The 57,671-nt window shown below is 41.4% G+C and carries 57 protein-coding genes and 4 tRNA genes (1 of these 61 running past the window's edge); 41 read left to right on the top strand and 20 right to left on the bottom strand.

The window, feature by feature from the left end; all coding sequences use genetic code 11:
* Positions 1-95, top strand: partial view of a siderophore ABC transporter substrate-binding protein gene (locus AABS66_RS10150; protein ID WP_206084727.1) — the 3' portion only. Its footprint begins 856 nt before the window's first position; 95 of the gene's 951 nt are visible here — the last part of the coding sequence; its start codon lies beyond the left edge, outside the window; its stop codon occupies positions 93-95.
* A gap of 141 nt (positions 96-236) precedes the next feature.
* Here AABS66_RS10150 and hemW read toward each other — a convergent pair whose 3' ends face one another.
* The 9 genes from hemW to rsmE form a co-directional block, all read right to left on the bottom strand.
* The gene (hemW, locus tag AABS66_RS10145) at positions 237-1,376 is read right to left on the bottom strand and encodes a radical SAM family heme chaperone HemW (RefSeq protein ID WP_430224888.1); all 1,140 of its coding nucleotides are present in this window, start codon (positions 1,374-1,376) and stop codon (positions 237-239) included.
* On the bottom strand, positions 1,369-1,962 hold the full coding sequence (locus AABS66_RS10140) for an XTP/dITP diphosphatase (protein WP_430224887.1): 594 nt from the start codon (positions 1,960-1,962) through the stop codon (positions 1,369-1,371). The genes hemW and AABS66_RS10140 overlap by 8 nt, the downstream gene beginning before the upstream one ends.
* Before the next feature lie 16 nt (positions 1,963-1,978).
* Positions 1,979-2,563, bottom strand: a complete 585-nt coding sequence (locus AABS66_RS10135; RefSeq protein ID WP_206084730.1) for a YggT family protein — start codon at positions 2,561-2,563, stop codon at positions 1,979-1,981.
* Positions 2,564-2,581: 18 nt separating this feature from the next.
* Complete coding sequence (gene proC / locus AABS66_RS10130) at positions 2,582-3,403, bottom strand: pyrroline-5-carboxylate reductase (RefSeq protein WP_206084731.1); 822 nt, start codon at positions 3,401-3,403, stop codon at positions 2,582-2,584.
* Positions 3,404-3,416: 13 nt separating this feature from the next.
* Positions 3,417-4,109: a YggS family pyridoxal phosphate-dependent enzyme gene (locus AABS66_RS10125; protein ID WP_272516354.1), complete on the bottom strand. Its 693-nt coding sequence runs from the start codon at positions 4,107-4,109 to the stop codon at positions 3,417-3,419.
* 147 nt (positions 4,110-4,256) lie between these two features.
* Positions 4,257-4,676, bottom strand: coding sequence for a Holliday junction resolvase RuvX (gene ruvX, locus AABS66_RS10120; protein WP_206084733.1), 420 nt, complete (start codon positions 4,674-4,676; stop codon positions 4,257-4,259).
* Complete coding sequence (locus AABS66_RS10115; RefSeq protein ID WP_206084734.1) at positions 4,676-5,239, bottom strand: YqgE/AlgH family protein; 564 nt, start codon at positions 5,237-5,239, stop codon at positions 4,676-4,678. Before AABS66_RS10115 ends, ruvX begins: the two co-directional genes overlap by 1 nt.
* A 75-nt stretch (positions 5,240-5,314) precedes the next feature.
* Entirely contained in the window at positions 5,315-6,262 is a 948-nt protein-coding gene (gene gshB, locus AABS66_RS10110) for a glutathione synthase (protein WP_206084735.1), read from the bottom strand.
* 9 nt (positions 6,263-6,271) lie between these two features.
* Positions 6,272-7,003 (bottom strand): 16S rRNA (uracil(1498)-N(3))-methyltransferase, encoded by a 732-nt coding sequence (gene rsmE / locus AABS66_RS10105; protein WP_206084736.1) that lies wholly within the window; start codon positions 7,001-7,003, stop codon positions 6,272-6,274.
* A gap of 428 nt (positions 7,004-7,431) precedes the next feature.
* Here rsmE and AABS66_RS10100 point away from each other — a divergent pair, with 428 nt between their 5' ends.
* Positions 7,432-8,091 carry a prepilin peptidase gene (locus AABS66_RS10100; RefSeq protein WP_430224938.1) on the top strand — a complete coding sequence of 220 codons (660 nt, stop codon included), beginning with the start codon at positions 7,432-7,434 and terminating at the stop codon, positions 8,089-8,091.
* A gap of 40 nt (positions 8,092-8,131) precedes the next feature.
* Here the strand turns inward: AABS66_RS10100 and AABS66_RS10095 are convergent, their stop codons facing one another.
* Positions 8,132-8,776, bottom strand: a complete 645-nt coding sequence (locus AABS66_RS10095) for a DsbA family protein (RefSeq protein ID WP_206084737.1) — start codon at positions 8,774-8,776, stop codon at positions 8,132-8,134.
* 138 nt (positions 8,777-8,914) lie between these two features.
* Positions 8,915-9,787: an MBL fold metallo-hydrolase gene (locus AABS66_RS10090; RefSeq protein ID WP_272539823.1), complete on the bottom strand. Its 873-nt coding sequence runs from the start codon at positions 9,785-9,787 to the stop codon at positions 8,915-8,917.
* 132 nt (positions 9,788-9,919) lie between these two features.
* Here AABS66_RS10090 and AABS66_RS10085 point away from each other — a divergent pair, with 132 nt between their 5' ends.
* A complete protein-coding gene (locus AABS66_RS10085; protein ID WP_206084739.1) occupies positions 9,920-10,840 on the top strand; it encodes a LysR family transcriptional regulator in 921 nt (306 codons plus the stop codon).
* Here AABS66_RS10085 and AABS66_RS10080 read toward each other — a convergent pair.
* Positions 10,814-11,749 carry a LysR family transcriptional regulator gene (locus AABS66_RS10080; RefSeq protein ID WP_206084740.1) on the bottom strand — a complete coding sequence of 312 codons (936 nt, stop codon included), beginning with the start codon at positions 11,747-11,749 and terminating at the stop codon, positions 10,814-10,816. The two genes, AABS66_RS10085 and AABS66_RS10080, sit on opposite strands and share 27 nt — an antisense overlap.
* A 125-nt stretch (positions 11,750-11,874) precedes the next feature.
* On the opposite strand from AABS66_RS10080, the gene lysA reads away from it, so the two are divergent.
* The 4 genes from lysA (at position 11,875) to AABS66_RS10060 (ending at position 15,885) form a co-directional block, all read left to right on the top strand.
* Positions 11,875-13,134, top strand: coding sequence for a diaminopimelate decarboxylase (gene lysA, locus AABS66_RS10075; protein ID WP_272539824.1), 1,260 nt, complete (start codon positions 11,875-11,877; stop codon positions 13,132-13,134).
* A 245-nt stretch (positions 13,135-13,379) separates the two neighbouring features.
* Positions 13,380-13,943 (top strand): sel1 repeat family protein, encoded by a 564-nt coding sequence (locus tag AABS66_RS10070; RefSeq protein ID WP_272539825.1) that lies wholly within the window; start codon positions 13,380-13,382, stop codon positions 13,941-13,943.
* Positions 13,944-13,960: 17 nt separating this feature from the next.
* Positions 13,961-15,196 (top strand): hypothetical protein, encoded by a 1,236-nt coding sequence (locus AABS66_RS10065; protein WP_430224886.1) that lies wholly within the window; start codon positions 13,961-13,963, stop codon positions 15,194-15,196.
* Positions 15,193-15,885: a hypothetical protein gene (locus AABS66_RS10060; protein ID WP_349415767.1), complete on the top strand. Its 693-nt coding sequence runs from the start codon at positions 15,193-15,195 to the stop codon at positions 15,883-15,885. The genes AABS66_RS10065 and AABS66_RS10060 overlap by 4 nt, the downstream gene beginning before the upstream one ends.
* 77 nt (positions 15,886-15,962) lie before the next feature.
* On the opposite strand, the gene fadE is transcribed toward AABS66_RS10060, so the two are convergent.
* Complete coding sequence (gene fadE / locus AABS66_RS10055; RefSeq protein ID WP_206084746.1) at positions 15,963-18,428, bottom strand: acyl-CoA dehydrogenase FadE; 2,466 nt, start codon at positions 18,426-18,428, stop codon at positions 15,963-15,965.
* A gap of 391 nt (positions 18,429-18,819) precedes the next feature.
* On the opposite strand from fadE, the gene lpcA reads away from it, so the two are divergent.
* Together lpcA and AABS66_RS10045 are read left to right on the top strand one after the other, a co-directional pair.
* On the top strand, positions 18,820-19,398 hold the full coding sequence (lpcA, locus tag AABS66_RS10050; RefSeq protein ID WP_206084747.1) for a D-sedoheptulose 7-phosphate isomerase: 579 nt from the start codon (positions 18,820-18,822) through the stop codon (positions 19,396-19,398).
* A 27-nt stretch (positions 19,399-19,425) separates the two neighbouring features.
* Entirely contained in the window at positions 19,426-20,193 is a 768-nt protein-coding gene (locus tag AABS66_RS10045) for a class II glutamine amidotransferase (RefSeq protein WP_206084748.1), read from the top strand.
* Here AABS66_RS10045 and AABS66_RS10040 read toward each other — a convergent pair.
* The gene (locus AABS66_RS10040; RefSeq protein WP_206084749.1) at positions 20,164-20,901 is read right to left on the bottom strand and encodes a L,D-transpeptidase family protein; all 738 of its coding nucleotides are present in this window, start codon (positions 20,899-20,901) and stop codon (positions 20,164-20,166) included. The genes AABS66_RS10045 and AABS66_RS10040 overlap by 30 nt on opposite strands.
* Before the next feature lie 415 nt (positions 20,902-21,316).
* Here AABS66_RS10040 and AABS66_RS10035 point away from each other — a divergent pair, with 415 nt between their 5' ends.
* The 8 genes from AABS66_RS10035 (at position 21,317) to nqrM (ending at position 28,675) form a co-directional block, all read left to right on the top strand.
* Positions 21,317-22,660, top strand: coding sequence for a Na(+)-translocating NADH-quinone reductase subunit A (locus AABS66_RS10035; protein ID WP_206084750.1), 1,344 nt, complete (start codon positions 21,317-21,319; stop codon positions 22,658-22,660).
* A 4-nt stretch (positions 22,661-22,664) separates the two neighbouring features.
* Positions 22,665-23,903, top strand: coding sequence for an NADH:ubiquinone reductase (Na(+)-transporting) subunit B (locus AABS66_RS10030; RefSeq protein WP_430224885.1), 1,239 nt, complete (start codon positions 22,665-22,667; stop codon positions 23,901-23,903).
* A complete protein-coding gene (locus AABS66_RS10025; protein ID WP_206084752.1) occupies positions 23,896-24,690 on the top strand; it encodes a Na(+)-translocating NADH-quinone reductase subunit C in 795 nt (264 codons plus the stop codon). The genes AABS66_RS10030 and AABS66_RS10025 overlap by 8 nt, the downstream gene beginning before the upstream one ends.
* Positions 24,683-25,312 carry an NADH:ubiquinone reductase (Na(+)-transporting) subunit D gene (locus AABS66_RS10020; protein ID WP_047756757.1) on the top strand — a complete coding sequence of 210 codons (630 nt, stop codon included), beginning with the start codon at positions 24,683-24,685 and terminating at the stop codon, positions 25,310-25,312. The genes AABS66_RS10025 and AABS66_RS10020 overlap by 8 nt, the downstream gene beginning before the upstream one ends.
* A gap of 4 nt (positions 25,313-25,316) precedes the next feature.
* Positions 25,317-25,913: an NADH:ubiquinone reductase (Na(+)-transporting) subunit E gene (gene nqrE, locus AABS66_RS10015; RefSeq protein ID WP_206084753.1), complete on the top strand. Its 597-nt coding sequence runs from the start codon at positions 25,317-25,319 to the stop codon at positions 25,911-25,913.
* A 15-nt stretch (positions 25,914-25,928) separates the two neighbouring features.
* Positions 25,929-27,155 carry an NADH:ubiquinone reductase (Na(+)-transporting) subunit F gene (nqrF, locus tag AABS66_RS10010; RefSeq protein WP_206084754.1) on the top strand — a complete coding sequence of 409 codons (1,227 nt, stop codon included), beginning with the start codon at positions 25,929-25,931 and terminating at the stop codon, positions 27,153-27,155.
* 242 nt (positions 27,156-27,397) lie between these two features.
* Positions 27,398-28,429 (top strand): FAD:protein FMN transferase, encoded by a 1,032-nt coding sequence (locus tag AABS66_RS10005; RefSeq protein WP_272539827.1) that lies wholly within the window; start codon positions 27,398-27,400, stop codon positions 28,427-28,429.
* Positions 28,430-28,447: 18 nt separating this feature from the next.
* Positions 28,448-28,675, top strand: a complete 228-nt coding sequence (gene nqrM, locus AABS66_RS10000) for a (Na+)-NQR maturation NqrM (RefSeq protein WP_206084756.1) — start codon at positions 28,448-28,450, stop codon at positions 28,673-28,675.
* A gap of 139 nt (positions 28,676-28,814) precedes the next feature.
* Here nqrM and AABS66_RS09995 read toward each other — a convergent pair whose 3' ends face one another.
* The 3 genes from AABS66_RS09995 to AABS66_RS09985 all read right to left on the bottom strand — a co-directional run bounded on the left by AABS66_RS09995 (position 28,815) and on the right by AABS66_RS09985 (position 30,787).
* The gene (locus tag AABS66_RS09995) at positions 28,815-29,180 is read right to left on the bottom strand and encodes a hypothetical protein (RefSeq protein WP_272539828.1); all 366 of its coding nucleotides are present in this window, start codon (positions 29,178-29,180) and stop codon (positions 28,815-28,817) included.
* A gap of 170 nt (positions 29,181-29,350) precedes the next feature.
* Positions 29,351-29,707, bottom strand: coding sequence for a hypothetical protein (locus AABS66_RS09990; RefSeq protein ID WP_206084758.1), 357 nt, complete (start codon positions 29,705-29,707; stop codon positions 29,351-29,353).
* Positions 29,708-29,890: 183 nt separating this feature from the next.
* A complete protein-coding gene (locus AABS66_RS09985; protein WP_430224884.1) occupies positions 29,891-30,787 on the bottom strand; it encodes a glycerophosphodiester phosphodiesterase family protein in 897 nt (298 codons plus the stop codon).
* Between the two features lie 287 nt (positions 30,788-31,074).
* Between AABS66_RS09985 and dinB the strand changes: the two genes are divergently transcribed.
* On the top strand, positions 31,075-32,130 hold the full coding sequence (gene dinB / locus AABS66_RS09980; RefSeq protein WP_430224883.1) for a DNA polymerase IV: 1,056 nt from the start codon (positions 31,075-31,077) through the stop codon (positions 32,128-32,130).
* A gap of 46 nt (positions 32,131-32,176) precedes the next feature.
* On the opposite strand, the gene pepD is transcribed toward dinB, so the two are convergent.
* A complete protein-coding gene (pepD, locus tag AABS66_RS09975) occupies positions 32,177-33,637 on the bottom strand; it encodes a beta-Ala-His dipeptidase (protein WP_206084761.1) in 1,461 nt (486 codons plus the stop codon).
* Positions 33,638-34,076: 439 nt separating this feature from the next.
* Here pepD and gpt point away from each other — a divergent pair, with 439 nt between their 5' ends.
* The 18 genes from gpt to luxS all read left to right on the top strand — a co-directional run bounded on the left by gpt (position 34,077) and on the right by luxS (position 51,524).
* Complete coding sequence (gene gpt, locus AABS66_RS09970) at positions 34,077-34,541, top strand: xanthine phosphoribosyltransferase (protein WP_206084762.1); 465 nt, start codon at positions 34,077-34,079, stop codon at positions 34,539-34,541.
* Between the two features lie 184 nt (positions 34,542-34,725).
* Positions 34,726-35,976, top strand: a complete 1,251-nt coding sequence (gene frsA / locus AABS66_RS09965; protein WP_206084763.1) for an esterase FrsA — start codon at positions 34,726-34,728, stop codon at positions 35,974-35,976.
* Between the two features lie 71 nt (positions 35,977-36,047).
* Positions 36,048-36,449 carry a sigma factor-binding protein Crl gene (gene crl / locus AABS66_RS09960; protein WP_206084764.1) on the top strand — a complete coding sequence of 134 codons (402 nt, stop codon included), beginning with the start codon at positions 36,048-36,050 and terminating at the stop codon, positions 36,447-36,449.
* 116 nt (positions 36,450-36,565) lie between these two features.
* Entirely contained in the window at positions 36,566-37,669 is a 1,104-nt protein-coding gene (gene proB / locus AABS66_RS09955) for a glutamate 5-kinase (protein ID WP_206084765.1), read from the top strand.
* A 2-nt stretch (positions 37,670-37,671) separates the two neighbouring features.
* A complete protein-coding gene (gene proA / locus AABS66_RS09950) occupies positions 37,672-38,925 on the top strand; it encodes a glutamate-5-semialdehyde dehydrogenase (protein WP_430224882.1) in 1,254 nt (417 codons plus the stop codon).
* A 112-nt stretch (positions 38,926-39,037) separates the two neighbouring features.
* Positions 39,038-39,535, top strand: a complete 498-nt coding sequence (gene aroL / locus AABS66_RS09945) for a shikimate kinase AroL (RefSeq protein WP_206084795.1) — start codon at positions 39,038-39,040, stop codon at positions 39,533-39,535.
* A gap of 148 nt (positions 39,536-39,683) precedes the next feature.
* Complete coding sequence (aas, locus tag AABS66_RS09940) at positions 39,684-41,831, top strand: bifunctional acyl-ACP--phospholipid O-acyltransferase/long-chain-fatty-acid--ACP ligase (protein ID WP_206084767.1); 2,148 nt, start codon at positions 39,684-39,686, stop codon at positions 41,829-41,831.
* A 1-nt stretch (position 41,832) separates the two neighbouring features.
* Positions 41,833-43,035: a lysophospholipid transporter LplT gene (lplT, locus tag AABS66_RS09935; protein WP_430224881.1), complete on the top strand. Its 1,203-nt coding sequence runs from the start codon at positions 41,833-41,835 to the stop codon at positions 43,033-43,035.
* A gap of 15 nt (positions 43,036-43,050) precedes the next feature.
* A complete protein-coding gene (pncC, locus tag AABS66_RS09930; protein WP_206084769.1) occupies positions 43,051-43,554 on the top strand; it encodes a nicotinamide-nucleotide amidase in 504 nt (167 codons plus the stop codon).
* Positions 43,555-43,658: 104 nt separating this feature from the next.
* The gene (recA, locus tag AABS66_RS09925; protein ID WP_206084770.1) at positions 43,659-44,726 is read left to right on the top strand and encodes a recombinase RecA; all 1,068 of its coding nucleotides are present in this window, start codon (positions 43,659-43,661) and stop codon (positions 44,724-44,726) included.
* 326 nt (positions 44,727-45,052) lie between these two features.
* Positions 45,053-47,680 (top strand): alanine--tRNA ligase, encoded by a 2,628-nt coding sequence (gene alaS / locus AABS66_RS09920; protein ID WP_430224880.1) that lies wholly within the window; start codon positions 45,053-45,055, stop codon positions 47,678-47,680.
* Between the two features lie 231 nt (positions 47,681-47,911).
* Positions 47,912-48,097, top strand: a complete 186-nt coding sequence (gene csrA, locus AABS66_RS09915; RefSeq protein WP_004264815.1) for a carbon storage regulator CsrA — start codon at positions 47,912-47,914, stop codon at positions 48,095-48,097.
* A gap of 435 nt (positions 48,098-48,532) precedes the next feature.
* A tRNA-Ser gene (locus tag AABS66_RS09910) sits at positions 48,533-48,625 on the top strand.
* A gap of 11 nt (positions 48,626-48,636) precedes the next feature.
* Positions 48,637-48,713, top strand: a tRNA-Arg gene (locus AABS66_RS09905).
* 145 nt (positions 48,714-48,858) lie between these two features.
* Positions 48,859-48,935 (top strand) — tRNA-Arg (locus AABS66_RS09900).
* Positions 48,936-49,025: 90 nt separating this feature from the next.
* A tRNA-Arg gene (locus AABS66_RS09895) sits at positions 49,026-49,102 on the top strand.
* A 186-nt stretch (positions 49,103-49,288) separates the two neighbouring features.
* Positions 49,289-50,854 (top strand): glutamate--cysteine ligase, encoded by a 1,566-nt coding sequence (gene gshA / locus AABS66_RS09890; protein ID WP_206084772.1) that lies wholly within the window; start codon positions 49,289-49,291, stop codon positions 50,852-50,854.
* 154 nt (positions 50,855-51,008) lie between these two features.
* Positions 51,009-51,524 carry an S-ribosylhomocysteine lyase gene (gene luxS, locus AABS66_RS09885; RefSeq protein ID WP_206084773.1) on the top strand — a complete coding sequence of 172 codons (516 nt, stop codon included), beginning with the start codon at positions 51,009-51,011 and terminating at the stop codon, positions 51,522-51,524.
* Between the two features lie 66 nt (positions 51,525-51,590).
* On the opposite strand, the gene AABS66_RS09880 is transcribed toward luxS, so the two are convergent.
* Both AABS66_RS09880 and AABS66_RS09875 read right to left on the bottom strand, forming a co-directional pair.
* Positions 51,591-52,877: a CNNM domain-containing protein gene (locus tag AABS66_RS09880; protein WP_206084774.1), complete on the bottom strand. Its 1,287-nt coding sequence runs from the start codon at positions 52,875-52,877 to the stop codon at positions 51,591-51,593.
* Positions 52,878-52,917: 40 nt separating this feature from the next.
* Positions 52,918-53,709 (bottom strand): cytochrome C assembly family protein, encoded by a 792-nt coding sequence (locus AABS66_RS09875; protein WP_206084775.1) that lies wholly within the window; start codon positions 53,707-53,709, stop codon positions 52,918-52,920.
* Positions 53,710-54,085: 376 nt separating this feature from the next.
* Here AABS66_RS09875 and ffh point away from each other — a divergent pair, with 376 nt between their 5' ends.
* The 5 genes from ffh to rplS all read left to right on the top strand — a co-directional run bounded on the left by ffh (position 54,086) and on the right by rplS (position 57,594).
* Positions 54,086-55,447, top strand: a complete 1,362-nt coding sequence (gene ffh / locus AABS66_RS09870) for a signal recognition particle protein (RefSeq protein WP_206084776.1) — start codon at positions 54,086-54,088, stop codon at positions 55,445-55,447.
* A gap of 136 nt (positions 55,448-55,583) precedes the next feature.
* On the top strand, positions 55,584-55,832 hold the full coding sequence (gene rpsP, locus AABS66_RS09865) for a 30S ribosomal protein S16 (protein ID WP_004924887.1): 249 nt from the start codon (positions 55,584-55,586) through the stop codon (positions 55,830-55,832).
* Between the two features lie 18 nt (positions 55,833-55,850).
* A complete protein-coding gene (gene rimM / locus AABS66_RS09860) occupies positions 55,851-56,396 on the top strand; it encodes a ribosome maturation factor RimM (protein ID WP_047757188.1) in 546 nt (181 codons plus the stop codon).
* 38 nt (positions 56,397-56,434) lie between these two features.
* The gene (trmD, locus tag AABS66_RS09855; RefSeq protein WP_047757187.1) at positions 56,435-57,199 is read left to right on the top strand and encodes a tRNA (guanosine(37)-N1)-methyltransferase TrmD; all 765 of its coding nucleotides are present in this window, start codon (positions 56,435-56,437) and stop codon (positions 57,197-57,199) included.
* 41 nt (positions 57,200-57,240) lie between these two features.
* Positions 57,241-57,594 (top strand): 50S ribosomal protein L19, encoded by a 354-nt coding sequence (rplS, locus tag AABS66_RS09850; protein WP_047757186.1) that lies wholly within the window; start codon positions 57,241-57,243, stop codon positions 57,592-57,594.
* The last annotated feature ends 77 nt before the right edge of the window (positions 57,595-57,671 follow it).

The following is a 57,671-nucleotide window of genomic DNA, read 5'->3' as shown; positions in this document are numbered from 1 at the left end:
AGATCACTTACCTGCAATCTGACCTTTGGTATTTATCAGGTGGTGGCTTTGTCAGCTTAACAGAACAAGTTAATGCTGTTGTTAACGCGCTTTAATGAATATCTGCCGTTGTCCTAGTGATAGCGGCAATATGAAATACCCTTATTGTTATTTTTGTCGATCTCATTTTTATCTCTAATAAAAAGCCCGCAGAATGTTATCTCTCGCGGGCTTTCATTAGTTCACTGATTTGGGTATTATTCCTCGCCTAAAAATAGCTCCAACAGCGAGTTTAAGAATAACTTTCCATGTTCTGTAATTTGCCATTCATCATCAGTTTCTGTGATGTACCCTTTGGCTAAGGCCTCATTAAGAGCAGGCCTTACAGTTGATTCGGGCAAACCTGTGTATTGGGTAAATTCTTGACGGGGCATGGCCTCAAGTAACCGAAAGCGGTTCATGAAATATTCAAATGGTTTATCTTCGGCTTCTACATCATAAGACTGCTGAAGATACCGACCTTCCATATAACCTCGAGGATGTTTGGTTTTTACCGTACGTAAAATCCGCCCATCTTCAAAGGTAATTTTGCCATGAGCACCACAGCCAATACCGAGATAATCACCAAAGCGCCAGTAATTGAGGTTGTGTTCACACTGATAACCCGATTTTGCGTAGGCAGAGGTTTCATACTGTACATAACCCGCTGCACTGAGTAGCTTGTGACCCTCGGTATAAATGTCCCACAGGGTATCGTCATCAGGCAGCGTTGGTGGCCTTGAACCAAATTGTGTATTGGGCTCGATAGTTAGCTGATACCAAGACAAATGTGGCGGCGCAAGTTCAATCGCTTGTTTTAAATCTGACAAGCCTTCATCGCGCGTTTGTGCGGGTAAGCCATGCATTAAATCGAGATTGAAGCTGCGTAAGTTGAGGTGAGTGGCCAATTTTGCTGCACGTTTCGCATCATCAGGGCCATGAATACGGCCTAAAGTGATCAGCTTATCGTTACCAAAGCTTTGTACGCCGATCGAAATACGGTTGATTCCCGCAGCCTGGTAGCCTGCAAACCGGTCTGCTTCTACGGTTCCAGGGTTGGCTTCCATGGTGACTTCTGCGTTTGGGTCTAATTGAACTCGTGCGCGAACACCATCCATCAATGCTTGCATGGCTTCAGCCGTCAGCAAACTCGGTGTTCCCCCTCCAATAAAAATCGTTTTAACAGGGCGATCAGCAATTAATTTGGCATCAATATCTAAGTCCGCTAATAAGTGCTCAACATACTCTTTTTGTGGGATCTCTCCTTTTAGAGTATGCGAATTGAAATCACAATAAGGGCACTTTTGCACACACCAAGGAATATGGATATACAAGCTCAGTGGTGGCAAGTTATGCATTCTTCAGAGCATCCAGCATCATTGCTAAGGCTTTACCACGATGGGAAACAGCTTGTTTTTCTGCTTTGCTTAACTCTGCAGAGGTACAGCCAAGCTCTGGTACGTAAAAGATAGGATCGTACCCAAAACCGCCTTGGCCTTTGCGTTCGCGGGTAATAATACCGTGCCAACGGCCATGGAATACTAATGGCGTAGGGTCTTCGGCGTGGCGCAAATACACCAGCACACAATTAAATTGCGCCTGACGTTGGTCATCAGGCACATTTTTCATTGCATCCAATAGCTTAACGAGGTTTTGCTCGTCAGTTGCTTCCTCACCAGCGTAGCGGGCAGAGTAGATCCCTGGCGCGCCACCAAGGGCATCAACCGAAATTCCTGAGTCGTCAGCAATAGCGGGTAAACCCGTTTGTGCCGACGCGTGTCGAGCTTTCAGGATGGCATTTTCAATAAAGGTTAAACCTGTTTCTTCTACAGATTCAACACCCAATGAAGTTTGTGCAACGATATCCATACCGAAATCGCGAAGTAAGTCGGCTAATTCATTTACTTTGCCCGGATTCCCGGTCGCTAAAACAACTTTTTGCATCGTTTAAAACTCGTTTTTACATAATACCAATGGAATACATCATTGCGGTCAATGATGGGTCAATCATCAGGGAAATATCCACACGCAAATAATTCAGGGCGATTAAGATAAACATCACAATCATTGCTGAGAAATCTAACCCACCCATTGCTGGGATAATACGGCGAATTGGCGCCATTAGCGGTTCAGTTAATTGGTATAATAAATAATCAACAGGATTACGGCCTTGGCTTACCCAGCTGAGGATGGCGCGGATCAAGATCATCCAGAAGATCAATTTACCTGCATACGTTAGTAATAAAATGATTCCCATTGGGAGAATCGTTACGCCTAAGATAGGCAGTAAGTTAGTTGCCCACATGCCAAAAATAATTGCGGCAATGGCTAAAACAAAAGCAACAACAACAGACGCCGTATCAATTGAACCAATCGCAGGGATCACACGGCGTAGCGGCGCGACAATCGGTTGTGTGGCTTTGACCACAAATTTGGAAAATGGGTTATAGAAATCCGCACGAACGCACTGCATCCAAACGCGGAGCAATAACACAAAAATATACAGCTGGATCAGAGTGGTAACGACAAATACTAAAGTCTGCATGGCAAGTTCCGCGATTAATTAAAAAAGTTTTTCCATTTCTTCTGCTCTGTTGATGGCGCTTTGCATCGCGTTAGCAACAGTTTGCGGAAGGTTTTCGTTGTAAAATTGCTCTAAAGCCATCGCGGTGGTACCGCCTTTAGAGGTGACTTGTTCACGTAAGGTTGAAAAAGCCGTGTCGTGCTGGGATTTCGCCAGTTCAACGGAGCCTTCAATGGCATTCAACACTAATTCACGTGCTTGTTCTGCATCATAACCGAGTTGCTCTGCTTTTTGTTGCATCGCTTCCATAAATAAGAAGAAATAAGCGGGGGAGCTACCTGTAATTGCAATAATATTATTGATTTCTTGCTCTTTCTGGCACCAAATCGTTGAACCGACACTTTGCATTAATTCCTGCGCAAATTGTTTGTCTTGCTCAGTCACTTTGGCTTGCGCAAATAACCCACTTACGCCTTTACCAACCAAGGATGGGGTATTTGGCATGATGCGCACTAAATTCAGTTGATGTGCAAAGTAATCGTTATAGCGCTCTGCTGGGATGCCTGCGGCAATGGTTAACACCAGTTTGTTATCAAAATCAGTGGCATTTTGCAGGGGTTCGCAGACTTCTTTCATCATTTGTGGTTTTACTGCTAATACAATGACATCGGCCTGTTTAACGGCAGCAAGGTTATCATCACTGCTAATAATGCCATATTGTGCGGCAATTTTATCGCGGCGCACGGGGGTTGGAGAACAAACGGTGATCATTGATGCGGGGTAACCATTGCTAACAAGCCCTGCGACGATAGCGTGAGCCATATTTCCAGCGCCGATGAAAGCAATTTTACGGTGTTGCATTCTGTTCTCCTTATTATTGATGATATTGGCGCGCACCAAAAATCGCGGTTCCTATGCGAACAAGGGTTGAACCGCAGTGAATAGCGGCGCGCATATCGTCAGTCATTCCCATCGATAGGGTATCGACTGTTGGGTAAGTAGTTTGTAACTGTTTAAATGCGTTGTCCATTTGACGAAACGCTTCACATTGACGGTCATAGTCTGATTCAGGAGCAGGGATCGTCATCAAACCTCGTAATACAAGGTTTGGCATAGTTGCGACTTCAGCAGCAAGCTTAGCAACCTCACCTAATGTTATGCCAGATTTGCTGTTTTCATCGCTAATATTAATTTGGATGAGTACATTTAGTGGCGTTTTATTGCTAGGGCGCTGGTCATTCAGACGCTGAGCAATTTTAGCTCTGTCAAGCGTGTGGAACCAATCAAAGTGTTCAGCGACTAAACGGCTTTTATTGGATTGTAATGGGCCGATAAAATGCCAAATAAGGTCAGTTCTATTTGCGAAATATTGGATTTTCTCAACGCCTTCTTGGACGTAATTTTCACCAAATTGGCGCTGGCCTGCTTTGATGGCTTCTAAAATGGCCTCACAAGGCTTGGTTTTACTGACAGCCAGCAGCGTAATGTCTTGGGGTGAACGATGACATTCTTCGGCAGCAGTTTGAATACGTGCGGTAACATCAGAGATATTATTTTGAATGGTCATGTATTTATTCATTATGGTTTAATTCAAAACTATTTTATTCACAGAGTGCATGAATAGTGACTGTTGACCATAGTGTAAAGCAATTCGCGTTAGAACGGCACCTTTGCATGAGATTTCCGTGAAAAATAACCTCAAAACTGTGCAAAATTAACTATGTTGCTCAAACCAGCTTTCAAGGATCACCACAGCGGAAGCCGAATCCACTTTTCCTTTGCTTAATGCGCGGTAGCCACCTTGCTCAAATAAGCCTGCTTTTGCTTCAACCGTGGAAAGTCGTTCATCGTGCAATTCGACTTTAACACCAAAACGGCCATGAATACGATTGGCAAAATTACGCGCTTGGCTGGTGACCAGTTGCTCGGTGCCATCCATATTAAGGGGTAGGCCGACAATAACCAACTGAGGAAGCCATTCTTTAAGTAACTTTTCGATTTGTTGCCAATCAGGGCGACCATCACTGGCTTTAAGTGATGTTAATGGGCGTGCTGTACCTGTGATCTCTTGTCCAATAGCAACACCAATACTTTTTGTTCCGAAATCAAAGGCTAATAGCGTTCTTCCTGACATTATGCATGCCCCGCTTGCATGGAAATCGTATGAATATTGACACCAATTAAATTGGCAGCCGCAGCCCAACGTTCGTTAATTGGCGTATCAAAAATGAGTTTAGGGGATGCTTCAACTGTCAACCAGCTATTTTCCATGATTTCTCGCTCTAGTTGACCTGGCTCCCAACTGGAATAACCTAAGGCGACTAAAGAGTTTTCTGGCGAGTGATCGCTACCAAGAGTTTCTAAAATATCTTTCGACGTAGTGACCATCACTTCATCATTAAGATGCAAGCTAGATAAAAAGCCGCTAATTGGTGTATGTAAGATAAAACCATGTTCTTCTGCAACCGGGCCACCAGCAATCACGGGGCGTTGTAGGTTACGTTTATTGACTTTATCGGATACCGTAATTTCAAGCTTTCTTAACATGGTATCAACTGAAAAGTCATCAATGGGTTTATTAATGACTAAACCCATTGCGCCTTTTTCGTTGTGCTCACACACATACACTACAGATTGCTCAAAATAAGGATCTGTGAGGGATGGCATGGCAATAAGAAAATGGTTTTGTAGATTCAAACTTAAACTCCATTCATTTTTATTGAATTCGTTGGCTAAAAAGGCAGAAATCGCCTTTTTAGCCTGTTTTATTGCTTATTTTTTCAAGCGACGTTCAATGGCATCCATCAACATACCTGTGATAGAAATATCAAAAGCCGCTTCGATTTCACGAGCGCAAGTTGGGCTTGTGACGTTAATTTCAGTCAGGCGATCACCTATAATGTCTAACCCAACGAACACTAAGCCTTTTTCTTTCAATGTTGGCGCGACGGCACGCGCAATTGCCCAATCACTTTCTGTTAAAGGACGCGCTTCGCCACGGCCACCTGCGGCCAAATTACCACGGGTTTCACCTTGCGCTGGAATACGCGCTAAACAGTACGGCACTGGCTCACCATCAACCACTAACACACGCTTATCGCCCTCTTTAATGGCAGGTAAAAAGTTTTGAGCCATACAATAGCGGGAGCTATGTTCTGTCAATGTTTCGATGATCACGCCCACGTTAGGGTCATCTTGTTTTAAACGGAAAATCGATGCACCGCCCATGCCATCAAGGGGTTTGAAGATCACATCCCCATGTTTTTGATGGAATTCTCTTAATTTTTGCGGGCTGCGAGTCACTAACGTATCTGGCGTTAATTCAGGGAACCAAGCAGTGAATAATTTTTCATTACAGTCACGCAGGCTTTGCGGTTTATTCACAATCAAGGAACCTGCTTGTTCTGCGCGTTCTAAGATATAGGTTGCGTAAATGAACTCGGTATCGAATGGCGGATCTTTGCGCATCAAAATCGCATCAAGGGAACCGAGGGCGATATCTTGTTCACCATGGAATTCGTACCATTTCGCAGGATTTTCTTCGACGGTGACAATTTTAGTCTGTGCGCGAGCCTCACCTTGGTGCAAATAGAGGTCATTCATTTCCATATAATGAATTTCGTAACCACGACGCTGAGCTTCCAACATCATTGCAAAACTGGTGTCTTTCTTGATTTTGATGGATGAAATAGGATCCATCACTATACCGAGCTTGATCATTTTTTCTCCTTAACCCAGATCACCTAAGCGCACTTGCAGTGCAGTGATAGCGGTTAGCGCAGTCGTTTCTGTTCTAAGTACTCTAGGGCCTAACAGTATATCGGTAAATTGATAATTGGCTGTCATGGCGATTTCATCCGCTGAAAGCCCGCCTTCTGGGCCAATCAACAGTCTTACTTTTTTCAATTGAGTCGGCAGGGTATTGATGCTTTCTGTCGCTCTTGGGTGAAGATTTACCTTGAATGCACCGTCATCCTCCGCACACCAAGTTTCAAGGCTTTGTACGGGGCGAATTTCAGGGATACGGTTTCGGCCACATTGTTCACATGCAGCAATCGCAATTTTTTGCCATTGCTGTAATTTTTTTTCGAGTCGCTCGGGGTCTAAACGCACACCACAACGCTCTGAAATTAAAGGGGTAATGGTATTAACACCCAATTCAACAGATTTTTGGATGGTGAATTCCATTTTTTCCCCGCGTGACATGACTTGGCCTAAATGGAGATCGAGGGGGGACTCTCTATCATCAAGATTGCCACTTTCAATGTAGACCAAAACATGCTTTTTCGAAGCTTCCGTAATTTCAGCACTAAAAGTTTGGTTGCTACCATCAAACAGCTCAAGCTTCTGACCAGGAGCCATACGGAGGACTCTGCCCACATGGTTTGCGGCATCATCACCAAGAGAAATGGTTGTATTGGTTTGTATTGGCTCAGGGTGATAAATGCGTGGAATGCGCATGGTGTTTCCTTAGTACAGACTCGATTAATAAATAGGATAGCTTTGGTGAATATGGGGATTGAATCGCAAAACTCAAGCTTTGCTATCTAGTTTATAACGAAAAAAAACGTATTTATAGTACGTCTGTGCCATCGCCGTTAAATTAGACGCAATTGATAAATAAATAGAAAAACTTTGAGCTCGAATAAACTGATTGTATTGAACGGAATTAAAGTGTTTAGGTTGGTTATTTTTCTGCGTATATTTATTTTTTCTCCATAATGGAATAAGGAGTTAATATGCTCGACTTATGGTGCGCAGTTTTAGAAAAATTCGTTTTTATCTTTAATGAAATAATGAATCTTTTATTTAAATTGAAAACAGAGTGGAGCTGTTTTTATATTAAATTCAGTAACATTATGGTCAATAAGGAAGTTTATTTGATTTTAATGCTTTTAGTGTTATCTGTAATAATGACCTTTAAGCTATTGAAATCTATTCCTGAAAAATATTTTCAATTACCTTCCATTGAGGTTAATTATTTTTCATTGTTTTTTATTTATTCAGTGTTGGGTCTTATCGTTTTTTATTCGTTGAGTTATTGGCTTGCCATCTTATTTTTATTCGTATTTTTAAACTTCACTGTGTTGTTGTTTATTATTGATTATAAAACAGGGTATTTACCGAATATATTAACTTACCCATTCTTAGTGATTGGGTTGTTGTATCAAATAAGCTCTCCAAACGGTAATGTGATTTCGGCTATCTATGCCATTATCGTGGCTTATTTGGCCATTATGTTTATCACAACGCTGGTGGAAAAAATCAAAAAACAGCCGCAAATGGGAAGGGGAGATTTTAAATTGATTGCTGCGTGTGCATCATGGCTTGGTGTACTGAATTTACCGCATTTTTTAGGTCTAGCAGCAGTGCTAGGGCTTTTGCACTACAGTGCGAGTTATTGGCTATTACCTAAGTTCCATGGCGTTGGCGGAAAATCGTATTTGAAAAGTGGAGAAGGTATGAATATGGGGGGCCCGACTATTCCTTTTGGGCCAGCGATTTTGGTTAGTGCGAGTATTTGGCTGTATTTATCACTTATTCAATGATAATAAATGAATAACACAGCCAAATGATTTGCTCGTTTGGTTATTTAGCAGCATTAACCATGGTATCTAAGAATTGTTGCCATTTATCTGGCGCGCCAAGGTAGTTTTGTAGTGGGACTCGTAGCCACTGGCCTTGTTGCTGAATCAGTAATGTAGGGAAGCCAGATGCACCTGATTGCGCTAATAGTGTTTTACTGTTTTGAATGTGGGTCTTAGTTTCACTTAGCTCACTCTGTGCGTAGTCAGTCGTATATTGAGCGACATCCAACCCAATGCTTTGTGCTAAATCTAACAGGACAGCGCTATCATTAATGTGGCGCCCTGCAATATAGTGGGCTTTTTGAATCGCTTTTAGCATTTCTAAGCCTTTACCTTGTTTTGTTGCTGCCAGTATTGCGGTTTGCGGTATTGCTGAGTCCATTACAAAGTTAGGCTCATGTAACATTGTAAGGTAGTCATCACCAAAAACTTGCTCTGTCATTGACGCTATGCGTTTATCTGATTGGATAATGTGTTGGCGGAAATTATCATCTAAATGTAGTCGAGAGCTGCCTGCGAGCATGCCACCACCATGCATTTCGATATGAATATTTGGGTGTTTCGCAGCAACTTCAATTAACGGTGCAGCAGCATAACACCAGCCACAATAAGGGTCATAAATATAGTGTAGGGTAATATTGCTCATAATAATGTCTCGCTGAATTATTTTTAAGATACTCAAGGTGATAGCATAAACTATCCCCCTAGATCATTTTGTTTTTAATGTGTATCCACAAGTTACAAAAAGTACCAAAACAAATGAAATAGGGGGCAATTTATCGGCTTACTGAGGCCACTGCATTTCGCCTTTAATCACTTTGGCGCTGAGCTCTAAGCTCGATTTTTCATCTAAGTTAGGGTATTGCGTTTCTACTTTTTTAATCAGTTCATCCGCGTTTTTGCTTGCTTTTGTCGCAGTTTCAAAGTCATTTAAATATTGCTGAGTAAATGTAACGGTTCCAATATCAAACTTAGAATTGCCGGTAAAATGCCCTGGTACAACGGTTTCGGGTTTAAGTGCTTTAATACTCTCTAAAGCTTGTTGCCAGTTTTGGCGTGAGGTTTCAGTTTGCGTATCTGCAATCCACACATGGAGATTATCGTAAACTAATACGCCACCCACGACTGCTTTTAAAGAGGGTACCCACAGATAAGTTCTGTCTGGTGAGGCACCATCTAGGCCTTTAATCTCTAATTTTTCACCATCAACGGTAAAGCTATTCCCTTTAATGACTTCAGGAACAATAACATGGCTTGGTGCTTCATTTTTTAATTCACCGCCCCAATAGGCAAGTTTGCCATCTTTAGTTGCATTAATGGCGTTGACGGTTTCGGCAGTTGCAACCACTTTGGCTTCAGGGAAAGCTTTTGTCAGCGTCTCTAAACCAAAATAAAAATCAGGGTCTGAATGGCTAATATAAATGGTGGTTAATTTCTTATTCAGCTTTTGGATTTTATCGACTAATTTTTGTGCGTCGTTGTTTTGAAATTGAGCATCAATTAAAACCACTTCAGTTGGGCCGCTAATAATTTCAGATGAAACAGGGAAAACACTGTTATGGCCTGGGTTATACACATCTAATGTTAGCTTTTTAGCCTGTGCCATGTGCATAGTTGTTGCGAATAATGTCGTTGCTGCTAATAAGGTAAGTTTCATTTTTATATCCTAAAATTAAGTGATGCAGGTAAATGTTGTTTGGCTTGGCGTGTATATTAGATTGTAATAATGATGGGAAAAACAGCATAATTAGGCTTTATTTGTTGCATAAATCGGTCGAATTGGTGGGGTATGGATAGATTAAAAGCGGTAGAAGTGTTTATCACCATTGTGGAGAGTGGCAGCCTAAGCGGTGCGGCAGATAAGCTAGATATGTCTCGTGCGATGGTAACTCGCTATTTATCTGAGATGGAACAATGGGCGGGTGTTCGGTTATTAAACCGTACAACAAGGCGGCTTAGTTTAACCTCTGCAGGGGAAGGGGTTTACCAACAATCGTTACAACTAAATGCGATTTCACAAACGGTTCCTGTGCAGCAAGAGCATGATAATCAAGCATTATCAGGGCTGGTACGTATTAGTTGCTCACAATCTATTGCCCAAAGTGCGCTTTCCATGGCAATGACCGAGTTTATGCAACAGTACCCTAATATGGCTATTGATATGCAGATCTCGAATAAATCAGTGAATCTTATTGAGGAAAGAATTGATTTAGCGATCCGTATTACTAATCAGCTAGAGCCAAGTCTGATTGCGAAGCCTCTTTCGACCTGTTATTCCGTGATCTGTGCATCTCCCCGTTTTTTGGAAGGAAAAAAGCATCCTACAAAACCCGAGGATTTAGCATTACTGGATTGTCTAACTTATAACTTTTTTGGGCGTAGTTTATGGGTGTTTGAAAAAGAAGGCGAACAGCACACAGTGTTAGTGGATGGAAGGTTGAGTGCTAATGAATCTGTTTTTATCGCCGAAGCGACCTTAAATGGCGCAGGGGTTTCTATGCAGCCTTATTATTCAGTTGCAAAGTATTTGGATTCAGGCGAATTAATCCAATTATTACCTGATTACACACCAATGCCATTAGGTATTTACGCTGTGTATGCCAGTCGACAAAAAATGCCAACCTCACTACGTGCGGTGATCGATTATCTTGCTAACTGGTTTACTACCTCACCCCATTGGTTATCACTGATGCAGCAAGGCCAGCGCTAAATGTTGTTCAATCTGGTTAAATTGTTTTTTTAAATGTTTGGTAAATATATCAGTGAGTTGTGATGATGGGCGGTGAATAGGTCTAATTAAGCTCACCGTAAAGGGTATTGAAAAGCTTAAAGGACGCAGCGCTAGTTTACCCGAAGATTGCTGGTGAAAATCCAACGCTGTTAGTGGGTTAACAATGGAAATCCCAATACCTTTTAGAGCCATCGCACAAATAGAAGAAGCCGAATGTGTTTCCATCACCATTTTTCGGTCAATTTGCTGCTCCGCAAAGGTTGAGTCAATTAATTGGCGGTAGCTGTCAGTTAAAGACAAACTAATAAAGCGTTGATGCTGAAAATCACTGGGGGTTAAGACCTTTTTTTGAGTGAGAGGATGCCCTGTAGGTAACACACACACTTCATTTAAACTTCCAAGCGTTTGTTGCTCAGTACCTGGCGGCATTTGCAAATGTTCTGTTAAACCAAAATCATAGCGCTGGGCAGAGAGCCATTCTTCGAGCACAGGAGATTCCTGAGGGATTACGGTGATACTGACATCAGGATAGCTTTCCATGAAAGAGTGGCAGACTGACGGTAAAAGGGATTGGGCAAAAGCGGGTAAGCAGGTGACAGAAATTTGGGCATGTTCAAAACGGCGTATTGTTTCTGCTGAGTTTTTGATGCGCTCTAACCCATAGTAAGAGCGTTCAACTTCTTCTAAAAATCGCAGCCCTTGCGCGGTGGGTTGCAAGCGCCCTTTGACGCGATCAAAAAGCTTAAATTGTAGTAAATGCTCAAGGCGTGCCAGTTCACGGCTGATGGTAGGCTGTGAAGTATTCAACAATGCAGCGGCTTCCGTCAAATTCGGTGCGGTCATCACTGCACGAAATATCTCAATATGTCGCCACGAAATGGCCTGCATTTTTCACCTCAAAACCAAAGCTATATCAAATATGAATAGATTTTAGCAAAATGGATATTTTTTTTCCCATCTTTTCTCTGAATAATAGACTTTAATATAATAAAAACTTGCAAACGAGAAACATAATGACTTCATTCGCAACCACTTCAAGCCAGTATTTAACCCCTGAACATTTACGTGCGCTACCTGCACAATACGGTACCCCTGTTTGGGTATATGACAGTGCAGTCATCATTGAGCGTATTAAGCAATTACAAATCTTTGATACGGTGCGCTTTGCTCAAAAAGCTAGTTCAAATATTCATATTTTACGCCTTATGAGAGAGCAGGGCGTTAAAGTCGATTCAGTTTCTTTAGGGGAAATCGAACGTGCGCTGGTGGCCGGCTTCAAGCCAGGTCGTGAAAAGTCAGAAATCGTGTTTACTGCGGACGTGCTTGATAGAGCAACACTGGCTAAAGTGACGGAGCTGGATATACCTGTCAATGCGGGGTCAATTGATATGCTAGACCAAATTGGTCAGCAAAAAGCAGGGCACCCAGTTTGGCTTCGTATCAACCCTGGTTTTGGTCATGGTCATAGCCAAAAAACCAATACGGGCGGTGAAAATAGCAAGCACGGTATTTGGCATGAAGATTTACCTTTAGCCTTAGAAAAAATTCGTCATTATAATTTGTCGTTAATCGGTATTCATATGCACATTGGCTCAGGCGTTGATTATCAACATCTTGCAGATGTATGTGATTCGATGGTGGCGCTGGTGACAACTGCTGGCGTGGATCTTCATGCTATTTCAGCGGGTGGTGGGTTATCGACACCTTACCGTGAAGGCGATGAATTAATCGATGTGCAGCATTATTATAGTTTATGGGATAACGCGCGCCAGCGCATAGCGCAGCATCTAGGACACGCGATTGAACTTGAAATCGAACCAGGTCGCTATTTAGTGGCTGAATCGGGCGTTTTGCTGGCGGAAGTGCGTGCTGTTAAAGATATGGGAAGCCGTCATTATGTCTTAGTCGACAGTGGTTTTAATGATTTAATGCGCCCAGCGATGTATGGCAGTTATCATCATATTTCTGTTTTACCTGCAGACGGAAGTGCTGCGGATGAGTCACAACTAAAAGACACCATTATTGCCGGCCCTTTATGTGAATCTGGGGATGTGTTTACTCAGCTTGAAGGTGGGCTTGTGGTGACTCGCGCATTACCTGAGGTCAACGTGGGGGATTATTTGGTTTTCCACGACACAGGAGCCTACGGCGCATCTATGTCTTCAAACTATAATAGCCGACCATTATTACCAGAGGTGATGTTTGTTGAGGGGAAACCGCAATTAATTCGCCGTCGTCAAACGATTGAAGAACTATTGGCATTAGAGCTGTAGTTTAAATCATTCTTCAAAAAAATTAATGGGTCCAGCTATTGAATAAATAGCTGGATTTTTTTGTTTTTAATTAAGGTTAAAATTACTCTTTTAGGTTATTTACAATATTTTCCCATCTGTAAAAATAAATTTATTATTTCTAATGGTTTATTTTATTTAAAGTGAATAATATGAAATTGATATTTTTTATACTTAGCCTCGTTTTTTTAGAGTGTAAAGCTCAAGATTTGAAAAGAGGTGTCATTATGCCATCATATAGGATGCTGTCATTTAATTATGATAGCAAATATTTAATATATGAACCGTCTATTAATGATGAGTATCCACCACCAAGAAATGAAAAAGATTTTTTCTTGTTAGTTGAAAAGGCAGCATCAGGAGATTCCAATAGTAATTTATTATTGTTTAAATTATTTCTTAAAGATTCTAATTGTAAGTATTTTGATTTTAAACCTGCCATGCCTAATTTTATTTGTAAAAAAGCCGTTAATTACTTAATTGAATCGGTTAATAGAAATCCTGATAATAATATAGCGTTATTTGAAATGAGTAAACTTCATTATAAAGGGGTTGTATTAGATGAAAATATAAATAAAGCAAATTTAATTCTAGATAAGATAATAGAAAAAGGAGGACGAGATTCTGTATTAGTCTGTGATTATTTAGTTGAAATTACTCTTTTTGATGATGAAAGAAACATAAAAGATATTGATAAAGCACGATATTATGCAAATCTTGGCTCGAAAAATGGTAGCGATAAATGTAATAAATATCTCAATGATATAGATTACTACATGAAAAACAAATGAAGATAATAGACGGGGGGATGGAAGTTAAAGAATATATACCGGAACATTATTTACAAAGCGTGAATGAAGGTGATAGTCGGTTAATCGAACTAGATGATAATGGTTTCTCTAGCTATGGAGGTCCTAGTTTTACTATATTTATTGCTCCGCCAGATAGCCAATATATAGATGTTGTAGGTGATAATACAAGTATAGGGGATTCTTCTTTGGGTCATGTATTTATTGGTCTTAAAGGTACAAATCCGGAAAGTAACCAATTTGAAAGTGTATCAATAGGCTTTAGTGCGGGTAATAGCTATTTGACAAATACGGATAATATTTCGTTCGATGACCATAATAAATATTCAGAAGCATCATCTGTGACAATTGTGGGGCAAGGGCCTATATTCCACAATGATTTAAATAATTTTTTTAATACATATAACTCAATTAAAAACAACCCGGATGGTAATGAAAATTATAATTTGATATCAAACAATTGTATTGACTTTGTGAGTGATTTTCTTGAGAAATCTGGCGTCAATGGTATAAAACTAGAAGAGACGCCAAAGAAAAATTTAAAGAAAATAAAGATGATAGCAAAAGAATATAGAACACCTTTAATTATTGATTTAAATAATAATGGTGTGGAAACTTTATCATATGATCTTGGTGTATTATTTGAGTTCAATGGAAAGCTAAAACAAACCGGATGGGTTTCTCCTAGTGATGCATTATTAGTTATAGATAAAAATAGTGATGGTATTATTAATGATTCAAGTGAGTTATTTGGGGATGATTATCTGAAAGAAAATGGTTGTTTTGCATTAAATGGTTTTGATGGTTTATTGGATTTTGATAGCAATAATGATGGGTTTATTAGTAATGATGACTTTTACTGGGAATATCTTAAATTATGGCGAGATGAGAACAGTGATGGTAAAACTCAGCCTGAAGAGCTACTAGGTTTAAGTGAAATAGATATTTCATCAATAAACTTAAATTATTCGTTTTCTGACTATATGGATGAAAATAGTAATGAACATAAATTAATATCAGAGGTAACTTGGATTGATGGAAAAAAAACAGATGTTGTTGATGTGTGGTTTAAACAAAAAGAAATATCCCATCCTGAAGACCAACTAGTTGAGTTTATTTCATTATTTAATAATGAGCCATCCATAAGCTTAAATAACAAACTAGTTACTTCAATGACAAGTACATTCCCATTTTTAATATCAAATAACGCCCGTTTATTTAATGGAATAATATGAAGTGGTTATTAATTGTGCTGGCTTTTATTTTCAGTGGATATGAGTCATATTCCTACAATGAAAGCTTTTTTAAAAGTAGTGACGTAAAACCGCCGTCATATAGAATGCTGGCTTTTTCTACTAATAATATGAAGTATGAAGAAGAGAAAAAACTTTTTCAGGCCATGATACCAATTAAAACAGCGGGGAAATTTTATCTACTTAAAAATAGTGCTGGTGAAGGTGATGCCAAAACCAATTATCTTTTGTTTTTATTATATTTTGATGATTCGAACTGTTCTGAAAAAAGCCTAGTCAATTTAAAGCGGATTGCAGATGAAAATTGTTTGATTGCATTAGAATATTTACATAAAGCTGTGATGATTGAACCTAATTTTCAGCTGGGTTTATACCGATTAGCTTACTTCAATAATTATGGCATTGGTATGGAGATTAATTTAGAACAATCAATGAAATATTGGGAAATGTTAATAAAAACTAAAGGCTATTACCGTTTATTAGCGCTAGATGCAGCAGCTGAAATATATTTTTATGAGTTTAATGAGCTTAATAAAGCAAAAGAGTATCTAACAATTTGTGCAAATGAAGGTGGGGAAATCTGTCAATTTAAACTGAGTGATTGGGATAATAAAATTAAATTACGACCTTATATATTAGAGGCTAAACAACGAGAACCCCCGAGTACGTAGAAAATTGATGTATAATTTGCACTAACAAAAAACTCAAGGAGTAGGATGCTCCTTGAGTTTTATTACTTATCTATAAACTAAGCGGCTTTCTTTTTCTTGCTAGCGTCTTCGTTTGATGGTTCATCAGGAGACTTTTTTGACGGAAGCACTCCTAAGTCATCAAATTCAAACTCATCAACATTAATCGTACGTAACCGGCTCGCTTCTGCTTTACGTAGGATATCGGCTTCTTCCTGCGTGATGACATTTTCAGGCAGCATTTGATCAGCCAGTTTGTCTAAACGGGTAAAGCTGAGTTTGCGTTCTTTCAGGCGGCAGATGCGTTCAAAAATGGGTTCCGCAGCAATAATATCCAGTAATGCTTGGTTAACTAAGCCATGAGGGTTATTTTCCGTTGGCGTTAAGTATTGACCACGGCCTAATCTGTCACGAGTTTCTGATGGCTCCATCAACAGCTGTGCCAATTTATGATCAAGTCTGTCTGATGGCATGGACATCGCACGTCCTGTAGGGAACAAAGTTATTCGCATAATCGCTGCCACCATTTTGTTCGGGAAGTTTTTCAGTAGATCATCAATTGCCTTTTCAGACTGATATAAACAATCTTCAACAGCCCATTTTACCAGTGGTAAATCCGCTTTTTGGCGACCTTCATCTTCATAGCGTTTCAAAGTTGCAGATGCAAGATACAGGTTGCTGAGGATATCCCCTAAGCGAGCTGAAATACGTTCGCGACGTTTTAAGCTGCCACCTAACACGCCCATTGCGACATCGGATAACAACGCTAAGTTAGCACTATGACGATTTAACATCTGATAATAGCGGCGTGTTTCATCTTTGGTTGGTGCGTGACTACCTCGACCGTTAGTTAAACCTAACCAGAAGCTGCGGAATTGGTTACTAATGACATGACCAATGTGACCAAATACGGCTTTATCAAATTTGTGCAGATTGTTATCTTGCGCAGCCGCCATTTCGTCTAAGACGAAAGGATGGCAACGAATTGCACCTTGACCGAAGATAATCATACTGCGAGTCAGAATATTAGCACCTTCAACCGTAATTGCGATAGGCGCACCTTGGTAAGCCCGTGCAACAAAGTTGGAGTCCCCTAAGCAGATACCTTTACCGCCTGTGATATCCATCGCATCAATAATGGCGCGCTGACCGCGGTGGGTACAGTGGTACTTAACGATAGCCGAAAGTACTGCGGGTTTTTCGCCTAACATAATACCTGAGGTGATTAATGTGGCTGCTGCATCCATCAAGTAAGTATTACCTGCGATGCGTGCTAAGGGTTCTTCGATACCTTCCATTTTACCAATCGGTAATTTGAATTGGCGGCGAATATAAGAATAGGCACCTGTTGCAATAGCGATACTTTTCAAGCTACCTGTTGAGTTTGATGGTAGTGTAATACCACGCCCTACAGACAGGCATTCCACTAACATTCTCCAGCCTTGACCAGCCATTTTGGGCCCACCGATGATGTAATCGATAGGGACAAAAATATCTTTTCCGCGAGTCGGGCCATTCATAAATGGAATATTGAGTGGGAAGTGACGGTGACCAATTTCAACGCCTGGCGTGTTGGTTGGAATTAACGCACAGGTGATCCCGAGGTTTTTCTCACCGCCCAATAGTTTGTCTGGATCTGACAATTTAAACGCAAGGCCAAGTACAGTGGCGATAGGTGCTAAGGTAATATAGCGTTTATTCCATGATAAACGCATACCTAACACTTGTTCACCCTGCCATTCTCCCATACAGACAACACCAGAATCGGGAATCGCACCTGCATCGGAGCCTGCTTCAGGGCTGGTTAAGGCAAAACACGGAATTTCTTCGCCTGTTGCTAAGCCTGGTAGGTAGCGTTGTTTTTGCTCATCAGTGCCATAATGTTGTAATAATTCACCTGGGCCTAATGAGTTTGGTACACCCACCGTGATGGCTAAAATACCTGATACACCTGCGAGTTTTTGTAATACTTGTGATTGCGCGTAAGCTGAAAACTCAAGACCACCATATTCTTTTTTGATGATCATGGCGAAAAAGCGGTGATCGCGAAGGTATTGCCAAACTTCAGGCGTTAAGTCAGCAAGCTCATGGCTAACTTCAAAATCATTTACCATGCCACACACAGTTTCTACTGGGCCATCAATAAACGCTTGTTCTTCCGCCGTTAACTGTGGTTTTGGATAATTATGCAGTTTGTTCCAATCTGGTGCACCACGGAAAAGGTCGCCTTCCCACCATGTTGTTCCTGCGTCAATAGCCTCTTTTTCAGTTCTCGACATTGGCGGCATGACTTTTTGAAACATTTTCATGGCTCGTGATGAGAAAAGAGACTGGCGTACAGGAGAAAAAACAAATGGGAATAAGACCAGAGCTACTGGCAGCAACATCCAGTAACTCCAAATATTTAACATGCCCATGACGACAGTATAGGCTAATAGCAGTACTGTACTGAGTACAAGGGAGGTTCTGTGATAACTAAGTACGCCAATTAAGGCGAGAAATAACACAATGCTAAGAAGGATCATAGTGGATCTCCTGTCGACTTGTAAGAGGTCTGACCTGTTTGATAACTCAATCTATACCTAGCAATAAAGAATTAGCAATATATTTACATCTTAATTACAACTTAGTTCACAAAAAAATCAAATAATGGAGGGGATAGTTGAAATTAAAATTATTACCATTAAATAAAATAAGGTTATTAAGCATAACAAAACGTTATTTTTGTCGACGAGCTCAAGACAGCACAATCAAAAGTAGAAACAAAAAGCCCCCTGTGCAACAATCTGAGTATTAAAGCTTAATGACTGATATCCATCTGAATTTGTGTCCTAGTGAGATCGATTTACTGTAAATCATTTTGGATGTAAGTTGGCTATATTCTCAATAACGTATTCTTAATTAAGGGGAAACCTCATGTACCAAGATTTGATCCGCAGTGAATTAACTGAAGCGGCCGAGACGTTATCAAATTTCCTAAGTGACGAAGCGAATATCGAAGCCATTCAACAAGCGGCGGTGTTATTAGCGGATTCTTTTAAAGCCGGCGGCAAAGTCTTATCTTGTGGCAATGGTGGATCTCACTGCGATGCGATGCATTTTGCTGAAGAATTGACAGGCCGTTATCGTGAAAACCGTCCAGGTTACCCTGCTATTGCGATCTCAGATGTGAGCCATTTATCCTGTGTGAGTAATGACTTCGGTTATGAGTTTGTTTTCTCTCGTTTTATTGAAGCAGTTGGCATGAAAGGTGATGTGTTACTGGGAATTTCAACATCAGGTAACTCAGGAAATATTATCAAAGCGATTGCCGCTGCACGTGAAAAAGGTATGAAAGTCATCACATTAACAGGAAAAGATGGTGGCAAAATGGCAGGCACGGCAGATATTGAAATTCGTGTACCTCATTTTGGTTATGCGGATCGTATTCAAGAAATTCATATCAAAGTTATCCATATCCTTATTCAATTAATTGAAAAAGAGATGGTGAAGTAACGATTTAGCCGTTGTAGGAGCTTTTAAATGTGCGAGTTACTTGGCATGAGTGCCAATGTTCCAACCGATATTACCTTTAGTTTGAGTGGGTTAATTTCTCGTGGTGGTCAAACTGGGCCACACAAAGATGGCTGGGGAATCACGTTTTACGAAGGTCTCGGGTGTCGCACATTTAAAGATCCACAACCGAGTTTTACATCCCCCGTTGCGCGTTTTGTGCAGGAATACCCCATCAAGTCTGAAAGTATTGTGGCGCATATTCGCCAAGCAAACCGAGGTGACGTGTCGTTAGTAAACACTCACCCCTTTACTCGTGAGCTATGGGGACGTAATTGGACTTATGCTCATAATGGACAACTTAAGGGATACCGTTCCCTTAACACAGGGCGTTATTGGCCTATTGGGGAAACAGACAGTGAATGGGCATTTTGTTGGATTTTGCAACAGCTGAGTGAAAAATATCCACGAAAACCGTCAAACTGGAAAAGTGTCTTTCGTTTTATTGCAACTTTAGCTGATCAATTGCGGAGTAAAGGTGTCTTCAATATGTTGTTGTCTGATGGGCAATATTTGATGGCGTTTAGCTCAACGAAATTACATTGGATCACGCGTAAAGCGCCGTTTGGCATGGCTAAGTTGCTCGATCAAGATATTGAAATTGATTTTGCACAGTGCACAACACCAACAGATATCGTCTCTGTGATTGCAACTCAACCTTTGACAGGCAATGAAGACTGGCAAAAGATTGAGCCAGGTAATTTTGTGTTATTCCACCTTGGTCAGCGCATACTGTGATTTCATCCCTAACAATTTTGTTGGGGTATCAGGTAGGCCCATGACTGCATATTTTCCTGAATTTACAGAGACCTGTGCGAGTCTTCCTGTTTGGTTGAAATACTCATAGGCAGGCTGTAGTTGCTGCCAAAACGTGTAATGGCTTGAATTTCGGTAGCGCAGCATATTTTCTTTCGTCATTTTAAACGGATAGATATTTACGCTAATCGTCGATTGGCCATTTAGCAAGGCAGTTTCTACCGTTTGGTAGATTTCGCCCATGTACTTATCGGTCATCGCATAACAACCCACCGACACGCAGCTGCCGTGGATCATCAGGTAACTTCCGCTATACCCTTGGGCTTTATCGAACTCATTAGGGAAACCTATATTGATAGATCGGTAATACCGACTATTAGGGTTGAGTTGCTCTGCTGTAATTTGATAGAAACCTTCGGGGCTTTTAAGATCACCCTCTATTTTCTTTGGCCCTAACCCACCAGAAAACTTACAAATGGGATAGGTTTTCGACAAGGTATATTTGCCTGATGGTGTTTTTTGGTAGAGTTCAAGTACACCTTCTTGCTTAAATATTTGTATAAATATCGATGAATCTGGATTTGCTCGTGATTCATTCTTTAGCAAAAATGAAGCGTTATTTGCCTGAGCAACCAATGTATACATGAGTACAAATGGAGATATGGCACAAAGTAGTTTACTTTTTTTCATGCTTAAGCCAAATATTGAAGGTGGGGTTGATTAAAAATAACACATATTTTACACATTTTAGACGAGCTGTTTAAAAATTAATATAGGTTGTTAATAGTTTTTAAATGAATCTTTATTGGCTAAATAATAAACAGTCATCGATAAACATGAGTTTATTGCTCGGCAATATCGAATTGTTAATGGAAAAAATTAAATAATAATGCAATTTGCTTGAACTATATCACTTCTCTAGACGGACAGCGTGAGCTGAAACTGATAAAATTACGACTGGCAGAAGACAGGAATTTAGTAACAATTTTGTGAGAATACTCGCTCAAGTCACGAAGGTGACTTGAGTAGTTTTTATGACTGAGTCGCTATCATTCATTGCTGAATCGTTAGCTTAGGGTTTAACTGATAAACTTGTGCAGATCTTATGATTAAAATTAAAAAAGGCCTCAACCTTCCCATCGCAGGTGAGCCAGCCCAAGTGATAGAAGACGGCCCGAAAATTCAACACGTAGCATTGCTAGGTGAGGAATATGTCGGAATGCGTCCTTCGATGCTGGTTAAAGAAGGTGAGCGTGTAATAAAAGGGCAGGTTCTCTTTGAAGACAAAAAGAACCCAGGGGTCGTATTTACGAGTCCTGCCTGCGGAAAAATTGTTGCTATTCATCGTGGTGAGCGTCGTGTACTTCAATCTGTAGTCATCGAAATTGAGGGGGATGAGCAAGTCACTTTTGCTGCATATACCCGTGATGAACTACCTGCATTAACTCGTGAGCAAGTCGAAGATAACCTAATTAAATCAGGTATGTGGACCTCTTTAAGAACGCGTCCATTTAGCCGTTCTCCGCAACCAGGCTCTTCACCGATTGCTATTTTTGTGACTGCAATGGATACCAGCCCATTAGCTGCTGACCCTGTTGGTATTATTCGCGAAAATGAGCAAGCATTTAATGATGGCTTATTGGTTCTTAGCCGCTTAACGGAAGGTAAAATCCATGTATGTCATGGAGAGGGAGATTTGCCAAAGGTTAACAGCCAATCACAAATTACTTATACCCAGTTTGGCGGGCCACACCCTGCGGGGTTAGCTGGTACTCACATTCACTTCTTGGAGCCCGTTAGCATCAAGAAAAAAGTGTGGAGCTTGAATTATCAAGATGTTATCGCTATTGGGAAGCTATTTGTTACGGGTCACTTATACACTGACCGTGTGGTTTCCCTTGCAGGGCCTCAAGTTGAAAAACCGCGCTTACTCCGCACCCGCCTTGGGGCTGATTTATATGAATTGACTCAAGGACAACTCAAAGCAGGTGAAAACCGTATTATTTCGGGTTCTGTGCTTTGGGGGGTTACCTGTGATGAAGCTCATCACTATCTTGGTCGTTTTCATAACCAAGTTTCTGTTCTCGCAGAAGGTCGTGAAAAAGAATTATTTGGATGGATTATGCCAGGGGTAAATAAATTCACTATTACCCGCACAACGATTGGGCATTTTTTGAAAAATAAACGCTTTAACTTCACGACGACGATGAATGGTGGTGAGCGTTCAATGGTACCAATTGGTAACTACGAACGTGTGATGCCACTGGACATTATGATTACGCACTTGTTGCGCGATCTCCTTGCGGGGGATACCGATACATCACAAGAACTAGGCTGTTTAGAGCTGGATGAAGAAGATTTGGGGTTGTGTACCTACGTCTGCCCAGCGAAGTATGAATACGGTCCGGTGCTACGTGATGTGTTGTCCAAGATAGAGCTAGAAGGGTAATTCCATGGGTCTGAAACATTTATTTGAAAAATATGAGCACCATTTTGAGCCCGGTGGAAAGTTAGCGAAATACTATGCACTGTATGAAGCAGTTTCGACTGTTTTCTACACGCCAGGTACAGTCACTAAAGGTCGTTCTCATGTCCGAGATACTATCGATCTTAAACGTATGATGATCTTGGTGTGGCTCGCCGTTTTTCCAGCGATGTTCTGGGGGATGTATAATGTGGGAAATCAAGCGATCCCTGCATTACATCAACTATATAGTGGTGTTGAATTACAGCAAATTATTGCGAGTGATTGGCATTACAGCTTAGCGCAGTTCTTAGGCGCATCATTGTCGATGGACGCGGGATGGGGAAGTAAAATGCTGCTAGGTGCAGTGTATTTTCTTCCTATTTATGCAGTTGTTTTCTTGGTTGGCGGGTTATGGGAAGTTTTATTTGCCATGATCCGCGGCCATGAAATCAACGAAGGTTTTTTCATCACATCCATCTTATTTGCATTGATTGTTCCACCTACAATTCCACTATGGCAGGCTGCACTAGGGATTACCTTTGGTGTGGTTGTTGCGAAGGAAATCTTTGGGGGAACAGGGCGTAACTTCTTAAACCCTGCATTAGCGGGTCGTGCATTCTTATTCTTTGCTTACCCTGCACAAATTTCGGGCGATTTAGTTTGGACTGCGGCGGATGGTTTTTCAGGTGCAACGCCATTGTCCCAATGGGCAACGGGCGGTGAGCACGCACTGATGAATACCGTGAGTGGCGAACCTATTACATGGATGCAAGCGTTTTTAGGTAACATGCCTGGGTCTATCGGTGAAGTATCGACACTGATGCTGTTTATCGGTGGCGCGCTGATTATGTTCTTTCGCATCGCATCATGGCGTATTGTGGCTGGCGTGATGCTAGGCATGATCGCGATGTCTTATGTGTTTAATCTTATCGGTTCAGACACCAACCCATTATTTGCGATGCCATGGTGGTGGCATATGGTGTTAGGTGGTTTTGCATTCGGTATGATTTTTATGGCGACAGACCCTGTATCCGCGTCATTTACAGATAAAGGTAAATGGGCTTACGGTATTCTGATCGGCGTAATGTGTGTTCTTATCAGGGTGGTTAACCCAGCTTACCCAGAAGGGATGATGCTGGCTATCCTGTTCGCCAATCTGTTTGCTCCTCTGTTTGACTATCTGGTCGTTCAGGCAAATATTAAGCGGAGAAAAGCTCGTGGCTAATGAAAAAACAATCAATAACGATGGCGTCGGCAGAACATTTCTTGTTGTGTTTATTCTATGCCTCGTGTGTTCAATTATTGTTGCTGGGGCCGCGGTTGGGTTAAAACCACAGCAACAGGAACAAATTCAATTAGATACTCAACGTAATATTTTGAGTGTTGCGGGGCTTTCAACGCCGAAAATGAGCGCAGAAGAAGTGCAGAAAGTGTATGGCGAGCGTATCGAACCTAAGCTTTTAAACTTCAAAACAAATGAGTTATCTGATAGCACTGGGCGTTTTGTGTTAAATGATGAACTGCGTAGTGATGAAACGAGTATTGCACTTTCACCGCAGGAAGATATTGCGAAAATTCGTCGTCGTGCGAATAGTGCTGAAATCTACTTGGTAAAAGATGATTCTGGCAAAGTCTCGCAAATCATTTTACCTGTTTACGGTTCAGGCTTATGGTCAGTTATGTACGCTTTTATTGCGGTTGATGTTGATGGTGTGACATCTCGAGGTATCACTTACTACGCACATGGTGAAACACCAGGGTTGGGTGGGGAAGTGGATAACCCGCAGTGGAAAGCGCAATGGCCAGGTAAAAAACTGTTTAATGAACAAGGTATCCCAGCAATTAAAATTGTGCGTAGTGGTGCAACCGATAGCCCTTATGGTATCGATGGACTTTCGGGGGCGACGCTGACATCAAACGGTATTCAGCACATGTTTGATTTCTGGTTAGGTGACAACGGCTTTGGTCCGTTCCTGAAAAAAGTACGTGAAGGAGCGCTGAATAATGGCTGATTCAAAAGAAGTAAAACGCGTCCTACTTGGGCCGCTATTCGATAATAACCCAATCGCCTTACAGGTGTTGGGTGTGTGTTCTGCATTAGCCGTCACGACAAAACTAGAAACAGCGTTGGTGATGACCATTGCGGTGACACTGGTTACTGCATTTTCCAACTTTTTTATCTCATTGATTCGAAACTACATCCCAAGCAGTGTGCGTATTATCGTGCAAATGGCCATCATTGCTTCACTGGTTATTGTGGTGGACCAAATATTGCGTGCTTATGCCTATGAGATATCAAAACAGCTTTCAGTATTTGTTGGCTTAATCATTACTAACTGTATTGTCATGGGGCGTGCAGAGGCTTATGCCATGAAATCACCTCCGATTGAAAGCTTTATGGATGGTATTGGTAATGGCCTTGGCTACGGTGTCATCCTTGTTTTAGTTGGTTTCCTGCGTGAGCTTTTTGGTTCGGGTAAACTGTTTGGTATCACCGTATTTGAATCACTGCAAAACGGTGGTTGGTACATGCCAAATGGCCTGTTCTTACTGGCTCCAAGCGCATTCTTTATTATCGGCATGCTGATTTGGGGGTTACGTACCCTGAAACCCGCTCAAGTAGAGAAGGATTAATCAAATGGAACATTATATAAGCCTATTTGTTAAATCCATTTTTATTGAGAATATGGCGTTAGCCTTCTTCTTGGGGATGTGTACATTCCTTGCGGTATCGAAGAATGTGAAAACCGCGTTTGGTTTAGGGATTGCCGTTACGGTCGTTCTTGGAATTTCTGTTCCTGCCAATAACTTGGTGTACAACCTTGTGCTGCGTGATGGTGCGATAGCCGAAGGAGTGGATTTATCCTTCCTAAATTTTATTACCTTTATTGGGGTGATAGCGGCGCTGGTTCAGATCCTCGAGATGATTTTGGACCGTTATTTTCCATCGCTGTATAACGCATTAGGTATCTTCTTGCCATTGATTACCGTTAACTGTGCAATTTTTGGTGGCGTTTCTTTCATGGCTCAGCGTGATTATAACTTTAGTGAATCCATTGTTTATGGGTTTGGTTCAGGAATCGGCTGGATGCTTGCTATCGTATTGATGGCTGCTATCCGTGAGAAGATGAAATACTCTGATATCCCAGCAGGTCTAAAAGGGTTAGGTATCACCTTTGTGACGACCGGTTTGATGGCATTGGGCTTTATGTCCTTCTCCGGTGTGCAGCTATAAAGGCGAGAAGAATTCATGGAAATTATTATTCTAGGTGTAGTGATGTTTACCCTGATTGTCTTGGTGCTGACAGGTTTAATCTTGTTTGCAAAATCCAAGTTGGTCAATACAGGGAACATCAAAGTTGAAGTTAATGGCGATCCTGATAAAAGCTTTGAAGCCCCTGCGGGTGACAAATTGCTTGGCATGTTATCGAGCCAAGGTATTTTTGTTTCTTCTGCATGTGGTGGTGGTGGTTCATGTGGTCAGTGCCGTGTGAAAATCAAAGAGGGCGGTGGTGATATTTTACCCACTGAACTTTCGCACATAAATAAACGTGAAGCCAAAGATGGCTGTCGTTTAGCCTGCCAAGTTAACGTGAAGCAAGACCTTAAAATTGAGCTTCCAGAAGAAATTTTTGGTGTGAAAAAATGGGAGTGCGAAGTTATCTCTAATGATAATAAAGCGACTTTCATTAAAGAATTAAAACTGAAAATTCCAGAAGGCGAAGTCGTTCCTTTCCGTGCTGGTGGTTATATTCAGATTGAATGCCCAGAACATATTGTAAAATATGAAGATTTTGATGTTCCTGAGGAGTATCGAGAAGATTGGGATAAATTTAATTTGTTCCGTTATGTCTCTGAGGTTAAAGAGCCAACGGTGCGTGCATATTCAATGGCTAACTACCCTGAAGAGCACGGTATTATTATGCTGAACGTACGTATTGCAACACCTCCACCACGTAATCCTGACGTTCCACCTGGGATCATGTCATCTTATATTTGGTCATTAAAAGCCGGTGATAAAGTGACAATTTCAGGTCCATTTGGTGAGTTTTTTGCGAAAGAAACGGACGCTGAAATGGTCTTTATTGGTGGTGGTGCAGGTATGGCACCAATGCGTTCCCATATTTTCGACCAATTACGCCGTTTGGATTCAAAACGTAAAATCAGTTTCTGGTATGGTGCGCGTTCTGTTCGTGAAATGTTCTATACAGAAGACTTTGATGAGTTGGCGGCAGAACATGAAAACTTTACGTGGAATGTAGCACTTTCAGATCCATTACCAGAAGATAACTGGAATGGCTATACAGGCTTTATTCATAATGTTCTGTATGAGAATTATTTGAAAGACCATCCTGCACCTGAAGATTGTGAGTTCTATATGTGTGGACCACCAATGATGAATGCTGCAGTGATCAAAATGCTGAAAGATTTGGGCGTTGAAGATGAAAATATCTTACTGGATGATTTCGGTGGTTAACTAATTTTATTGGCTTTATTGTACTTACCAAGTAAAGTACGGACAGTTATCAAATAAAGAGGGAAAAATTTTCCCTCTTTATTATTTATATTAATACCGTTAGTTGCTAATTATTTTATTGGTTATTAATAGGTTGAGAGTTATTTTGACTTGAACATTCTCTGCATGGGTGACGATGTAAAGTGTGTTAATAGTCTGAGCGAATCTAACAATACGCGCTCATGATTGACGCGGAGAAAATTATGCTGAACAAAAAAATTTATACCTCAGTCTTGTTGTTTGTTGCTGCGCTGTTCTTGACCGCTTGTGGTGGCCCAGAGCAACAAAATTTGCAGGGGCAAACAATGGGGACATATTATACTGTAAAATATGTCACTGATTCTTCAGAACAAAAACCTGAAGCGATTCAAGCTGAAGTTGATAAGCGTTTGGAGGAAGTTAACGACCAGATGTCAACCTATCGTCCAGATTCTGAATTAAGTCGTTTTAACCAATTCAAGGAAGTGAATACCCCTTTTCCTGTATCAGCGGCGACAGCAAAAGTGGTAAGTAAGGCCATTGAAATTAATAAACTGACGGATGGTTCTTTGGATGTGACTGTTGGGCCATTAGTGAATTTATGGGGCTTTGGGCCAGAAGGTCGTGTGACGAAAACACCTTCAGATGAAGAACTCGCCAAACGCCGTGCATGGGTCGGGATTGAAAAACTTTCAGTACAAGATAACAACTTGATTAAAACCATTCCAGAGCTATATGTTGACTTGTCTTCTATTGCTAAGGGGTATGGTGTTGATGTTGTTGCTGAATATTTAGAGTCACAGGGTATCAATAACTATATGGTCGATATCGGTGGCGAAGTGCGCACGAAAGGTAAAAATGGCAAAGACGCGCCATGGCGTATTGCTATTGAAAAACCATCAACGGATGGTTTGAGCCAAACAGCACAAGAAATTATTGAACCAGGTGACCGTTCTATTGCTACATCAGGTGATTATCGTAATTATTTTGAACAAGATGGCATTCGTTTCTCTCATACCATTGATCCCAAAACAGGGAAGCCAATTACGCATAACCTAGTGTCTATCACTGTGATCGCAGACAATTGTATGAGTGCAGATGGCTTATCAACTGGGCTAAATGTTTTAGGTCCAGAAGCGGGCTTTGCTTTAGCTGAGAAAATGAATGTGCCTGTTTTTATGATTGTTAAGACAGATAAAGGTTTCGAAGAGCGTTATACTAAGGCATTCGAACCGTTTTTAACCAAAAAACAGTAGTTGTAGGAGGATAAAGGAATGCTGAATGTTTTTATTGCTGCCTTTGTACTGTTTTTACTGGCCTTTTTAGGCATGTCGCTTGGGTACATTATTAAACGTAAGAGTATTCAAGGTAGCTGTGGCGGGTTAAGCAGTATTGGTGTTGAAAAGGTGTGTGATTGCCCTGAGCCTTGCGATGCACGTAAAAAACGTATGGCTCGTGAAGAAGCCCGCCAAAAAATACTGGATAAAAACCGTATTATTTGAATAGTAATATTTAGTGGTTGTATAACTAGTAATCAGTTGGAGGTGTCTAAACATAATTATTAGACATCTCCACATATTATTTTATCTTGTATGAGCAAGAATATAATCAATATTTACTAAGAATAAGTCATAAACAACTTCATGACATCCGTGTTAAAGCCATTGAGCAAGAACTAGATGAAGGAAAGGCAACATACAAGCGTTTGGAATCACCATTAACACCTATGATTGCTTTCCCATTATCTGAGGTAGCGAAGTTACAAGGAAGAAATGAACCATTACCCCAAGTTTCACCGCTTTCTGTTATAAACGTGACTCGCCAAGATATTTGTTTTCCATAGGAAAAAACAAAACTATAGGCATCCTTTAAAACTTGTTTATCTTTTATATCATTAAAAACTTTATAGGTTTTCATAAAATCAGATGTATTAATGACTAATTCAAGTTCTTTGATGTTTTCATTCCAATAATTTTCAACAGTGACTAAACCTAATGGAGCTACCATATTAACCTCTTAATATAAATTTACTCTATTTTTAATATAGAGTTTTGAATGTAATTAAATTGACGTATTCTTAGCTAAGAATAAATAATAATAGAAATAAGATGAGTTTTATTTTTAAATTAAGATAATTTAAAATACGCTATTGTTATCTTATTTTTCTATTATATGGTCTAAATTAGCTGCATTTTTTTAGCACATGAAGCAGAGACAGGGTAATTAACATGCATGCTTTTTGTATTGCCATCAAATCTAATCGTAACCTTCCCATTATCACTGCTGTTAATTTGGCAAGGTAAAAAGTCACCACTACTCCACAGTTCATTATTTTTCGTTGTAATTTTAGCTTTCCAAGCACTTTTACCTGTTGTTGAGTAAGAGAATGAATTAGAGCTAGATGTGGTGTCTCCTAGATTATAAAATATAAAGACACTATCATAGGGGTTATCACTATTATGATAGTGTATTTCAATTTTTCTTAATGTTTCATTCCAATAATTTTCGACAGTCATTGTTCCAAATTTTGACATATAAAACCTTTTTTTAATTTATTTTAAATGGAATTTTTGGGTGGGTTAAATATATCAAGTTTTATATAGAGGTAAATTAAGAACAATTATTATTAATTGATGAAAAGAGATAAATACTTTTAGGATATAATTTAATACCTAAGCTATTAATAAAGTAACAATAGCTTAGGTAATGTTAGTGGATTATTTTTTAAATGCTTTAGGTGAATCAACCATTACAGCATCCACACCAATTTCTTTTGCGAGTTGGTAGTCATTGTCAGTATTAACGCCAAAGACAATGATATAGGCATTGCCATTTTTTCTAAAACAGTTGATGGCTTCTTTATCCCATGAAAGGGTAGCCGGTGAACGTGCTTCACCTAAAGTGTATTTCTCGACGACTTCGACTTTACGATGTAGCTCAAAACCATACCAACGCGTTTTCGTGGTGTCATTTTCCACGGAACATTGATGGTTCATCACAATATTTGCCAACATAGTACGGGTCTCATCGCGGCTTTCAAATAGCGGTATCTTTGCTGAAAGAGATTTAAGTGCTGTTAAAAACTCATCATTGGTGGAATAAAAGCGTACCTGATTGAATGTGTTGGTTTTATTTAAAAGCGCCAGAATTGCTTTTGCTTGAACGTCAGGGTTGGCATCAGGCGATTTTAAATCAATATAAAAAGTGGTATCAGGGTATTTTTGTAGAATAGTTTCTAAGGTATTGATGGTGGTCTTTTGTAATGGAAGCTGTTGATTATGTTTTTTACTGAACTGGTAGCCTGCATTAATTTTACTCAGTTGCTCAGCAGTATAAGCGGACACATTCCCCTTTTTATCTGTTAACGAATCAAGGTCGCTTGGGCGGTATAGAACCAATTGATTATCTTGGCTCAACTGTACGGTAAGCCAAATCGCATCAGCTTTATTTTCTTTTGCTAAATCGATGGCATAAATTGTGTTTTCTGGGGCGTCAGATGTTCCTGCTCGGTGAGCAACAATTTTAGGTGATAAAGCGAAAGCGGTCTGACTTGCAAGCAAGAGTACGAGTGTTGCCATAAATTGAATATATTTTGATGTTGATATAATTGCCATAGGTGTGATCCATAAATAATTTGTCAAAGTATTGTTGTTGGGGAAATAACCCTTTTTATTACGTTTTTATATAAAATTAAGTATTTCTACTTGTTTTTAAGACGAACTTTAAATTGAGTCGTCAGTTAATGAGCTTGGCAGATGATTGTTGCAGTAAGATGAATGAGTTAATTATCATTAAGTTAACCCTTTTTTTATTAAACAGCTTTTAGGAAAAGGGACATTAATTGCATGGCTAATAAAAACACTGTATATTTAATCAGGTGTTTGATTTTCAGGGCTAGCTCGTGCGTAAAATTATTCATATTGATATGGACTGCTTTTATGCGGCAATAGAAATGCGTGACGACCCAAGCCTACGCAATGTACCTATTGCGGTGGGAGGAAGTGCTGATCGCCGAGGGGTCATTAGTACCGCAAATTATGAAGCTCGCCGCTACGGTGTTCACAGTGCCATGTCTACAGCCGTCGCACTTAGGTTATGCCCGCACCTTAAAGTCGTCCCAGGGCATATGGCGTTATATAAAGAAACTTCCCTTCATATTCGCCAAATATTTGCGCGTTATACCGACCTTATCGAGCCACTTTCTCTTGATGAAGCTTATTTGGATGTGACTGATTGTTCGCAGTTACATGGTTCTGCAACGCTTATTGCAGAGGCTATTCGCCAACAAATTTTTGATGAGCTCCAACTGACAGCTTCTGCGGGGATCGCACCCGTTAAATTCTTGGCCAAAATTGCTTCAGATATGAACAAACCAAATGGGCAATTCGTGATCACACCACAAAATATGGATCAATTCATTCTTAATTTGCCCCTTAGAAAGATCCCCGGGGTGGGTAAGGTAACGTCACAAAAATTGGCTGATATGGGGCTGATAACTTGTGGTGATGTGCAAAAATATGATGTGGTCACCCTGATCAAAAGTATGGGTAAATTTGGGCAGGTACTTTGGGAACGTTGCCATGGTATTGATGAACGTTCCATCAACCCGGATAGACTTAGAAAATCGGTGGGAGTTGAACGTACGCTCGCTAAAGATATCCATGAATGGCATGATTGTCTGCTACTGTTAGATAAACTGTATGATGAGCTACAGCTCCGTTTAGCCAAGGTAAAACCCGATCTGCGTATTGCACGCCAAGGTGTTAAATTTAAGTTTGCGGATTTCCAACAAACAACACAAGAACATGTGTATCCCATTCTAAATAAGCAAGACTTAGTGCAACTCGCACAGCAAGTTTGGGAGAATCGTCGGTTAAAACGAGGCGTTAGGTTAGTGGGGCTACATGTGATGCTGCAAAGCCCACAATTAGAGCGGCAGTTATTACTTGAACTTTAAAAAAATGCTCACCACAAGGATGAGCATTTTATTCAGTATTAGTAGATTAACCTTTCACTGGAATCGCTTTTAACACCGCAGTTAACAGTTTCCAATACTCGCCAACACTGGCGATATGAACGCGTTCGTCTGGCGAGTGAGCACCACGAATGGTAGGCCCAATGGATACCATGTCCATGTCTGGGTAAGGTTTTTTGAATAAACCGCACTCAAGGCCAGCATGGATCACCATCACATTCGGGATTTTACCAAATAATTTGTTATAGGTTTCGCTCACTAAATGCATTACTGCAGAGTCAGCATCTGGCTGCCAACCTGGGTAACTACCTTCTGCGCGGTATTGTGCTTTCGCTAATTTACTGATAGAAGTTAGCATGTTAACGACGTAGTTTTTACCGCTATCAATCAGTGAACGGACGAGGAAGATAATCTCTGCTTTGTCTTCCGTCATGCGTACCACGCCTTCATTCAGTGAGGTTTCAACAACACCTTTTGCGACATCACTCATACGGATAACGCCATTTGGCGCAGCGTTTAAGAAGAAAACAAAGCGTTGTTGGCAGTCATCAGACAGTGCTTTTAAGTCGCTTTGTGTTTCATCTAACAACAGCACTAAGTTAGGTTCAACAACCGCTAACTCATTTTTCAGGATGCTTTCGTAACGAGCTCTTAATGCAGTCAGTTCAGTAACTTTATCTGCTGGAACAGAAATAATGGCGTGTGCTTCACGTGGGATGGCATTACGTACTGTACCACCTTTAAACTCTAATAGTTTTAGGCTGAGATCTTCTGCGTGGCCAGCAAGGAAACGTGCTAATAGTTTGTTTGCATTGCCTAAACCTAAATGAACGTCACCACCCGAGTGACCACCTTTTAAGCCTTTTAAGGTCAAGGTAAAGGTTTGGTAACCCTGTGGTAATGCTTCACGAGTTAGGTCAAAAGTGGTTGTGAAGTCAACACCACCAGCGCACCCCATGTAGATTTCGCCTTCTTCTTCGGAATCTGTATTGATTAAGATATCTGCTTGTAACCAGCCTGCTTTCAGACCAAATGCGCCTTCCATCCCAGCTTCTTCGGTCATGGTCAGCAACACTTCCATTGGACCGTGTTCAACGCTATCATCAGCTAAAACAGCCAGTGCAGAAGCCAAACCAATGCCGTTATCGGCACCTAATGTCGTCCCTTCAGCAGTTACCCATTCACCGTTCACATACGGGCGGATTGGGTCAACTTTAAAGTCATGCACAGTATCGTTATTTTTTTGTGGCACCATGTCTAAGTGGGCTTGCAGCACAACGGCTTTGCGGTTTTCGTAGCCAGCAGTCGCTGGTTTACGGATCAAAATATTGCCGACTTCATCACGTTCAACGTGGAAGCCTTTTTGTTTTGACCAATCAACGATATGTGCTGCTAAGGCTTCTTCGTGGTACGAAGGATGTGGAATAGAGCAGATGGTAGCGAAGATGTCCCACAGTGGTTGGGGGGATAGTTTGGATAATTCAGACACGTTTATCTCCTATGATTTTCCCGTTATATTTCAAGCTATAGCGTTGTTGGCTACACTCACAAACCTGCGTCACATACTAATGTATGCTCCTCGGATTTGTTCATTTGCCGCCTAGCTATAACTTGAACTATTTAGGGAAAATTCCCTGAATCATCTAGACAGCAGCCGATTGACAGTCAACGCGAGTTTCAGCTTCAATTTTTAAAAGGGACATTGCTGTAATTATGACCTAACAGCCTGAAGTTTCGAATTAAAGGCCGCCTCTTTTATAAAATCAGGATAACACTTTCTTTTGAATAATGGACAGTGTAAATGATAATAATTAATGGCGAATGATGCTTTTTACTGGTTTTTAGCGCGCCGAATCACTATAATCTCGCGCAACCTTTTTTCCGCAAGACACATTTCAGATTTACTCAGCAGTCGGGACCCGAATTTTATGAGCGAAAAATATGTCGTAACGTGGGATATGTTGCAAATACATGCCCGTAAACTCGCACAACGTTTATTACCAGTAGAACAATGGACCGGTATTATCGCGGTTAGCCGTGGTGGACTTGTTCCAGGTGCACTTCTTGCACGTGAACTGGGTATTCGTCACGTTGATACCGTTTGTATCTCTAGCTATGATCATGATAACCAACGTGAATTAACGGTTATCAAGCGCGCAGAAGGCGATGGTGAAGGCTTTATCGTTATTGATGATTTAGTCGATACAGGCGGCACAGCCCAAGCGATCCGTGATATGTATCCAAAAGCTCACTTCGTGACCATTTTTGCAAAACCTGCAGGGCGTCCATTAGTTGATGACTATGTGGTTGATATTCCACAAGATACATGGATTGAACAGCCTTGGGATATGGGCGTTGTCTTTGTTAAACCTTTGTGTGAACAAGATAAATAAATCTGTTTGTCACTTAGCGTTAGGTAAAAATATTGTAATAATAAAGTCTTATGGATTTTATTGATGACGAGAACACATTAATACCTAAAGTTTTTGAGATAAACACGATATAATTTGGGGAGTGCATTATGTGCATTCCCCTTATTTTTGGGTTCCATTCAGCGACGGTATACAGGTAATTGGGATGACTCAACAAAATTTATCCGAAAAACTCTTTAAGCCTAAAGTCAGACAGATTGAAACATCGACACTGGTTTCTTATTCCGCCCAAACGCTGCCTCAAATCAAAGAGCACAGTGTGCTGAGTGGTTCACATCATACGGGATGGTATCGCATGATTAACCGCTTGATGTGGATTTGGCGCGGAATAGATGCATTAGAAATTGAAGACGTGCTTAGTCGTATTGCGATTTCTAATGCGCAACGTAGTAATGAGCGTCAACTAGATACCGTCATCGGTAATCGTTCAGGTAATTGGTGTTTTGAATGGTCTCAACAAGCGATGCATTGGCAACAAAAAGCCTTAGAGTTCGAACAAGGTATTGATGCAGGTAATGCATGGCTGCGTTCAGCAAATTTATACAGTATTGCAGCCTATCCGTTTATCAAAGGTGATGAGCTGGCGGATCAAGCGATTCTACTGGCTAACAAAGCCTATGATAGCGCCGCAAAGTTCTCCGAATATCGTTTAAAGAAAATTCCTTTTAAAGTGGATGGCGGTAAAGAAGTTTACGGTTTTTTGCATATCCCATCTCATGGGCAAGGCCCTTATCCAACGGTGATGATTTGCGGTATGCTAGATAGCTTACAGATTGATTTCTGTCGCTATTTTCGTGATTATCTTGAACCATTAGGGATAGCGATGTTAACACTGGATATGCCATCCATTGGTTATTCGGTCAAATACAAGTTAACCCAAGAAACCAGCACATTACATGAGCAAATTGTTCGCCAAATCGATGATATAGCATGGATTGACCATACGCGCTTTGGCATCGTAGGAATGCGCTTTGGTGCAAACATAGCATTAAGGTTAGCTTATATGTGTCCCGAGAAAATTAAAGCGGTCGCTGTGATAGGTCCAATTGTGCACAGTTTATTGCACGAAGAGAAATATCAACGAGATATTCCTCGGATGGTTTTGGATGTGTTCGCCAGTCGTCTGGGAATTTACCAAGTTGATGGCTCCGCGTTGCGTCATGAACTTAGTTGTTATTCTCTTAAAAATCAGGGGCTTTTGGGTAGGAGAAGCAAAGTTCCTATGTTGGCGGTCAGTTTAAAAGATGATATTTATAGCCCGAAGGCGGAAGCGGAGCTAATTAAACGCTCTTCTATCGATGCGGACGCTATTATGTTACCAAGTCATCCCGTATTCGCCAACTTTGAGAAAGCACTAAGTGAAACAACGTCTTGGTTGAAAACAAAAATACTTTAAAATAATTTAATAACTTGCTTATTTTTTCCCATTTGTTAAAAAGGGATCTTCCCAAGAAGGAGATCCTTAACATGGCTTTACCGACTGATTACACAAATGGAAAATATTTAAAGAAATTTGCAGCGATAGGTCCGTATTTAAGAGAAAAACAATGCTTAAATGGTTGTTACATATTTGATAGCTTGGTTGTGTGTGTGAATGCCAACATAGCACCTGAAAAACGTGAATTTTGGGGATGGTGGTTAAAGTTAATTGCAACTGATGCAGGTTTTGAATTTACTTACCATTTAGGGCTGTACAATGGGCATGGCAGTTGGCAGGTTAAAGCATTAAAAGACAATGCAACCACGGAAGCTGTCGAAAAGAATTTGGTCTCTTTTCACCAAAACCTCACTAAGCAATTATCTGACCTTGAATTAAGCCTCTTTCCTTCACCGCTAATGTTAGAATTAAAATTGGAATTAAGCGCATAAATTTGTTTTAAACCAACTTTTGTTGAATTTTGCGTTATGCCTGTTGGCATAACGCGCTTCTCCTGATAAAAATGATACCTACTTTTTGTTTTATTAATCCTAATGGCAGAAAAATGATGAAAAATAGCCAGACGCTGGTCGTTAAGTTAGGTACCAGTGTACTTACAGGGGGCTCGCGTCGTTTAAATCAAGCTCATATTGTTGAGTTGGTCAGACAATGCGCGCAGCAATATGAAAAAGGGCACCGTATTATTATCGTGACATCTGGGGCAATTGCCGCAGGTCGCGAGCACTTAAATTACCCCGAACTGCCAGCGACCATTGCATCTAAGCAGTTGCTCGCGGCGGTTGGTCAAAGTCGCCTTATTCAGTTATGGGAAAGGTTATTCTCTATTTATGGTATCCATATCGGACAAATGTTGCTAACTCGTGCGGATTTAGAAGACAGAGAACGTTTTTTAAATGCGAGGGACACCTTACAAGCGTTGCTTGATAATGGAATCATTCCTGTTATCAATGAAAATGATGCGGTTGCAACTGCGGAAATAAAAGTGGGCGATAATGATAACTTATCTGCCCTCGCTGCAATTCTCGGCGATGCAGATAAATTGTTATTACTGACAGATATTGAGGGGCTGTATGACGCGGATCCTCGTAGTAACCCAGATGCAAAATTGATCCCTGAAGTGTATGGTATTAATGATGAACTCAGGGAAATGGCGGGTGGTAGCGTAAGTGGCTTAGGAACGGGTGGAATGGCCACTAAGTTGCAAGCTGCGGATGTTGCAGGCCGTGCGGGTATTGATGTGGTGATTGCGGCGGGCAATAAGCCTGATGTCATTAATGCAGTCATTGAAAATATTCCAGTGGGAACCCGTTTTTACGGGCAGAAAAACCCCATGGAAAACCGTAAACGCTGGATTTTTGGTGCACCAGCGGCGGGTGATGTGTACATTGATGACGGTGCTCAACTGGCGATTATGGAAAAAGGTAGCTCATTATTGCCAAAAGGTATTAAGAAAATCGAGGGGGATTTCTCTCGTGGCGCAGTGATCCGCATCCGCAATATGGCGGGGAAAGACCTTGCTCATGGCGTCACCCATTATAACAGTGACGCACTCAGAATGATTGCAGGTCAACATTCTCAAGATATAAACAAGATACTTGGCTATGAGCACGGCTCTGTGGCTGTTCATCGCGATGATATGATAGTGAGTTAATTATGTTAGAAACAATGGGCAAAGCAGCAAGGGCTGCATCATGGCAATTAGCTCAGTTAAGCACCAAACAAAAAAATGCAGCATTACTGCAAATTGCGGATTTATTAGAGCAAGAAAGTGCAATAATTTTGGCTGCAAACAAAAAAGACATGGAACAAGCAAGAGCGAGTGGCATGACTGAAGCGCTGCAAGACCGCTTGTTATTAACACCAGAGCGCTTAAAAAATATCGCTGATGATGTCCGAAAAGTATGCCAACTTGCAGACCCAGTAGGCCAAGTGATTGATGGCAGCAAGCTAGATAGTGGTTTAAATTTGCAGCGTCGTCGTGTTCCATTGGGTGTGGTTGGCGTTATCTACGAAGCGCGTCCTAATGTCACTGTCGATGTGGCTTCTTTGTGCCTAAAAACAGGCAATGCGGCGATTATGCGTGGTGGGAAAGAAACCCATAATACAAATCTGGCAGTTGTCAGTGTGATCCAAAAAGCCTTAAAAAATAGTGGGTTGCCAGCAGAGGCGGTGCAAGCGATTAATAACCCTGATCGAGAACTCGTGGCGCAATTACTGAAATTGGATCGTTACGTCGACATGCTAATCCCTCGCGGTGGTGCAGGGTTACATAAGTTATGCCGCGAACAATCAACTATTCCTGTGATCACAGGCGGAATTGGTGTGTGCCATACTTTTGTTGATGAGTCTGTCAATTTTGATAAAGCCATCAATGTCATTATTAATGCAAAAGTACAGCGCCCAAGTGCCTGTAACTCACTTGAAACATTGCTCGTTCACAAAAATATTGCCGCTGAATTCTTGCCATTACTCAGTGAGAAAATGGCAGAGCAGCAAGTCACTTTACATGCTAGCGTACAAGCGATGCCATTCTTACAACAAGGCCCAGCAAAAGTGGTTGATGTTAAACCTGAAAACTTAGTTGATGAGTGGTTGTCGCTGGACTTAAATGTGGAAATTGTTACCGATGTGGATGCGGCTATCGACCACATTCGCCATTATGGTACCGCACACTCAGACGCTATTTTGACAGAATCGATCAGCCAAGCGGATTATTTTGTACAGTGTGTTGATTCAGCAGCAGTTTACGTGAATGCGAGCACACGCTTTACGGACGGTGGGCAGTTTGGTTTAGGCGCTGAAGTTGCGGTGAGTACGCAAAAATTACATTCACGGGGCCCTATGGGGCTGGATGCATTAACAACCTATAAGTGGATTGGTTATGGCGATTTTTTAAATCGCCCATAGAAGTTGATATACAAAATGAGAAAGCCACACAAGTGAAGTGTGGCTTTCTTTTTTATGGTTTGCCATGTTTGGCAACATTTTATTAGTATTCATGATGATGGGATGGAAATTAATGTTTTACATTATCGGTCCAAGAGGTTCAGGTAAAACAACAATTGGGAAATTATTTGCCGAATCTAAAGGCTACCAATTTGTTGATACAGACAAGTTAATACTTGAAAAAGCAGGTAAAAGTATTGCAGAAATTGTTGAGCAGCATGGTTGGGATTATTTTCGACAGCTAGAAAGTGAAATTTTAAAATCAATTGCACAAGATGATGTGATTATTTCTACAGGGGGAGGGATAATCCTTGCTGACGAAAACCAAAAAGTGATGCGAGACAATGGGACGGTGATCTATTTAAATGCCAAGCCTGAAATTTTGGCTAAACGCCTTGCCGCAGAGCCCCAAGCAGATCAACGGCCAAGCCTAACGGGTAAATCTTTAGTAGAAGAAATTGCAGAGGTTATGCAGCAACGGGAGCCTATTTACCGCGCGACTGCTCATTATATTATTGATGCGACCCAACCTATTGACGAAATTATCGCGCAACTTAATGATTTATCTTAAACTCATTATAGAAAGCGGCTTTTCCATATCGGGTGTTTTCGGATTATACCCCTAGTGGAGAGCATATTGGTCAGTAAGATAAGTGTTATTACGGCATAACAATATTTTGGTAGCATACAAAAATATAATCATAATATAGGGATTCATTATGTTGGTGAAAATAATCAAAGCCATCCTTACATTTTTATTTCGTGTTGAAGTTATTGGTGATGCGAAAGAGTTTGATCAAGATAAATGCTTGATTACACCCAACCACGTCTCTTTTTTAGATGGTGTTTTGATCGCGCTTTTTCTCCCTGTAAAACCTGTATTTGCCGTTTACTCAACCTTTGCAACACCTAAAATGGTGAAGCGCCTTAAGCCTTATGTTGATATTGTCCCTCTTGACCCTGCCAATCCATTGGGTATTCGCCACCTCGTTAAAGAGGTAGAAAAAGGGCGCCCGATCGTTATCTTCCCTGAAGGGCGAATTTCGGTGCATGGCTCTTTAATGAAAATCTATGAGGGCGCTGCGTTTGTTGCCGCTAAATCTGCAGCAAAAATTGTCCCTATTCGTATTGAAGGAGCAGAACGCAGTCACTTTGGGCGCTTAAAAGGAATTATTCCGTTAAAATGGTTCCCAAAAATTACCTTGCACATTTTACCTGCGCAAACTATTCCGATGCCAGAAGCGCCAAAATCGGTTGAGCGCCGTGCACTCGCGGGCGAACATCTGTATCAAATCATGAAGTCTGCACGTATGGCTTGTTTGCCACAAGTGACGCTGGTTGAAGAGTTTATCGGCAGTGTTCAACGTTTTGGTCGCCGCACACCTTGTATTGAAGACATTGCATTTAAAGAAGACTCGTACCAAACATTGCTGAAGAAAACGCTAGGGGTAGGGCGTATTATTGAGCGTTATACCCATGAAAATGAGCGTGTTGGTCTTTTGCTACCGAATGCAACAGTGACGGCAGCCGCAATTTTTGGGGCATTGATGAGAGGTCGTGTCCCTGCGATGTTAAATTACACTGCGGGTAGTCATGGGATTAGTAATGCACTTAAAGCTTCAGCAGCTAAAGTGGTGTTCACTTCGCGACAATTTCTTGAAAAAGGGAATCTCACCCATATTCCAGAGCAAGTTCCTGAAGCTAATTGGATTTACCTTGAAGATTTAAAAGATACAGTGACTTGGCAGGATAAGCTATGGATTGTTAAGCACTTATTCAATCCACATAAAGCCATTATTCCGCGAAAAGCATCGGATGAAGCCATTGTCTTATTTACCTCTGGTTCTGAGGGGACACCAAAAGGTGTGGTGCATAGCCATGCCAGTTTGATGGCAAACGTTGAGCAAATTAAAACCATCGCTGACTTTACGCCGCGGGATCGTTTTATGTCATCCTTGCCATTGTTCCACGCATTTGGTTTAACCGTTGGTTTATTTATTCCTCTATTTTCGGGCAGTCGCGTTTTCCTGTACCCAAGCCCATTACATTACCGCATCATTCCTGAACTAGTGTATGACAAAAACTGTACAGTCTTGTTCGGTACATCAACATTCTTAGGGAATTACGCCCGTTTTGCTCACCAATATGATTTTGCTCGTTTACGTTATGTCGTTGCAGGCGCTGAAAAGCTTTCAGATAAAACGAAGAAAATTTGGTTTGAAAAATTCGGTATTCGTATCCTCGAAGGTTATGGCGTGACCGAATGTGCACCAATTGTCTCTATCAATGTTCCAATGGCGGCAAAAGAAGGCACGGTAGGGCAAATTTTACCTGAAATGGAAGCGCGTATTATCCCCATCTCTGGTATCGAAAATGGCGGTAAACTGCAACTTAAAGGCCCTAATATCATGAAAGGGTACTTACGTGTTGAAGCGCCAGGCGTGCTTGAAACGCCAAGGGCTGAAAACGCACAGGGCGAGGTAGAAGAAGGCTGGTACGATACAGGGGATATTGTTGAGTTGGATAATAAAAACTTCTGCACTATCAAAGGCCGTGTGAAACGTTTTGCGAAACTGGCAGGGGAAATGGTTTCCCTTGAAAGCATTGAACAGATGGTTGCCGCTTTGTCGCCAAATGCAAATCATGGCGTAGTGACAAAACCAGATAGTAGCAAAGGTGAGGCGCTAGTGTTGTTTACTACCGATAAAGAGTTAGATAGAAGTGCGTTATCGGCGGCGGCGAAAAGCAGAGGATTAACTGAGCTTGCGGTTCCCCGTGATATTCGTTTTGTGAAAGAGTTACCTGTGCTAGGTAGCGGAAAAACGGATTTTGTCACACTGAAACAAATGGCCTTAAAGGATGCCTAATATGCAAGAAAGTACCTCGAATTTACCGTTGATGAGCCGAGGAATGAAGGCCGTTTTAGCGTCTCAGTTTCTCTCTGCATTTGCGGATAACGCACTGTTATTTGCTATATTAGCGCAACTCAAAGCTGAATTTTATCCAGAATGGAGTCACCCTATTTTACAAATGGTGTTTGTGTTTACTTACATCGTTTTAGCCCCATTTGTTGGGCAAATTGCCGATAGATTCTCCAAAGGGCGCGTGATGTTGTTCTCCAATATTTTTAAATTTATTGGAGCGCTAGGGATTTGCTTTGGGTTAAATCCGTTCCTTTGTTATGGATTAGTGGGGATTGGTGCCGCATCTTATTCACCTGCTAAATACGGTATCTTAGGCGAATTAACAGGGGGAGATAACCTTGTTAAAGCCAATGGTGTGATGGAAGCCTCGACAATTGCGGCAATCTTAGTGGGTTCTGTTGTTGGGGGAATGCTTTCCGATATCAATCTCTTATTAGCGTTAGGGACATGTGCGATTTTATATGCACTGGCGGTTATTGCTAACGTCTTTATTCCACATCTTGTGGCGGCAAGGCCAGGAAAAGGCTGGGATCTCAAATTACTGGTCACAGATTTTTTTCAAGCATGCCGTATTTTATGGGCAAATCAGGAAAGCCGTTTTTCGCTAGTTGGAACCAGCCTGTTCTGGGGCGCTGGGGTCACATTACGTTTTTTATTAGTTGCTTGGATTCCTGTAGCTTTAGGTTTACAAGATAACACAACACCAACTATCTTAAATGCGATGGTTGCTGTGGGGATTGTTGCAGGGGCAGGGCTTGCGGCTAAATTTATTACCTTGAAAACAGTTTACCGCTGTATTCCAGCAGGGGTTATTATTGGTGTGATGGTGGTGTTACTTTCCTTGCAAACTAATATTATTCCATCCTACTTTATCTTGATTACTTTAGGGGTATTTGGTGGGTTATTTGTTGTGCCCCTAAATGCTTTACTACAAGATAAAGGAAAGGAAACCGTTGGTGCAGGAAATGCCATTGCAGTACAGAACTTAGGCGAAAACAGCGCGATGCTGATTATGCTAGGCTTATATTCATTGGCAATTAAGGGCGGCTTATCTGTGGTGAATGCAGGTATTGGTTTTGGTGCCGTATTTACGATTGCGATTGCAGGCTTATGGATCTGGGATCGCGCTCGTAAAAAAAAGATGTAAAAGGCGGATTACATAATGGTAGATGAGACGCGACTCGAAACATTAAGTATTCAGATTGGGCAAAAACTGAAAGCGCAAGGTAAAACAGTCACTACTGCAGAGTCTTGCACGGGGGGCTGGATTGCAAAGGTGCTGACCGATATTGCTGGAAGTTCGGATTACTTCCAGCGTGGCTTTGTCACTTATAGTAACGAAGCTAAACATCAAATGATTGGTGTGACTGACGCATCTTTGCAACAATTTGGCGCTGTTAGCCAGCAAGTGGTAGAAGAAATGGCATCAGGGGCACTGAAAGAAGCAACAGCCGATTTTGCGATTTCAGTCAGTGGTATTGCAGGCCCTGGTGGCGGTAGTATAGACAAACCCGTTGGAACTGTATGGTTTGGTTTTGCCCAAAAACAGGTAGATGGTGCGGTGTTGGTTATCGCTAGGCATCGTGTATTTCAAGGTGATAGAAATCAAATTCGTTTTCAATCAACAGGTTATGCTCTAGAAACGCTTTTGAGTCTGTTAAATTAAAAATTTCCTTGATACTGTATGATTATACAGTATAATTAGTTCCAACAAATCAAATTCAATCGTTTTATTCGCAGTGGCAAGGCCATTGCACTTAGGGAGTAAACATGGCTATTGATGAAAACAAACAAAAAGCACTGGCTGCGGCACTGGGTCAAATTGAAAAGCAATTTGGTAAAGGTTCCATTATGCGTCTTGGTGAAGACCGTTCAATGGATGTTGAAACCATTTCAACGGGTTCTTTATCTCTTGACGTTGCATTAGGTGCTGGTGGCCTGCCATTAGGTCGTATTGTTGAAATCTACGGTCCAGAATCTTCAGGTAAAACCACCCTAACCTTACAAGTCATCGCTGCTGCACAACGCAGTGGTAAAACCTGTGCATTTATCGATGCCGAGCACGCACTTGACCCTATCTACGCGAAGAAACTCGGCGTTGATATCGATAACTTACTGTGTTCTCAGCCAGACACTGGTGAACAAGCGCTCGAAATCTGTGATGCTCTGACTCGGTCAGGTGCTGTTGACGTTATTATCGTTGACTCCGTTGCTGCATTAACCCCTAAAGCGGAAATAGAAGGTGAGATTGGTGATTCTCACATGGGGCTTGCTGCACGTATGATGAGCCAAGCAATGCGTAAATTAGCAGGTAACTTAAAAACCTCAAATACGCTTCTGATCTTCATCAACCAAATTCGTATGAAAATTGGTGTAATGTTCGGCAACCCAGAAACAACAACGGGTGGTAATGCACTGAAATTCTACGCATCTGTTCGTTTAGATATCCGTCGTATTGGCGCGGTGAAAAATGGTGAGGAAATTGTCGGTAGTGAAACTCGCGTTAAAGTGGTGAAAAATAAAGTTGCGGCGCCATTTAAACAAGCGGAATTTCAAATTCTTTACGGTGAAGGGATTAATACCTTTGGTGAACTAATTGACCTGGGTGTTAAACACAAGCTAATTGAAAAAGCGGGTGCTTGGTATAGCTATAACGGCGATAAAATTGGTCAAGGTAAAGCTAACTCAACGACTTATTTAAAAGAACATCCTGAAGTTGCGCAAGAAATTGACACAAAACTGCGAGAAATGTTACTCAATCATACTGGTGAGTTTAGCAGTGCTGCAACAGACTTTATCAGTGATTCTGATGAAGAAGAAACACCAGAAGAATTTTAATTATTAGCTAGTGACTTGATTAATCATTAGATTATAGGCGCCGCTCTTATTGAGTAGCGCCTTTTTTATTTTTTCCAATCGTAATAATAGTTTATTCAACAGTTTTTCTGTGGAAAAATACGCTGGCCAGAGGTATAAACATACTTTCAGAAAATATCTAGACGCTTTACAATGAAAGCCACGAATGGATGTAGCTATAATTTTACTTCTATGCAAAGAGACTTTATCTTATCAGTCACTTTTTAATCGGAGAGTTGATTAGAGGTGATGTTACACTCCATCTCAACAATTCATAATTCTGTTTCCAGCTTGATATCGGGATAAATATGAGTAAAAGCACCGCTGAGATCCGCCAAGCGTTTCTCGACTTTTTTCATACAAAAGGTCATCAGGTGGTCACCAGCAGTTCGCTAGTGCCTAACAATGACCCGACACTATTGTTCACAAACGCAGGGATGAACCAGTTCAAAGATGTATTTCTTGGCCTGGATAAAAGAGCATATTCCCGAGCGACAACTGCACAACGCTGTGTGCGTGCAGGTGGTAAACATAACGACTTAGAAAATGTAGGTTATACAGCTCGTCACCACACATTCTTTGAAATGTTAGGTAACTTCAGCTTTGGTGACTACTTTAAGCACGATGCAATTCGCTTTGCTTGGGAATTACTGACAAGTGAAGCATGGTTTAACCTGCCAAAAGAAAGATTGTGGGTCACTGTTTATGCAACAGATGATGAAGCCTATGATATTTGGAATAAAGAAATTGGTGTTCCAGCAGAGCGCATTATCCGTATCGGTGATAACAAAGGCGCACCTTATGCTTCAGATAACTTCTGGCAGATGGGTGATACCGGTCCTTGCGGCCCTTGTACTGAAATTTTCTATGATCATGGCGATCATATCTGGGGTGGCCCTCCAGGAAGCCCAGAAGAAGACGGTGACCGATATATTGAAATCTGGAACCTTGTCTTCATGCAGTTTAACCGTCAATCAGACGGTACCATGGAACCATTGCCGAAACCTTCTGTCGATACAGGAATGGGCTTAGAGCGTATCTCTGCGGTACTGCAACACGTCAATTCAAACTATGACATTGATATTTTCCGTGAATTAATTGCAGCGGCAGCGAAAGCGACAGGTGCTACCGATCTGGAAAATAAATCACTGCGTGTTATTGCTGACCATATTCGTTCTTGTGCTTTCCTTGTTAGTGATGGTGTTATTCCATCAAACGAAGGTCGTGGCTATGTTCTGCGTCGTATTATTCGTCGTGCCGTTCGTCATGGTTACATGCTCGGTGCTAAAGAAACGTTTTTCTACAAATTAGTTGCTCCATTGATCAAAGTGATGGGCTCGGCTGCTGAAGAACTTCAACATCAACAAGCCATGGTTGAAAAAGTTCTGAAGACAGAAGAAGAGCAATTTGCACGTACTTTAGAGCGTGGCTTGCAATTATTAGATGAAGAACTGGCATCTTTAAAAGGGGATACCCTGGATGGTGAGGCTGCATTCCGCCTCTATGATACTTACGGTTTCCCAATCGACTTAACCGCTGATGTGTGCCGTGAGCGCAATATCAAAGTGGATGAAGACGGTTTTGAGCGTGCGATGGAAGACCAGCGTCGTCGTGCAAGAGAATCGAGTGGTTTTGGCGCTGACTATAACTCATTAATCAAAGTTGATAAGCACAGCGAATTCTCAGGTTACCAATATGATGAGCAACAAGCGACCATCACCGCATTATATAAAGATGGTCAGCCTGTTGATAGCTTAAATGTAGGTGAAGAAGGCTTAGTTATTCTTGATAAAACCGCATTTTATGCCGAATCAGGTGGTCAGGTTGGGGACATTGGTTTCTTAAATAATGACAATGCTCGCTTCAATGTGACAGACACACAAAAATATGGTCAAGCAATTGGGCATATCGGTAAAGTCGAATCAGGCTCATTAGTTGTTAACCATCGTATTACCGCTGTGGTTGATAGCGCAAGGCGTAATGCTATTCGTTTGAATCACTCTGCAACGCACTTATTACATGCTGCGTTACGTCAAGTACTTGGCGAACATGTATCTCAAAAAGGTTCACTTGTTAATGACAAGTACCTGCGTTTTGACTTCTCACATTTTGAAGCTATGACCCAAGCGCAACTCCGCCAAGTTGAAGACATTGTAAATGCTCAAATTCGCCAAAATTCAGAAATTGAAACTGAGTTGATGGATTTAGAGGGGGCGAAAGCGAAAGGGGCTATGGCATTATTCGGTGAAAAATACGAAGAACGTGTTCGCGTATTGAGTATGGGCGATTTTTCTATTGAATTGTGCGGTGGTACACACGCAAAACGTACTGGTGATATTGGCCTGTTCCGTATTCTGAGTGAATCAGGAACAGCTGCGGGTGTTCGCCGTATTGAAGCAACAACAGGTGTAATGGCGATTGAAAGTGTTCACCATCAATCAGAACAGCTTTCGGCAATCGCTCACCTATTAAAAGGTGATATTAATAGTCTCGTTGAGAAAGTGAAATCTACGTTAGACAAATCTCGTCAGCTAGAAAAAGAGATTTTGCAACTAAAAGATCAACAAGCTTCTCAAGAAAGTGCTTCACTAAGTAGCAAAGCAAAAGATGTGAAAGGCGTCAAATTGTTAGTGAACCAATTAAGCGATACTGATCCTAAGCTATTGAGAACTATGGTTGATGATCTGAAAAATCAGTTGAAATCAGCGATTATCGTGCTTTCAACAACAAGTGGTGATAAAGTCAGTATGATCGTTGGTGTGACTAATGATTTGACTGCTAAAGTTAAAGCAGGTGACTTGATCTCTTATGTTGCACAACAAGTAGGTGGTAAAGGTGGTGGGCGGCCTGACATGGCACAGGCAGGCGGCACTGATGTAAGTGCATTACCTGCTGCAATGGCTAGTGTTGAAGAGTGGGTTGAATCACGACTGTAGGTACTTACCAAAAGTTGCCTTGTAGGAATATAAGGCAACTTTAAATCTGTTGCGGCATTGTTAATGTATTACTTGTAGTGCTATATTTTGCTTGTAAATAATTAGAATGATTGCCTTGATGGCATCAATGCTTTAGGTGCATGTCATTACTTTACGTTTTCACGGTGTGTGATGGACAATAGCGGGGGATACCTAGAGACCCGACTCTTTTAATATTTCAAGGAGCAAAGAATGCTTATTCTGACTCGTCGAGTTGGTGAAACACTCATGATAGGCGATGAGGTAACAGTTACTGTATTGGGTGTTAAAGGCAACCAAGTTCGTATTGGTGTTAATGCCCCAAAAGAAGTTTCTGTTCACCGTGAAGAAATTTATCAACGGATCCAGGCCGAAAAGACTCAACCAGATAATCAATAATAATGAATAAGCGTCCAATGATTGATCACACAGCAAGAATGGGCGCTTGTCTTACTGCGTTTTAAAAAATTTTACGTTCTCAAACTTCGTTTTATTTGCTTCACTCACTTATTTTGTTGAGCGTGATGAGGCATTGTAAACAAACACCTTTTCATCTTTGTTTATAATTGCGCCGTATCATGGTAGCGAGCAAATAATTTTTTGGTTCAAAAGCAATTTTATCTCTCTCATTTTTATTCATAAAGTAAGTTATTTAAGGGCTGAAAAAGTTCTTTTTCGGTGTTAAACTAAGCATCTTGCTTGTGAAATGTGCAAACAGACTGCGGAATGCAAAAAGTTTGGAAAAATTGTTTGACTTCTAAGTCTAGGAAAGTAATATGTGCGCCACACAGAGACGAGATGTTTGAAAAAACAAATCGTGTGTAACTAAAATATGGTGAGGTGGCCGAGAGGCTGAAGGCGCTCCCCTGCTAAGGGAGTATGCGGTCAAAAGCTGCATCGAGGGTTCGAATCCCTCCCTCACCGCCATTTTAGATTATGCATCCGTAGCTCAGCTGGATAGAGTACTCGGCTACGAACCGAGCGGTCGGAGGTTCGAATCCTCCCGGATGCACCATATTAACCCTACAGGGAAACCTAGTTGGGTTTTATTTTGGTTCTACTTAGTAAGCAATCAAAATAGTGTAGTAACGAAGAAACTGATTTACAGAAGTAGATGTTGATAAGAAGTTTGAGAGAGAAGCACGTCTTGCAGTAACTATGCATCCGTAGCTCAGCTGGATAGAGTACTCGGCTACGAACCGAGCGGTCGGAGGTTCGAATCCTCCCGGATGCACCATCTCTTAGCTAATTAGTTAGCGTATCAATAATCCATTTAGTGTAGACATTCTCAGTTATTGAATTAATCGATATTTGTCGACAGAATTTTGCATCCGTAGCTCAGCTGGATAGAGTACTCGGCTACGAACCGAGCGGTCGGAGGTTCGAATCCTCCCGGATGCACCATCATAAGAAAGACTCCTCAATTTGAGGAGTTTTTTTTTGCCTGAAAAGTCAATTAAATAACATTTCCGATGCATCTTTTGTTTTAATCCCTCCTAAACCACACATCTAGACAGCGACAATTTATGTGATTTAAGCTAAAGTAATTGCCTTAATAAAATAAATTAACATCACAGGCGGGAGGTCGATTTGATCCCGGACGTATCGAAAGCGCTCTCATGGTTAGAGGCGCACCCAGAAACACTAAATGGTATTCAACGTGGTATTGAGCGCGAAACATTGCGTGTGACGCCTACAGGCTCAATTGCAGAAACGTTGCACCCTGAAGGGCTGGGACAAGCTTTAACACATAAATGGATCACGACAGATTTTGCGGAGTCCTTACTCGAATTTATTACTCCTGTAGATAAAAGCATTAGCCATAACTTGGCTTTTCTCAGGGATTTACATCGCTATACTGCACGTCACCTTCAAGATGAAAGAATGTGGCCACTCAGTATGCCGTGCTTTATCGAAAGTGAAGATAAAATCACTCTTGCTCAATATGGTACTTCTAACGTCGGGCGCTTTAAAACCCTGTACCGTGAAGGCCTTAAAAATCGTTATGGCGCATTGATGCAGACGATAGCAGGGGTGCATTATAACTTTTCTTTGCCAACTGAGTTTTGGCAGGCATGGGCTGGTGTTGACGATCCTGAAAGTGAAAGCGGTAAAGAAAAAATTTCTGATGGCTATTTACGCTTGATCAGAAACTACTATCGCTTTGGCTGGGTGATCCCATATTTATTCGGTGCATCTCCTGCCATTTGTGGCTCTTTCTTAAAAGACAGAGATACCACGCTAACATTCGATAAAACAGAATGTGGAACTTACTATTTACCTTATGCGACATCTTTACGCATGAGCGACCTTGGTTATACCAATAAATCACAAAGCGATTTGAATATTACATTTAATAAGCTGGGTGAATACGTTGAAAATTTGAAAAAAGCCATTCATAAGCCTTCCGCTGAGTTTGAAAAGCTAGGTGTGAAAAAAGATGGTAAATACGTTCAGCTTAACTCTAACGTGTTGCAAATTGAAAATGAACTCTATGCCCCAATAAGACCTAAACGCGTCCCTAAAGGCACTGAGTCGCCTTCTGATGCGTTATTGCGTGGGGGCATCGAATACATTGAAGTGCGCTCTTTAGACATCAACCCGTTCAGTGCGATTGGTGTAAATGAAACCCAAGCGCGTTTTGTTGATCTATTCTTAATATGGTGCGTGCTTGCTGATGCGCCAGAAATGAATGCTCAGGAACTTGATTGTTGTCGTCAAAACTGGAACCGAGTGATCCTCGAAGGGCGCAAACCTGGCCAAGTGATTGGTTTTGGTTGTGGTAGCGAAGTGAAACCTTTAGTGGAAGTTGGCCAGCAGTTATTTAATGATTTGATTCGTGTCGCTGAAGTGCTCGACACTTGTTGTGACGCGAAATATCAAGATGTTTGCCATCAGTTTGTTGCGATGTTTGAAGACCCAACCCTAACATACTCTGCGTTAGTTATGGATGAGATGTTAGAAAAAGGCATCGGTGGTTATGGATTAGAATTAGCTGAAAAATATTTTGAACAGTTAATCAATGAGCCGTATGAAGTGATCACGGAAGAACAGTTTGAACAAGCAAGGTTAGCTTCTATTGAGAAACAAGCGGCGATGGAACAGAGCGAAACTGAATCCTTTGAAGACTATCTACGCATTCACGCAGGACGCTAAAAGAAAGTGGCCACTCAAGGTGGCCAAATAAAAATCTCTTAGAGAATTAGGGATGATAACAAATTGCGCGTCTTTCATTAATTAAGACTCCGCATTTTCAAAATAGTTTCATTTATTTTAAAAATATATTTTTAATTTTTGAGGAGGTCACGAAATGCCATTATTAGATAGCTTTACTGTCGATCATACTCGCATGGCAGCGCCCGCTGTTCGTGTGGCAAAAACGATGAAAACGCCAAGTGGTGATACCATCACTGTTTTTGATTTGCGTTTTACCGTGCCAAATGAAGAAGCGATGACGGAAAAAGGGACTCACACATTAGAACACTTGTTTGCAGGTTTTATGCGTGACCACCTTAACGGTAACGGTGTCGAAATTATCGATATCTCCCCGATGGGCTGTCGTACAGGGTTTTATATGAGCTTGATTGGTCAGCCTGCTGAGCAGCGTGTTGCTGATGCATGGAAAGCCGCAATGGAAGATGTTTTAAACGTCAAAGACCAAAATAAAATCCCTGAGTTGAACGTATATCAGTGTGGTACTTATAAAATGCATTCACTGGAAGAAGCTCAGCAAATCGCACGTAATGTGTTGTCCTCAAATATTGGTATCAATAAAAATGACGATTTAGCATTACCTGCAGATAAGCTGGAACAGCTTCACGTTTAATCTCTTGGTGTGCTCTTATGAACAAAGCGCCTTAAACATGTTGGCGCTTTATTTTTGGTGAAAAGTTTATAAGTCGGGGACTTGCGAGCTAAAAGTGAGCGGTGTGATCCTCACTTGCTTGATGGTATTTTCATTCATCGCTAACACTTCAATCATGTAATGACCCACCACGATTTGCTCTTCAAGCTGCGGAATATCTCCAATGACCTCTAACACCATGCCGTTAACCGTCCTAGGGCCGTCTACAGGCAAATTCCAATCAAAAGCCTTATTTAGGTCACGGATATTAGCAGTGCCGTCCACCAGGACGCTACCATCACTTTGAGGTAGAACCTCTTCTGCTAAAGACGGTGACATCGATGTGGTAAAATCACCAACAATTTCTTCTAATATATCCTCTACTGTGATAAGTCCTTGAATTTCGCCATACTCATCCACAATAATCCCTAACTTTTCTTTTTTGTGTTGGAAATTAATGAGCTGAACATTTAGTGGTGTACTATTTGGGATGAAATAAATGTTATCTGAGGCTTTTATCAGGTTCTGTTTATTGAATTCTCGTTTTTCCATCATCAATCGATAAGCTTCTCGGACACGCAAAATCCCTATCGAATCATCGAGAGAATCGCGATAAAGCACAATTCGACCGTGGGGGGAATGTGTAAGTTGTCTTATAATTGACTTCCAATCATCATTAACATCAATGCCTACAATTTCATTTCTTGGCAGCATGATGTCACCCACCGTCACTTTGTCTAAATCCAGTATTGAAATCAGCATGTCTTGATTGCGGCGGCTAATTTTATGCTTTGATTCATTGACAATAGTACGCAGCTCTTCTTTGTTTACCGCATCTGTGCGAGCCGTTAAGGAGCGAATGCCTAAACAACGCAAAAGTAGTGAGGAAATAGTATTAAAGGTCCATACCACAGGCATCATAATGATTTGCAATGGCTTGAGAAAGTAGCTACTGGGGAAGGCGATTCTTTCTGGATAGAGCGCAGCTAATGTTTTTGGCATCACTTCCGCAAAAATAAGGATCACAAACGTTAAGATCCCAGTTGCCATCGCGACACCCGCGTTACCATATAAGCGAATACCAATGATGGTGGCTAAGGCTGAGGCGACGATATTAATTAAGTTATTGCCAATCAGGACAAGACTGAGCAGTTTGTCAGGGTGTTTTAGCAGTTTTTCGACTCGAATTGCCGAACGATTACCTTGTTTTGCCAAGTGTTTTAAACGATAGCGATTCAATGTCATCATCCCCGTCTCTGAGGCAGAGAAGTAGGCTGACATAAAAATTAAAACAATCAGTATGATGATTAGCGTACTGGTAGACACATCATCCAAAACAAGGTTCCTTATTACAATATGGAAAGGTTAGAAAAACTCAAGGTACCATAAACTGTTGGAGTAGACGGTTACCAAAAAAAGCCATCGTTAAAATGATTGAGCCAGCAACATGGAAGAATAAAACACGTTTTCCGCGCCAGCCGCCGTGGAAATGGCCCCAAAGTAAAGTAATGTAGACAAACCAAGCAATCACTGATAGCACAGATTTATGGATATTTTCTTTATCAAAGATATTATCCATATAAATAAACCCTGTACATAAAGTCAGAGTTAGTAAAATGACACCCACTTGGGTGATGTGAAACATTTTACGCTCTACCACCATCATTGGCGGCATATCAGGGCTAAATTTTAAGGTTTTATTTTTGAGTTGGTGATCAATTAACGCAACTTGAAATGCATACAAGGCAGCAATGAGTAGCGTGGCATAGCTTAATAAGGCCAAGCCAATATGTACAAATAGAGGCACGCTGGCTTCTAGGTGAGTAATAAACTCACCAGGCATAATGGTAGAAAGCATTAAATTAATGATAGCGAAACTGTACACTATCGGAGTTAAATACCACGCTTTTCCCCAATAGGCGACAACCGTCATAATTAAGCACATCAGTAAACTCACCGCTGAACCAAGGTTTAATAGGGTGAGATTCTGCCCTTCGGCCTCACTAAAAATGAGTAATTTTAGTGTGATGGCGTGCGTCACTAATGCAACAATCGCAAGTAGTATCGCCAAACGGCGATAAAGGGGTTGTTTACGCACTTGGCCTGGGACGATCAGCAGTAGGCTAATCATGTATGTACAAACTGCTATGACTGCAAATACTGGCATAGTATAGTGTCGATATTCATTTTTAGTGGAAAGTTATTTTATAGTATAACGTGTACGGGAGCAGGCTCCAACTATTGGCCGAGCCAATAGCGGTATATTCACGATAGATAGCATTTCATGTACCTATAGGGTTGTACAGATAACAATGAAACTAACGCTATCATAGCTTGTATAATCTGTTTCAAACAGAGGGCAGCGAAAAAATAGCGGATGTGGTACAATCGGGAAAATATTTTTTATCGTGCTTTTTCCTTCATTTGATTGAAGGTTTGCTACTTATAATTCAACTTGTTGACACTAAAACACTTGAAATTAGGTGTATTAGCAACCAGATTAGGCTAAACATCGGCCCATCAACAGAATTGAGCTAAGACATATGTTTGATAATTTAAGCGACAGACTCTCGCGCACGTTGCGCAATATCAGCGGACGTGGACGTCTCACTGATGACAATATTAAAGATACATTACGTGAAGTTCGCATGGCATTGCTGGAAGCCGACGTAGCGTTGCCAGTTGTCCGTGAATTTATCCAGAAAGTCAAAGAAAGTGCCGTTGGTCAAGATGTAAATAAAAGCTTAACACCAGGCCAAGAGTTCATCAAAATTGTTCAAAATGAACTGACTCGAGCGATGGGGGAAGAAAACCATCAACTCAACTTGTCGGCTCAGCCGCCTGCGGTTGTCTTAATGGCGGGTTTACAAGGTGCGGGTAAAACAACCAGCGTTGCGAAACTAGGTAAACACTTAAAAGAAAAGCAAAAGAAAAAAGTTTTAGTGGTCTCTGCTGACGTCTATCGCCCAGCGGCGATCAAACAGCTTGAAACCTTAGCTGAATCTGTTGGTATTGATTTTTTTCCATCAGATGTGCAAGAAAAACCCGCGGCTATCGTGCAAAAAGCGTTAAAGCACGCTCAACTTCAATTCTACGATGTATTATTGGTGGATACCGCAGGTCGCTTACACGTTGATGAAGCAATGATGGAAGAAATCCAAGAAGTCCATCGTATTATTAAGCCTGTGGAAACCTTGTTCGTCGTCGATGCGATGACGGGGCAGGATGCAGCGAACACCGCAAAAGCGTTTAATGAAGCCTTACCACTGACTGGGGTTGTATTAACCAAAGTTGATGGTGATGCGCGTGGTGGTGCTGCGCTGTCGATTCGTGCAATTACAGGTAAGCCAATTAAATTCTTAGGGGTCGGTGAAAAAACGGATGCCTTAGAACCGTTCCACCCAGAACGTGTTGCATCCCGTATCCTTGGAATGGGTGATGTGATTTCTCTGATTGAAGAGATTGAGCACAAAGTTGACCGTGATGAAGCAGAAAAATTAGCGAAAAAACTAAAAACGGGTGATGGTTTTGATTTAAATGACTTTTTAAGTCAATTAAAACAAATGCGTAACATGGGGGGCATGGCGAGCATGATGAGCAAAATGCCTGGAATGTCCCAGTTACCAGATGCTGTTAAATCCCAAATGGATGATAAAATCACGGTTCGTATGGAAGCGATGATTAATTCCATGACGCGCAAAGAGCGCGAAAAACCAGAGATTATTAAAGGTTCTCGTAAACGCCGTATCGCGGCAGGTTCGGGAACGACCGTGCAAGAAGTTAACCGTCTTTTAAAACAATTTGATGATATGCAACGCATGATGAAGAAAATGAAAAAAGGTGGCTTAGCCAAGATGATGCGCGGCATGAAGGGTATGATGCCTCCGGGTTTTCCGGGGCGTTAAGCAATAAAGCCTCAAACAAAACGCACTTTTGATTGATTTTTGCGTCAAAGTGAGTAAACTTTTCGGGCTTTTTATATGACAGCCGGACTCTATCCCTCGATGGAGTCTGGTTGTTTTGTTAACTAATGAGGATGTTATGGTAACAATTCGTTTATCTCGTGGCGGCGCTAAAAAACGTCCGTTCTACCAAATCGTTGTAACCGATAGCCGCAATGCGCGTGACGGTCGTTTCATTGAGCGTATCGGTTTCTTCAACCCGATCGCTTCAGGTCAAGCAGAAGAACTGCGTTTAGACTTGGACCGTGTTGAGCATTGGGTTGGCTTAGGCGCAACTATTTCTGACCGTGTTGCACAACTGGTCAAACAAGCTAAGAAAGCAGCTTAATCTGTCGCGGTGGTAACAATGAGCAAGCAAACTAAACTACAGCCACCTGAAAACCCAATCGTATTGGGGAAATTAGGTGCGGCATACGGTATTCGTGGTTGGCTCAAAGTTTTTTCGTCCACCGAACATGCTGAAAGTATTTTTGAGTATCAGCCTTGGTTTATCCAACGTTCAGGTCAATGGCAACACATTGAAATTGAAGACTGGAAACATCATAACAAGGATATCATCGTCAAGCTGAATGGGGTCGATGACCGTGATGCAGCTGCGCTTTTGACTAACTTTGAAATTGCGGTTGATTCAACCCAACTTCCTGAGTTAGAAAACGAATACTACTGGAAAGACCTGATGGGCTGCCACGTAGTGACGTTACAAGGCTATGACCTTGGTACCATCACTGACATGATGGAGACTGGTTCGAATGATGTACTGGTCATTAAGGCGAATTTAAAAGATGCATTTGGCATCAAGGAGCGGTTGGTTCCGTTTCTTGATGGGCAGGTTATCAAGAAAGTCGATCTCGATGCTAAACTCATTGAAGTGGATTGGGATCCTGGTTTTTAAATCTCCGGTTGAACGGTTTTGATAAGTGGGACGATATCATGTGGATTGGTGTAATTAGCCTGTTTCCCGAAATGTTCCGCGCAATAACCGAGTACGGGGTAACTGGTCGGGCAGTGAAAAATGGCCTACTCACATTTGAGTGCTGGAATCCGCGGGATTTTACTCACGATCGGCACAAAACTGTTGATGACCGCCCCTACGGAGGTGGTCCAGGCATGCTGATGATGGTGCAACCGCTTAAGGATGCAATCAACGCAGCAAGAACTGAGGCTGGTGAGGGTGCAAAGGTTATTTATCTTTCACCGCAAGGGCGCAAGCTAAGTCAAGACGGTGTTTGCGAGCTGGCAACCAATGAGAAATTAATACTTGTTTGTGGCCGCTATGAAGGCATTGATGAGCGTATCATTCAAACCGAAGTTGACGAAGAATGGTCAATCGGCGATTACGTTCTCAGTGGTGGGGAACTCCCTGCAATGGTGTTGATAGACTCAGTATCTCGGTTTATACCAGGGGTGCTTGGTCATCAAGCTTCAGCTCAAGAAGATTCTTTTGCTGATGGCTTGTTAGATTGTCCTCACTATACCCGCCCTGAAGTGTTAGATGGCATGCAAGTCCCAGATGTATTACTTTCGGGGAATCACGCTAAAATAGATAGCTGGCGCATGAAACAATCACTTGGCCGTACCTGGCTTAGAAGACCTGAGCTTCTGGAAAGCCTAGCTCTGACTGACGAGCAGAGGATGTTGCTGACTGAGTTCCAACGTGAATATCAGTCTGAGCAACAAATGAATCCAGACAATTAATTGTCTAAACATATCAGTTTACCTAGGGTAAGAGAGTTATTATGAGCAACATTATTAAACAAATTGAACAAGAGCAAATGAAGCAGGACGTACCTTCATTCCGTCAGGGTGATACTGTGGAAGTTAAGGTATGGGTCGTAGAAGGCTCTAAAAAACGTCTGCAGGCATTCGAGGGCGTGGTTATCGCTATTCGTAACCGCGGTCTGCACTCTGCATTCACTGTTCGTAAAATTTCTAACGGCGAAGGTGTTGAGCGTGTCTTCCAAACTCACTCACCAGTCGTAGATAGCATTGCTGTTAAACGCCGTGGTGCTGTTCGCAGAGCTAAACTGTACTACCTGCGTGAGCGTTCTGGTAAGGCAGCTCGTATCAAAGAGCGTCTGAACGCCAAGTAATACGCTTTCGCTACATCCGAAAGTTGAAGAGGCCCGCCTTAGTGCGGGCCTTTTTATTCTTCATATTTCGTGCTGTG

Origin of the sequence: Providencia sp. SP181 (genome assembly GCF_050446505.1) — a bacterium.
Classification (GTDB): domain Bacteria; phylum Pseudomonadota; class Gammaproteobacteria; order Enterobacterales; family Enterobacteriaceae; genus Providencia; species Providencia vermicola.
The sequence above is the reverse complement of the archived record's forward strand: the minus strand, read 5'-3'. Positions and strand labels throughout refer to the sequence as shown.

Coding starts and splice junctions, on each gene's coding strand:
- rsmE (WP_206084736.1), bottom strand. CDS start 7,003: ATGCGCATTCCACGCATTTATCACCCTGAGCCAATACAAACCAATACA.
- AABS66_RS10040 (WP_206084749.1), bottom strand. CDS start 20,901: ATGAAAAAAAGTAAACTACTTTGTGCCATATCTCCATTTGTACTCATG.
- lysA (WP_272539824.1), top strand. CDS start 11,875: ATGACTTCATTCGCAACCACTTCAAGCCAGTATTTAACCCCTGAACAT.
- recA (WP_206084770.1), top strand. CDS start 43,659: ATGGCTATTGATGAAAACAAACAAAAAGCACTGGCTGCGGCACTGGGT.
- crl (WP_206084764.1), top strand. CDS start 36,048: ATGGCTTTACCGACTGATTACACAAATGGAAAATATTTAAAGAAATTT.
- hemW (WP_430224888.1), bottom strand. CDS start 1,376: ATGCATAACTTGCCACCACTGAGCTTGTATATCCATATTCCTTGGTGT.
- AABS66_RS09990 (WP_206084758.1), bottom strand. CDS start 29,707: ATGTCAAAATTTGGAACAATGACTGTCGAAAATTATTGGAATGAAACA.
- AABS66_RS09995 (WP_272539828.1), bottom strand. CDS start 29,180: ATGGTAGCTCCATTAGGTTTAGTCACTGTTGAAAATTATTGGAATGAA.
- AABS66_RS10140 (WP_430224887.1), bottom strand. CDS start 1,962: ATGCAAAAAGTTGTTTTAGCGACCGGGAATCCGGGCAAAGTAAATGAA.
- lplT (WP_430224881.1), top strand. CDS start 41,833: ATGCAAGAAAGTACCTCGAATTTACCGTTGATGAGCCGAGGAATGAAG.
- proC (WP_206084731.1), bottom strand. CDS start 3,403: ATGCAACACCGTAAAATTGCTTTCATCGGCGCTGGAAATATGGCTCAC.
- alaS (WP_430224880.1), top strand. CDS start 45,053: ATGAGTAAAAGCACCGCTGAGATCCGCCAAGCGTTTCTCGACTTTTTT.
- AABS66_RS10060 (WP_349415767.1), top strand. CDS start 15,193: ATGAAGTGGTTATTAATTGTGCTGGCTTTTATTTTCAGTGGATATGAG.
- csrA (WP_004264815.1), top strand. CDS start 47,912: ATGCTTATTCTGACTCGTCGAGTTGGTGAAACACTCATGATAGGCGAT.
- nqrE (WP_206084753.1), top strand. CDS start 25,317: ATGGAACATTATATAAGCCTATTTGTTAAATCCATTTTTATTGAGAAT.
- AABS66_RS10030 (WP_430224885.1), top strand. CDS start 22,665: ATGGGTCTGAAACATTTATTTGAAAAATATGAGCACCATTTTGAGCCC.
- ruvX (WP_206084733.1), bottom strand. CDS start 4,676: ATGTCAGGAAGAACGCTATTAGCCTTTGATTTCGGAACAAAAAGTATT.
- gshB (WP_206084735.1), bottom strand. CDS start 6,262: ATGATCAAGCTCGGTATAGTGATGGATCCTATTTCATCCATCAAAATC.
- pncC (WP_206084769.1), top strand. CDS start 43,051: ATGGTAGATGAGACGCGACTCGAAACATTAAGTATTCAGATTGGGCAA.
- AABS66_RS10095 (WP_206084737.1), bottom strand. CDS start 8,776: ATGAGCAATATTACCCTACACTATATTTATGACCCTTATTGTGGCTGG.
- AABS66_RS10080 (WP_206084740.1), bottom strand. CDS start 11,749: ATGCAGGCCATTTCGTGGCGACATATTGAGATATTTCGTGCAGTGATG.
- AABS66_RS10085 (WP_206084739.1), top strand. CDS start 9,920: ATGGATAGATTAAAAGCGGTAGAAGTGTTTATCACCATTGTGGAGAGT.
- proB (WP_206084765.1), top strand. CDS start 36,566: ATGAAAAATAGCCAGACGCTGGTCGTTAAGTTAGGTACCAGTGTACTT.
- AABS66_RS10065 (WP_430224886.1), top strand. CDS start 13,961: ATGGAAGTTAAAGAATATATACCGGAACATTATTTACAAAGCGTGAAT.
- proA (WP_430224882.1), top strand. CDS start 37,672: ATGTTAGAAACAATGGGCAAAGCAGCAAGGGCTGCATCATGGCAATTA.
- rpsP (WP_004924887.1), top strand. CDS start 55,584: ATGGTAACAATTCGTTTATCTCGTGGCGGCGCTAAAAAACGTCCGTTC.
- AABS66_RS10020 (WP_047756757.1), top strand. CDS start 24,683: ATGGCTGATTCAAAAGAAGTAAAACGCGTCCTACTTGGGCCGCTATTC.
- nqrF (WP_206084754.1), top strand. CDS start 25,929: ATGGAAATTATTATTCTAGGTGTAGTGATGTTTACCCTGATTGTCTTG.
- AABS66_RS10070 (WP_272539825.1), top strand. CDS start 13,380: ATGCCATCATATAGGATGCTGTCATTTAATTATGATAGCAAATATTTA.
- AABS66_RS10045 (WP_206084748.1), top strand. CDS start 19,426: ATGTGCGAGTTACTTGGCATGAGTGCCAATGTTCCAACCGATATTACC.
- gpt (WP_206084762.1), top strand. CDS start 34,077: ATGAGCGAAAAATATGTCGTAACGTGGGATATGTTGCAAATACATGCC.
- aroL (WP_206084795.1), top strand. CDS start 39,038: ATGTTTTACATTATCGGTCCAAGAGGTTCAGGTAAAACAACAATTGGG.
- AABS66_RS10090 (WP_272539823.1), bottom strand. CDS start 9,787: ATGAAACTTACCTTATTAGCAGCAACGACATTATTCGCAACAACTATG.
- nqrM (WP_206084756.1), top strand. CDS start 28,448: ATGCTGAATGTTTTTATTGCTGCCTTTGTACTGTTTTTACTGGCCTTT.
- AABS66_RS10035 (WP_206084750.1), top strand. CDS start 21,317: ATGATTAAAATTAAAAAAGGCCTCAACCTTCCCATCGCAGGTGAGCCA.
- trmD (WP_047757187.1), top strand. CDS start 56,435: ATGTGGATTGGTGTAATTAGCCTGTTTCCCGAAATGTTCCGCGCAATA.
- AABS66_RS10135 (WP_206084730.1), bottom strand. CDS start 2,563: ATGCAGACTTTAGTATTTGTCGTTACCACTCTGATCCAGCTGTATATT.
- AABS66_RS09985 (WP_430224884.1), bottom strand. CDS start 30,787: ATGGCAATTATATCAACATCAAAATATATTCAATTTATGGCAACACTC.
- fadE (WP_206084746.1), bottom strand. CDS start 18,428: ATGATCCTTCTTAGCATTGTGTTATTTCTCGCCTTAATTGGCGTACTT.
- AABS66_RS09875 (WP_206084775.1), bottom strand. CDS start 53,709: ATGCCAGTATTTGCAGTCATAGCAGTTTGTACATACATGATTAGCCTA.
- frsA (WP_206084763.1), top strand. CDS start 34,726: ATGACTCAACAAAATTTATCCGAAAAACTCTTTAAGCCTAAAGTCAGA.
- rimM (WP_047757188.1), top strand. CDS start 55,851: ATGAGCAAGCAAACTAAACTACAGCCACCTGAAAACCCAATCGTATTG.
- ffh (WP_206084776.1), top strand. CDS start 54,086: ATGTTTGATAATTTAAGCGACAGACTCTCGCGCACGTTGCGCAATATC.
- AABS66_RS10005 (WP_272539827.1), top strand. CDS start 27,398: ATGCTGAACAAAAAAATTTATACCTCAGTCTTGTTGTTTGTTGCTGCG.
- lpcA (WP_206084747.1), top strand. CDS start 18,820: ATGTACCAAGATTTGATCCGCAGTGAATTAACTGAAGCGGCCGAGACG.
- AABS66_RS10100 (WP_430224938.1), top strand. CDS start 7,432: ATGCTTTTAGTGTTATCTGTAATAATGACCTTTAAGCTATTGAAATCT.
- AABS66_RS10125 (WP_272516354.1), bottom strand. CDS start 4,109: ATGACCATTCAAAATAATATCTCTGATGTTACCGCACGTATTCAAACT.
- aas (WP_206084767.1), top strand. CDS start 39,684: ATGTTGGTGAAAATAATCAAAGCCATCCTTACATTTTTATTTCGTGTT.
- rplS (WP_047757186.1), top strand. CDS start 57,241: ATGAGCAACATTATTAAACAAATTGAACAAGAGCAAATGAAGCAGGAC.
- luxS (WP_206084773.1), top strand. CDS start 51,009: ATGCCATTATTAGATAGCTTTACTGTCGATCATACTCGCATGGCAGCG.